The sequence below is a fragment of the Aliiglaciecola sp. NS0011-25 genome (assembly GCF_040370605.1).
GTDB lineage: Bacteria > Pseudomonadota > Gammaproteobacteria > Enterobacterales > Alteromonadaceae > Aliiglaciecola > Aliiglaciecola lipolytica_A.
This window is the reverse complement of sequence record NZ_BAABWR010000008.1, coordinates 57,672-115,342: the sequence shown is the minus strand read 5'-3', so window position 1 is coordinate 115,342 and position 57,671 is coordinate 57,672. Positions and strand designations below refer to the sequence as shown.

At 40.6% G+C, this 57,671-nt stretch carries 55 protein-coding genes and 1 pseudogene (2 of these 56 cut by a window edge); 25 read left to right on the top strand and 31 right to left on the bottom strand.

What is annotated here, in order from left to right:
• On the top strand, positions 1–313 hold the 3' portion of the coding sequence (locus tag ABWV72_RS08860; RefSeq protein ID WP_436792315.1) for a thioesterase family protein. The gene continues 161 nt to the left of window position 1, outside the view; 313 of the gene's 474 nt are visible here — the last part of the coding sequence; the start codon falls outside the window, past its left edge; its stop codon occupies positions 311–313.
• A gap of 274 nt (positions 314–587) precedes the next feature.
• Here the strand turns inward: ABWV72_RS08860 and ABWV72_RS08855 are convergent, their stop codons facing one another.
• The 4 genes from ABWV72_RS08855 to ABWV72_RS08840 form a co-directional block, all read right to left on the bottom strand.
• Positions 588–1,556: a transposase gene (locus tag ABWV72_RS08855; protein WP_353370055.1), complete on the bottom strand. Its 969-nt coding sequence runs from the start codon at positions 1,554–1,556 to the stop codon at positions 588–590.
• A gap of 315 nt (positions 1,557–1,871) precedes the next feature.
• Positions 1,872–2,915, bottom strand: a complete 1,044-nt coding sequence (locus ABWV72_RS08850; RefSeq protein WP_342806545.1) for a mechanosensitive ion channel family protein — start codon at positions 2,913–2,915, stop codon at positions 1,872–1,874.
• Between the two features lie 30 nt (positions 2,916–2,945).
• Entirely contained in the window at positions 2,946–4,277 is a 1,332-nt protein-coding gene (locus ABWV72_RS08845) for an ABC1 kinase family protein (protein WP_353370052.1), read from the bottom strand.
• Position 4,278: 1 nt separating this feature from the next.
• Positions 4,279–4,656, bottom strand: coding sequence for a hypothetical protein (locus ABWV72_RS08840; protein ID WP_216050522.1), 378 nt, complete (start codon positions 4,654–4,656; stop codon positions 4,279–4,281).
• A gap of 316 nt (positions 4,657–4,972) precedes the next feature.
• Between ABWV72_RS08840 and ABWV72_RS08835 the strand changes: the two genes are divergently transcribed.
• Positions 4,973–5,428: a DUF3010 family protein gene (locus tag ABWV72_RS08835; RefSeq protein ID WP_216050521.1), complete on the top strand. Its 456-nt coding sequence runs from the start codon at positions 4,973–4,975 to the stop codon at positions 5,426–5,428.
• A 287-nt stretch (positions 5,429–5,715) separates the two neighbouring features.
• Positions 5,716–6,615, top strand: coding sequence for an EamA family transporter RarD (gene rarD / locus ABWV72_RS08830; RefSeq protein WP_216050520.1), 900 nt, complete (start codon positions 5,716–5,718; stop codon positions 6,613–6,615).
• A 15-nt stretch (positions 6,616–6,630) separates the two neighbouring features.
• Here rarD and ABWV72_RS08825 read toward each other — a convergent pair whose 3' ends face one another.
• Both ABWV72_RS08825 and uvrD read right to left on the bottom strand, forming a co-directional pair.
• Positions 6,631–7,875 (bottom strand): diguanylate cyclase, encoded by a 1,245-nt coding sequence (locus ABWV72_RS08825; RefSeq protein WP_353370049.1) that lies wholly within the window; start codon positions 7,873–7,875, stop codon positions 6,631–6,633.
• A 17-nt stretch (positions 7,876–7,892) separates the two neighbouring features.
• Positions 7,893–10,061: a DNA helicase II gene (gene uvrD / locus ABWV72_RS08820; RefSeq protein ID WP_353370047.1), complete on the bottom strand. Its 2,169-nt coding sequence runs from the start codon at positions 10,059–10,061 to the stop codon at positions 7,893–7,895.
• Positions 10,062–10,277: 216 nt separating this feature from the next.
• Between uvrD and cysE the strand changes: the two genes are divergently transcribed.
• Complete coding sequence (gene cysE, locus ABWV72_RS08815) at positions 10,278–11,060, top strand: serine O-acetyltransferase (protein ID WP_353370045.1); 783 nt, start codon at positions 10,278–10,280, stop codon at positions 11,058–11,060.
• 254 nt (positions 11,061–11,314) lie between these two features.
• On the opposite strand, the gene ABWV72_RS08810 is transcribed toward cysE, so the two are convergent.
• From ABWV72_RS08810 to ABWV72_RS08775, 8 genes are all read right to left on the bottom strand, one after another.
• Positions 11,315–12,037 carry an HAD-IA family hydrolase gene (locus tag ABWV72_RS08810; protein ID WP_353370043.1) on the bottom strand — a complete coding sequence of 241 codons (723 nt, stop codon included), beginning with the start codon at positions 12,035–12,037 and terminating at the stop codon, positions 11,315–11,317.
• 63 nt (positions 12,038–12,100) lie between these two features.
• Positions 12,101–12,997 carry a tyrosine recombinase XerC gene (gene xerC / locus ABWV72_RS08805; protein WP_216050515.1) on the bottom strand — a complete coding sequence of 299 codons (897 nt, stop codon included), beginning with the start codon at positions 12,995–12,997 and terminating at the stop codon, positions 12,101–12,103.
• Between the two features lie 2 nt (positions 12,998–12,999).
• Positions 13,000–13,698, bottom strand: a complete 699-nt coding sequence (locus ABWV72_RS08800) for a DUF484 family protein (RefSeq protein WP_353370040.1) — start codon at positions 13,696–13,698, stop codon at positions 13,000–13,002.
• Positions 13,695–14,525 (bottom strand): diaminopimelate epimerase, encoded by an 831-nt coding sequence (gene dapF / locus ABWV72_RS08795; protein WP_216050513.1) that lies wholly within the window; start codon positions 14,523–14,525, stop codon positions 13,695–13,697. Before dapF ends, ABWV72_RS08800 begins: the two co-directional genes overlap by 4 nt.
• Positions 14,526–14,656: 131 nt before the next feature.
• Positions 14,657–15,907 carry a diaminopimelate decarboxylase gene (lysA, locus tag ABWV72_RS08790; protein ID WP_216050512.1) on the bottom strand — a complete coding sequence of 417 codons (1,251 nt, stop codon included), beginning with the start codon at positions 15,905–15,907 and terminating at the stop codon, positions 14,657–14,659.
• Positions 15,908–16,066, bottom strand: a complete 159-nt coding sequence (locus ABWV72_RS08785; RefSeq protein WP_216050511.1) for an LptM family lipoprotein — start codon at positions 16,064–16,066, stop codon at positions 15,908–15,910.
• Positions 16,067–16,609: 543 nt separating this feature from the next.
• On the bottom strand, positions 16,610–17,674 hold the full coding sequence (locus ABWV72_RS08780) for an MJ1255/VC2487 family glycosyltransferase (RefSeq protein WP_353370037.1): 1,065 nt from the start codon (positions 17,672–17,674) through the stop codon (positions 16,610–16,612).
• Between the two features lie 9 nt (positions 17,675–17,683).
• Complete coding sequence (locus ABWV72_RS08775) at positions 17,684–18,196, bottom strand: phosphatase PAP2 family protein (protein ID WP_216050509.1); 513 nt, start codon at positions 18,194–18,196, stop codon at positions 17,684–17,686.
• Positions 18,197–18,392: 196 nt separating this feature from the next.
• Between ABWV72_RS08775 and rraA the strand changes: the two genes are divergently transcribed.
• Entirely contained in the window at positions 18,393–18,878 is a 486-nt protein-coding gene (gene rraA, locus ABWV72_RS08770; RefSeq protein WP_216050592.1) for a ribonuclease E activity regulator RraA, read from the top strand.
• Positions 18,879–18,965: 87 nt separating this feature from the next.
• Here the strand turns inward: rraA and ABWV72_RS08765 are convergent, their stop codons facing one another.
• From ABWV72_RS08765 to mpl, 3 genes are read right to left on the bottom strand one after another with little or no spacing between them, the layout of a single operon-like run.
• The gene (locus ABWV72_RS08765) at positions 18,966–19,763 is read right to left on the bottom strand and encodes a S1/P1 nuclease (RefSeq protein WP_353370035.1); all 798 of its coding nucleotides are present in this window, start codon (positions 19,761–19,763) and stop codon (positions 18,966–18,968) included.
• 19 nt (positions 19,764–19,782) lie between these two features.
• Positions 19,783–20,397: a flavin prenyltransferase UbiX gene (locus tag ABWV72_RS08760; protein ID WP_216050507.1), complete on the bottom strand. Its 615-nt coding sequence runs from the start codon at positions 20,395–20,397 to the stop codon at positions 19,783–19,785.
• Positions 20,387–21,742, bottom strand: coding sequence for a UDP-N-acetylmuramate:L-alanyl-gamma-D-glutamyl-meso-diaminopimelate ligase (mpl, locus tag ABWV72_RS08755; protein ID WP_353370032.1), 1,356 nt, complete (start codon positions 21,740–21,742; stop codon positions 20,387–20,389). The genes ABWV72_RS08760 and mpl overlap by 11 nt, the downstream gene beginning before the upstream one ends.
• A gap of 202 nt (positions 21,743–21,944) precedes the next feature.
• On the opposite strand from mpl, the gene ABWV72_RS08750 reads away from it, so the two are divergent.
• From ABWV72_RS08750 to ABWV72_RS08735, 4 genes are all read left to right on the top strand, one after another.
• Positions 21,945–22,916, top strand: coding sequence for a class 1 fructose-bisphosphatase (locus tag ABWV72_RS08750; protein ID WP_216050505.1), 972 nt, complete (start codon positions 21,945–21,947; stop codon positions 22,914–22,916).
• Between the two features lie 324 nt (positions 22,917–23,240).
• Positions 23,241–23,780 (top strand): inorganic diphosphatase, encoded by a 540-nt coding sequence (gene ppa, locus ABWV72_RS08745; RefSeq protein ID WP_216050504.1) that lies wholly within the window; start codon positions 23,241–23,243, stop codon positions 23,778–23,780.
• A 136-nt stretch (positions 23,781–23,916) separates the two neighbouring features.
• Complete coding sequence (locus tag ABWV72_RS08740; protein WP_342806567.1) at positions 23,917–25,179, top strand: MFS transporter; 1,263 nt, start codon at positions 23,917–23,919, stop codon at positions 25,177–25,179.
• Between the two features lie 15 nt (positions 25,180–25,194).
• Positions 25,195–25,653: a DUF3299 domain-containing protein gene (locus tag ABWV72_RS08735; RefSeq protein WP_353370029.1), complete on the top strand. Its 459-nt coding sequence runs from the start codon at positions 25,195–25,197 to the stop codon at positions 25,651–25,653.
• 21 nt (positions 25,654–25,674) lie between these two features.
• On the opposite strand, the gene ABWV72_RS08730 is transcribed toward ABWV72_RS08735, so the two are convergent.
• The 3 genes from ABWV72_RS08730 to uvrA are packed head-to-tail and all read right to left on the bottom strand — an operon-like array spanning position 25,675 to position 29,636.
• Complete coding sequence (locus ABWV72_RS08730) at positions 25,675–26,370, bottom strand: 2OG-Fe(II) oxygenase (protein WP_353370027.1); 696 nt, start codon at positions 26,368–26,370, stop codon at positions 25,675–25,677.
• Positions 26,371–26,372: 2 nt separating this feature from the next.
• Positions 26,373–26,777 carry an acyl-CoA thioesterase gene (locus ABWV72_RS08725; RefSeq protein ID WP_353370025.1) on the bottom strand — a complete coding sequence of 135 codons (405 nt, stop codon included), beginning with the start codon at positions 26,775–26,777 and terminating at the stop codon, positions 26,373–26,375.
• An 18-nt stretch (positions 26,778–26,795) separates the two neighbouring features.
• Complete coding sequence (gene uvrA / locus ABWV72_RS08720; RefSeq protein WP_216050499.1) at positions 26,796–29,636, bottom strand: excinuclease ABC subunit UvrA; 2,841 nt, start codon at positions 29,634–29,636, stop codon at positions 26,796–26,798.
• 268 nt (positions 29,637–29,904) lie between these two features.
• On the opposite strand from uvrA, the gene ABWV72_RS08715 reads away from it, so the two are divergent.
• The 3 genes from ABWV72_RS08715 to ssb all read left to right on the top strand — a co-directional run bounded on the left by ABWV72_RS08715 (position 29,905) and on the right by ssb (position 33,087).
• Positions 29,905–31,254 carry an MFS transporter gene (locus tag ABWV72_RS08715; RefSeq protein WP_353370022.1) on the top strand — a complete coding sequence of 450 codons (1,350 nt, stop codon included), beginning with the start codon at positions 29,905–29,907 and terminating at the stop codon, positions 31,252–31,254.
• A gap of 78 nt (positions 31,255–31,332) precedes the next feature.
• Entirely contained in the window at positions 31,333–32,199 is an 867-nt protein-coding gene (locus tag ABWV72_RS08710; RefSeq protein ID WP_353370020.1) for an HpcH/HpaI aldolase/citrate lyase family protein, read from the top strand.
• 309 nt (positions 32,200–32,508) lie between these two features.
• A complete protein-coding gene (gene ssb, locus ABWV72_RS08705) occupies positions 32,509–33,087 on the top strand; it encodes a single-stranded DNA-binding protein (protein ID WP_353370018.1) in 579 nt (192 codons plus the stop codon).
• Positions 33,088–33,336: 249 nt separating this feature from the next.
• Here ssb and ABWV72_RS21220 read toward each other — a convergent pair.
• Positions 33,337–33,710: pseudogene (locus ABWV72_RS21220) on the bottom strand (IS3 family transposase); the annotation flags it as partial.
• Between ABWV72_RS21220 and ABWV72_RS08700 the strand changes: the two are divergent.
• The 5 genes from ABWV72_RS08700 to ABWV72_RS08680 all read left to right on the top strand — a co-directional run bounded on the left by ABWV72_RS08700 (position 33,709) and on the right by ABWV72_RS08680 (position 40,646).
• The gene (locus tag ABWV72_RS08700) at positions 33,709–33,900 is read left to right on the top strand and encodes a hypothetical protein (protein WP_353370016.1); all 192 of its coding nucleotides are present in this window, start codon (positions 33,709–33,711) and stop codon (positions 33,898–33,900) included. The pseudogene ABWV72_RS21220 and the gene ABWV72_RS08700 sit on opposite strands and share 2 nt — an antisense overlap.
• Positions 33,901–34,052: 152 nt before the next feature.
• Positions 34,053–35,606, top strand: coding sequence for a S1C family serine protease (locus tag ABWV72_RS08695; RefSeq protein WP_353370014.1), 1,554 nt, complete (start codon positions 34,053–34,055; stop codon positions 35,604–35,606).
• A gap of 14 nt (positions 35,607–35,620) precedes the next feature.
• Positions 35,621–36,532, top strand: coding sequence for a hypothetical protein (locus ABWV72_RS08690; RefSeq protein ID WP_353370012.1), 912 nt, complete (start codon positions 35,621–35,623; stop codon positions 36,530–36,532).
• 467 nt (positions 36,533–36,999) lie between these two features.
• Entirely contained in the window at positions 37,000–39,237 is a 2,238-nt protein-coding gene (locus ABWV72_RS08685) for a heparinase II/III domain-containing protein (protein ID WP_353370010.1), read from the top strand.
• A 260-nt stretch (positions 39,238–39,497) separates the two neighbouring features.
• On the top strand, positions 39,498–40,646 hold the full coding sequence (locus tag ABWV72_RS08680; protein WP_353370008.1) for a serine hydrolase domain-containing protein: 1,149 nt from the start codon (positions 39,498–39,500) through the stop codon (positions 40,644–40,646).
• Between the two features lie 32 nt (positions 40,647–40,678).
• Here ABWV72_RS08680 and ABWV72_RS08675 read toward each other — a convergent pair whose 3' ends face one another.
• From ABWV72_RS08675 to ABWV72_RS08665, 3 genes are all read right to left on the bottom strand, one after another.
• Positions 40,679–41,182 carry a hypothetical protein gene (locus tag ABWV72_RS08675; protein ID WP_353370006.1) on the bottom strand — a complete coding sequence of 168 codons (504 nt, stop codon included), beginning with the start codon at positions 41,180–41,182 and terminating at the stop codon, positions 40,679–40,681.
• A 26-nt stretch (positions 41,183–41,208) separates the two neighbouring features.
• On the bottom strand, positions 41,209–42,324 hold the full coding sequence (locus tag ABWV72_RS08670) for a DUF3500 domain-containing protein (RefSeq protein ID WP_353370004.1): 1,116 nt from the start codon (positions 42,322–42,324) through the stop codon (positions 41,209–41,211).
• 89 nt (positions 42,325–42,413) lie between these two features.
• Positions 42,414–43,661, bottom strand: a complete 1,248-nt coding sequence (locus ABWV72_RS08665; RefSeq protein ID WP_353370002.1) for an Lcl C-terminal domain-containing protein — start codon at positions 43,659–43,661, stop codon at positions 42,414–42,416.
• 112 nt (positions 43,662–43,773) lie between these two features.
• On the opposite strand from ABWV72_RS08665, the gene ABWV72_RS08660 reads away from it, so the two are divergent.
• Positions 43,774–44,994, top strand: coding sequence for a helix-turn-helix domain-containing protein (locus ABWV72_RS08660; protein WP_353370000.1), 1,221 nt, complete (start codon positions 43,774–43,776; stop codon positions 44,992–44,994).
• A gap of 58 nt (positions 44,995–45,052) precedes the next feature.
• Here ABWV72_RS08660 and ABWV72_RS08655 read toward each other — a convergent pair whose 3' ends face one another.
• Positions 45,053–45,667: a hypothetical protein gene (locus ABWV72_RS08655; protein ID WP_353369998.1), complete on the bottom strand. Its 615-nt coding sequence runs from the start codon at positions 45,665–45,667 to the stop codon at positions 45,053–45,055.
• A 331-nt stretch (positions 45,668–45,998) separates the two neighbouring features.
• Complete coding sequence (gene zapE, locus ABWV72_RS08650; RefSeq protein ID WP_353369996.1) at positions 45,999–47,189, bottom strand: cell division protein ZapE; 1,191 nt, start codon at positions 47,187–47,189, stop codon at positions 45,999–46,001.
• 514 nt (positions 47,190–47,703) lie between these two features.
• Here zapE and ABWV72_RS08645 point away from each other — a divergent pair.
• The gene (locus ABWV72_RS08645) at positions 47,704–48,231 is read left to right on the top strand and encodes an HPP family protein (protein ID WP_353369994.1); all 528 of its coding nucleotides are present in this window, start codon (positions 47,704–47,706) and stop codon (positions 48,229–48,231) included.
• A 453-nt stretch (positions 48,232–48,684) separates the two neighbouring features.
• Here the strand turns inward: ABWV72_RS08645 and rlmF are convergent, their stop codons facing one another.
• The 4 genes from rlmF to ABWV72_RS08625 form a co-directional block, all read right to left on the bottom strand.
• The gene (rlmF, locus tag ABWV72_RS08640; protein WP_353369992.1) at positions 48,685–49,587 is read right to left on the bottom strand and encodes a 23S rRNA (adenine(1618)-N(6))-methyltransferase RlmF; all 903 of its coding nucleotides are present in this window, start codon (positions 49,585–49,587) and stop codon (positions 48,685–48,687) included.
• A 360-nt stretch (positions 49,588–49,947) separates the two neighbouring features.
• Positions 49,948–50,376, bottom strand: a complete 429-nt coding sequence (locus ABWV72_RS08635) for a spectrin repeat-containing protein (RefSeq protein WP_353369990.1) — start codon at positions 50,374–50,376, stop codon at positions 49,948–49,950.
• Positions 50,376–51,458 (bottom strand): hypothetical protein, encoded by a 1,083-nt coding sequence (locus tag ABWV72_RS08630; RefSeq protein WP_353369988.1) that lies wholly within the window; start codon positions 51,456–51,458, stop codon positions 50,376–50,378. Before ABWV72_RS08630 ends, ABWV72_RS08635 begins: the two co-directional genes overlap by 1 nt.
• Complete coding sequence (locus tag ABWV72_RS08625) at positions 51,455–52,492, bottom strand: hypothetical protein (RefSeq protein ID WP_216050486.1); 1,038 nt, start codon at positions 52,490–52,492, stop codon at positions 51,455–51,457. The genes ABWV72_RS08630 and ABWV72_RS08625 overlap by 4 nt, the downstream gene beginning before the upstream one ends.
• A 325-nt stretch (positions 52,493–52,817) precedes the next feature.
• On the opposite strand from ABWV72_RS08625, the gene ABWV72_RS08620 reads away from it, so the two are divergent.
• Entirely contained in the window at positions 52,818–53,612 is a 795-nt protein-coding gene (locus ABWV72_RS08620) for a caspase family protein (protein WP_216050485.1), read from the top strand.
• A 5-nt stretch (positions 53,613–53,617) separates the two neighbouring features.
• Here the strand turns inward: ABWV72_RS08620 and ABWV72_RS08615 are convergent, their stop codons facing one another.
• Positions 53,618–54,400: an outer membrane beta-barrel protein gene (locus tag ABWV72_RS08615; protein ID WP_353369985.1), complete on the bottom strand. Its 783-nt coding sequence runs from the start codon at positions 54,398–54,400 to the stop codon at positions 53,618–53,620.
• 85 nt (positions 54,401–54,485) lie between these two features.
• On the opposite strand from ABWV72_RS08615, the gene ABWV72_RS08610 reads away from it, so the two are divergent.
• The 5 genes from ABWV72_RS08610 to ABWV72_RS08590 all read left to right on the top strand — a co-directional run.
• Complete coding sequence (locus ABWV72_RS08610; RefSeq protein ID WP_303502229.1) at positions 54,486–54,698, top strand: hypothetical protein; 213 nt, start codon at positions 54,486–54,488, stop codon at positions 54,696–54,698.
• Entirely contained in the window at positions 54,698–55,255 is a 558-nt protein-coding gene (locus ABWV72_RS08605) for a DUF4760 domain-containing protein (protein ID WP_353369983.1), read from the top strand. Before ABWV72_RS08610 ends, ABWV72_RS08605 begins: the two co-directional genes overlap by 1 nt.
• A gap of 278 nt (positions 55,256–55,533) precedes the next feature.
• On the top strand, positions 55,534–56,469 hold the full coding sequence (gene pilM / locus ABWV72_RS08600) for a type IV pilus biogenesis protein PilM (protein ID WP_353369981.1): 936 nt from the start codon (positions 55,534–55,536) through the stop codon (positions 56,467–56,469).
• Positions 56,459–57,064, top strand: a complete 606-nt coding sequence (locus tag ABWV72_RS08595; protein ID WP_342806590.1) for a PilN domain-containing protein — start codon at positions 56,459–56,461, stop codon at positions 57,062–57,064. Before pilM ends, ABWV72_RS08595 begins: the two co-directional genes overlap by 11 nt.
• Positions 57,061–57,671 carry the 5' portion of an MSHA biogenesis protein MshJ gene (locus tag ABWV72_RS08590; protein ID WP_353369979.1) on the top strand. 70 nt of this gene lie beyond the right edge of the window, so 611 of the gene's 681 nt are visible here — the first part of the coding sequence; its start codon is at positions 57,061–57,063; the stop codon falls past the right edge of the window. The genes ABWV72_RS08595 and ABWV72_RS08590 overlap by 4 nt, the downstream gene beginning before the upstream one ends.

The window sequence follows — 57,671 nt, the reverse complement described above, 5'->3', positions numbered from 1 at the left end:
TAACCCTATTCACAAAATTTTGCATGGGGGGGTTACTGCAGCAATTTTGGATACGGTGGGCGGGGTGATGGCCATTTTGTATTCTATTAAGGATTTTGGAGATATTAGTTTGGATGAGTTTCAGGGCTCGTTTTCTAATGTTGGCACTATCGATATGCGGGTTGATTATTTGCGGCCAGGCAAGGGAAAAGAGTTTATCGCTACGGCGAAGGTGATTCGCAAGGGCAAGAAAGTCGCCGTGTGTAGAATGGAACTACATAATGAGACAGGCACTCACATCGCATTTGGGACAGCCACTTATATGGTTGGTTAGCACATCGCATTTGGGACAGCCACTTATATGGTTGGTTAGCACATTACTTCGCTTTCGAGACAGTCATATATAAAACCACAAATAGGACAGTCTTTAGTGAAAATATATTGTGATTAAGCAGTAAGTGCAAATGTTCAAGGGTGTTTTTGACCTAAGAACAGCCGATACTCTATATTTATACCGTATTTATGTTGTCTTGGTCGATTTAGCCAAATTAGAAAGGACAGCAGGTAAGTGGATGCATTTGGAATAATCGGTGGTTTATGGAGCGAGGCTATTGGGCTATCCTTCTGCTGCCTTTTAGTCTGCCCCTCCCCGTGTTTAGCATAAAACTTTCCATCGACCTTGGCTCACCAGCTGCCACGCCAAAATATTTCTCAAAATTATGAAGAAGATTCATCCAAAGCTGTTCACTGCACCCGAAAGTTCGAATTATTGATGGCTGTGTAGTTTCGTTTCTACTTGCCGAATCAAACCCTTGAGCGCTAAAGCGAATAAGTTGAATGTAATCATCTAAGCGAAACGGTAATTCGGTTCGCTGATTTTGAATTGGACTATGCTCAAAAGCCATTAATGACGTTGGTTGATAGCCTTGACGAAGTGCATCTATGCGTCGCTTAATACTTGTGTGCTCGGAAGATTCGGGGTTGTAAGCTATTTTGGACCGAATTGGGTTCAAATCAACATAAGCTAAACAAGCTGCTAAAGCTTTTTCATCTAATAGTGCTTGGGATTTAAACCGCCCTTCCCAGAAATGTCCTGTACAGTCATCTTCTTGATTAGCTTTTCGAGCAATAGGCTCATTGAGTTCACGCATAAACCAGCTAATATCGTACAAGCGTTTCCGATAGATGGATATGGTGTTAGCAATGGTTTCTAGCTGAATGCTAGAACGTTCAGCAGAATTGTTTTTCATATAGAATTGCTGAACAAGATCCGTTGGCTTGTGTATTTTTTGCCAACGTTTAAAGACCTCGAAATCTGATAATTTTAAGGCTTCAATTTTATTTATATGCAAGACCACGTGAACATGGTTACTCATGACCGCGTAAGCGCACACATCAAGGCAAAATACAGAAGCAAGCAGGAGCAATCTATCTTCTACCCATTGTCTGCGGTGTTCGTAATTTTTGCCAGAATATTTGTCATGACCACACAAAAAAGCACGACGAACACACCGCGACATACAATGATAGTAGGGGGTATCTTCAAGACTGATTTGATGCTTCCTGGGCAGCGGCATATAAAACTCCGAACACTAAATATTGTGCACAAGCATAGCGCTTAGGGCGCTAAACACCAGTCCAGTTTAGGTCGAGTTTTTATGACTGTCTCAGTCGAGGTTTGATCACTTAAGTTGATTATAACTAGTGACTGTCCTGGATTGACGAATTAGGATTCAGGTGGCTGTCCTTTATGGACTGGATAGACGAATTAGGATTCAGGTGACTGTCCTTTATGGAATTCTCTTAAGTTGATTATAACTAGTGACTGTCCTTTATGGAATTCTGCTTTTTATCACATTTTTTGAATCGGAATAGTAAGAACTGATTGGGTATTAACTTTCTTTAATTTCTTCGGCTTTATTGAAAGATTTTATTTTTTGCGTTAAATCTTCGATTTGTAATTTAAACGATTCTTTCTGATTTTCATCAGCTTGTTTGAGTCGCTCATTTAACTCAACTAATTGCGTTTTTAACTGTTCTAAAAGTACTTCTTTTTGTTCTGCCTCTTCAGCTTTGTCAAAAATCACCTGATCTACAGTCGACTCACTATTCTCATTGTTAACTTGTTGTTTAGGTGGAATAATTTTGACGTCATCTGGAATTTTACGTTGGTTCATGAAACTAGGGGACATGATTTCGATATCGTTTTCGTGAAGGATATTTAAAACCTCCCGGTTCAGTCGAGTTCTCGAGCTGATTAGACTCTTAACTTCTTCCAATTTACCACTGATTTTGTAGGTTACCGAAAAGTCCCCTAGCTCAACAATATGCACAAAAGGGTCGGTTAGTTGGCAATTGGTAGCAGCTTGTAACAACATGGTTTCAATTGTTGAATTATGAATATCATATCCAAGGGATAAACTTGTAGAGATAATTGTGCCTGATGTACGAGTCACTGTGATGGGATTAGTGATCATAAACGTATTGGGCAGAGCTACTAAATCTCTAACTTCTGTCTGGATTTCTGTATCTAACAATCCACGCTCCACAACTCGCCCAAAGAAGCTTCCTACTTGAACAAAATCACCAGTGTGAAATGGTTTCGTAATTCTTAGCATTATTCCAGCTAATAAATTGGCAAAAATGGTACTAGAAGAGAACGCAAAAATCCCTGAGATGACTAAACCAATTAAACCTATGATTTGATTGCGAGAACTTTCGCTCACTGGTAATGCAAATACTGTCGCCAGTAATGCCACTAAGGTCAATCCAAGCATTATTAACTGTCGCGAAAACAGTTTTTCATTTCCAGCATCAGCTTGTTTAACTATCAATATATTGTGCGCACTCCAAAGCACCACAAATACAATTAAAAGGGTTATCAATAGCGGTATAAAAGAAAGTGTTAGTTCTAACAATGAATCTGTTGAAAACATAAATTATTCCAGTGTAAAAATAGAGTAGGTTTAAATTCGATAATCCAAATAAGGTTCAAATATAGAACGTAAATCTACCTTAGCTTTGAGTTTCATCGCTAACAAAAATAAGCCGCCTAGCTTTCGGTGCAAGAAAATAGTATCTACAGGGGGCGTATGCACATAGCTTTTGTCTATACTCATTTGGGTGCCGATTACCCTTAATCGATCTAACAAATCGCTAGTTGAAAAATCGTAGCCCCCCTCTAAATAAAGTGGCTCACAGGATAAGTAACACATTTCAGTTATATCGACTTGTGTTTTTTCTGAAAGGGTAGTGGTCATTAAGCCTAATTCCAACGCATTATCAGCGACTCCATTTTTGTCGTTTCGATATCCAGCTTGCATTAACTGGAGATACGCCTGAGCCATAGACTTGTTGTATTCTCTCGTTGCGCCAAAATCTAACAATACAATCTTTTCAGCGTCGTTATCATACAAAAAATTTGCAAAATTCGGATCGGTTTGAATAAGTTGAAACTCAAATAACTCTCTGAAAAATAGTGAAAAAAGGTCGCTTACGACTTTGTTTCGCAGTGTTTGACTTGCTTCACTGAGATTTTCAATTGGTTCTCCATCTAAAAAAGTCATGGCTAACACAGTCTCGCTACTTAATTCCGGCATCCAGTGAGGAATTACAAACCTGTCGTCAGTTCCTAATAAAGAACCGTACTGTTTTAAGCGTTTACCTTCTAAAATGTAATTAGCTTCTTCGTGCAATTGCGCTTTAGCTTCAGATAAAAGTGGTCCAATATTTATTCCCTTAGGTAGAAGGCCTGATAATTTTATTAAACTCGCGACGTTATCTACATCGCTGTTGATACTCTCTTTAATTCCTGGATACTGGACCTTAATCGCTAATCGTCGCAAATTACTGTCAATTGCTTTGTGAACTTGGCCAATAGAAGCAGATGCAATGGGGTTCAACTGAAATTGGATAAATTGCGAATGCCATTCACCTCCCCAATGTGATTCCAAGACAGTCATCAATTCTGCTCGAGGCATAGATTTAGCGTCAGATCGTAATCGAGCTAATAAATCAGATAATTCTTTGGGCAACACATCACCGCCATCCATCGAAATTAACTGTCCAACTTTCATGGCCGCGCCACGCATTTGAGCAAGTTGATCTGCTACCCGTTTGACATTTGACGGTGTCAGCAGCAGATCTTTTACTTTTGGCCGGTTACCTTTAGCAAGCTCAGAAACGCCCTCTGAAATCATATTCCCTGCAATCCGGGAAGCTAAACTTCCCATTTTTGCAAATCGAGAAACTCTACCTTTCGGTATCTTTGCTTCCTCTAAAGGTGGTTTTTTTGTCATTTTATTTATTCTTTAGATTGGGATAGCGTTCTGACAGCTTCTTTTCGAACGCTAAACAGGCTGGGGTTTGCCCTGCACTTTCAATATCTGCGCAACTTAATTCTGTTATTGAGTCTATACACGCAATGGCAGAATCTTCGAAATCCATGTTTCCCTTAACCGCGTTTGTATCCATCATACTTTTACACATATTATCCACTACACCATCTATCATCACTCGCATTTCTGGAGGGATACCATCTGTTGTTCCTATCTGTTCTGTCACACAAACTTTAATATGATCACACAAACGTATAGATGCTTCTTCAATGTTCTCCGCAAAAGTTACCGAGGAAAACAAGGTTAGAATAAGTGTTACTACTGTAGTTGGGCGAAACATACTCGCTCCTTATGGTTTAACGATATGAGTTATTGGACAGCCACTTTTGTTGGCGACTGATAAAGTAATAAATGTCACAAACATGGCTGTCTAAAATGAACTTCAAACGTGCCTGTCCAAAATAAACGAACATGCCTGTCCAAGATAAACGTTAATATTAGTTGGTATTCAATGATGCCTGTCCATGTTATGAAATCAAAATAGAACAAATTGGTGAGAATGTCAGCAAACAGATTCGATATGGAAGATATTTTGTTGCAATAACTTGGTGAAACATGAGGTATAATTGTGAAAAGTGTATTGTTTAGGAGAAGTTATGAGAATTTGCGGTGTTGAACTAAAAGGTAGTGAAGCCAATTTATGTTTGTTGTCTTTGGAAAACGAAGTGTTTCATATTCCAGATTGCCGTGCGCGCAAGTTAACTTATCCTAAACAGGATTCTACAGAAGAAGTTCGGGAATTTCAGTTTACATTTAAAAAATTGATGGAAGACTACAAGATTGACGCTGTGGTTATTCGTGAACGTCCAACCAAAGGCAAGTTTGCAGGCAGTGCGGCTGGTTTTAAAATGGAAGCGGCAATTCAATTAATTGAAGAATTAAAGGTCGAAGTTTTGGCGCCAACGTTTATCAAAGAAATTTTAAAACGTAATCCAATTCCCGTGCTATTTTCAGAAACAGGTTTGAAAATGTTTCAGGAAGTGGCCTTTAGCACCGCTTTCGCTTACTTAATGAAAGAAAAGTACGGAATGGAACAACAACCGGTAGAATAAAATCAATCAATTTCGCGATTCAAATTGATTTCGAAAAACGTCGGTATTAAATCTACGCGGAGGATCTTAATGATTCTTTGCTTGCAGGTTTGATCAATAAAATATCCGCAAGCTTATTTAATATCGCCGAGGCTTTTAAAGCGCATTGCGGCCTAATGTTAATTGTGAAATCGTGTCATATTGTTGGTTGTCGTCATATATTCAATTCTTTGTAATCAAATCGTTGTTGACGTTTTGTTATTATTCGCTCGAAACTTCGAGTTCATTTTTCTGGTTGTTGTAAATTCATGTCTGATAAATCGTTGAAAGCAGGCGTTATTTTCGCCGTCGCTGCATATGCCATGTGGGGTTTTGCTCCACTATATTTCAAAATGCTGATGGTGATGCCTGCGGCAGAAATCCTCGTACATAGAGTGATTTGGTCTGCTCTGCTATTAGTGGTTTTAGTATTGGCCTTAAAGCAGCTACCAAAAGTTCAAGCTGCATTAAAAAATCCACGAGTAATTAAAATTTTATTGATATCGGGATTACTGTTAGCTGGGAATTGGCTGTTGTTTATTTGGGCTGTCAACAATGGTCATCTACTCGATGCTAGCCTAGGTTACTATGTTAACCCTTTGCTTAATGTCTTCTTAGGTCGCATGTTTTTAGGGGAGCGATTACGGAGAATGCAGAAAATTGCTGTGGCGATTGCACTTTTCGGCGTTTTAATCTTACTGTTTTCCTATGGGGAACTACCTTGGATTGCCTTGCTACTGGCATCTAGTTTTGGTGTTTATGGATTGCTCAGAAAGCAAGTTGCAGTAGATTCTTTGCCAGGACTGTTAATCGAAACCATGATGATGTTGCCATTTGCCATCTTCTATTGGCTGTTTTTTGCTTCCCAAATGAGTAACCTATTCAGTAATGATGCAGATCTAAACGCATTATTAATAGGGGCAGGAATTATTACAACCGCACCCTTATTATGTTTTACCGCGGCTGCTCGCCGTATACGATATTCTACATTGGGCTTTTTCCAATATATCGGCCCTAGCATTATGTTTATTTTGGCTGTGTACTTGTATGACGAGCCCTTGCATGAGGCGCGTTTAGTCACATTCGGATTTGTTTGGTTAGCTTTAGTGATTTTTAGCTTTGATTCTTATCGGGCATATCGTAAATCTTTGAAATGCATGGGGGTGTAACAATTATCCCTGCTTTTAGTCAAGGTCGCCAATCACTCGGTTGCGACCTTGGGCCTTGGCTTTATAAAGGTGTTCGTCAGCTACGGTTAACATCGACTCTATTTTTTTACTAGCGCGGCTCGTCACTCCAACGCTCAATGTGCATGAGTGGCTAATACCTTTACTCTTTATTATTTTTTTACTTACGTCTTCGCGAAAAGCATTTAGCAGTTCAACTGCATGAGCATGGTCGACATTCGCCATAAAAATACAAAACTCTTCGCCACCGAAACGTGAGAAGTGAAAAGATGAAAAGTGGCGAACAATTATCTTTGAAACTTCTTTTAGCACTACATCTCCGAAGTCATGGCCAAAAGAGTCGTTAATTAATTTGAAGTTGTCCAAGTCGATTAAAGCTAACGACATTTGTGCCTGTCCACGGTGGATGGTGTTGTTAACTTTATTAAAGAAGTGCCGGCGATTTGGGAGTCCGGTTAAATAATCTGAGTTGGCCGCTTGTCTAATGGCTTCTATCTGCTCGATATGTTCGACGTTTTGTACGATTCTGCAAAAAAATTCTTCGTGACAATAAGGCTTTCGTAAAAAATCATTCGCGCCACTCTTTATGAATTGAGATAATAACGAAGCGCTCATGTTCGTTGACAAACCAATAATGCTTAATTGATCTTTATCGTAAAGTTTTCTGGCTTCTGAGACTAATTCCAACCCTGTCGTATCGGCCAATTGTTCTTCAACTAACATCAATTTTATAAGTGGGTGTCTTTGTAACAGGGTTAGTGCTTGTTCGGCGCTTGAGGCTTCGTAAGTGATGAAGTTATGCCGGGCTATCAATGAAGATTGCTTATTGCGATCGCGCCTAGATTTATCTACCAATAACACGCCAATCTGTTTGTTTTTTTCTAATCTGATTAATAGCCGGCTCAGATATTCGAACATTTGTGCGTTTTGCTTAGGGATATAATCAACTACAGGTTTGGCTAAAATATTCTCGCGAATATCCTCTTCAACCCCACTGGTTATAACAATGGTAGGAATAAAGGCATCTATGGTGAAATTAATTGCCTGTCCATGAGGAGCGTCGGGAAGGGAATAGCCAACAACAGCGCACAAATAAAGCTCTGGTGAGGTAGTTTCAAAAATGATTTTCGCTTGAGCTAACGTATTGGCTAACACTACATCTAAGTTAGCTTTGCCAATGACACGCTTGAGCACGCGCACACTTGATTCACTATCTTCTATTAACAGAACCTTAAATTTCATTGGCAATTCAGTTCGTTTTAAATTTTTTCCAATTTAGCATAGGCCAACATTAGCCACTTTGTCCCTATGTTGTCAAAATTCACTTCAACTCGGGCATGTTCACCGCTTCCTTCGTAATTTAAAACGGTTCCTTCTTGAAACTTACTATGTTTGACCCGTTGTCCTAGCTGAAACCCGGTAGACTCAAACGCCATATGCGATGTTGCTGGTTGAAAGCGGTTTTGAATCGGGCGGCTGACGGTTGTTCGCAGGCGCACTTCCTCAATACATTCACTGGGAATTTCTTTGATAAAACGTGATGGTGTATGGTATTTATCTTGGCCATATAACCGTCTTGATTCGGCATATGTCATGTATAGTTTTTGCATCGCACGGGTCATACCGACATAACAAAGTCTGCGTTCTTCCTCTAAGCGCCCGGGCTCTTCATGGCTCATCTGGCTGGGGAACATACCTTCTTCAACACCGGCTAAGAAAACTAATGGAAATTCCAAGCCTTTTGCTGAATGTATTGTCATCATTTGCACGGCGTCTTGGTGGGCATCGGCTTGTGATTCACCTGCTTCCAATGATGCGTGGGCTAGGAACGCTGATAAGGGAGTCATGTTTTCAGCCTCTTCAGGGGCTTCGAATTGCTTACAAGCGGTCACGAGTTCCTCAAGGTTTTCGATACGAGCTTGGGCTTTTTCACCTTTTTCCGCCTGATACATAGCAAATAGGCCTGAATTTTTGATGACATGATCAGCTTGCTGGTCTAATTCAAACTCTTGTACTTCAACTTGTAACTTCAATATTAACTCGACGAAGCGCTGAAGTGCGGTGGCTGCTCTTCCTGAAAAACGCTTTTCACGGAGCATGTCATTGGTGGCTTGCCACATTGATAACTCTTCATTACGAGCTGTTTCTCGAATTAATCCAAGGGTTTTATCTCCAATCCCACGAGTTGGCGTGTTCACAACTCGCTCATAAGCTGCATCATCTATTGGTTGATTAATCAGCCTTAGGTACGCTAGGGCATCTTTGATTTCTTGGCGTTCGAAAAAGCGTAATCCGCCGTATATCCTATACGCCACCGACTCCTGTAACAGAGCTTCTTCTAGAACCCGGGATTGAGCGTTGTTGCGATACAAAATGGCACAATCTGCTAACGCATCACCTTTGTCGCTCCATTCCTTAATCCGTGCCACAATAAATCGAGCTTCATCCAGTTCATTGAAGCCTGCATACATAGAAATGGCTTCGCCTTCGGCATCTTCAGTCCACAGATCTTTGCCTAGTCGCCCTTGGTTATTATCTATCACCGCATTAGCGGCTTTGAGAATATTGCCTGTTGAGCGATAGTTCTGTTCTAGTCGAATTGTCTTGGCGCTAGGAAAGTCCCGCAAAAAGTGCTGAATATTTTCCACATTGGCGCCACGCCAGCCGTATATGGATTGATCATCGTCACCTACAATCATCATGTTGTTGTCTGCACAGCTCAAAATGCGCAACCAAGCATATTGGATGTTGTTAGTGTCTTGGAATTCATCGACCAAAATTGTGCGGAAACGTTTTTGGTAATGTTTGAGTACATCGGGGTTGTTCAGCCACAATTCATGGGCGCGCAGCAACAACTCAGCAAAATCTACCAAGCCTGAGCGATCACAGGTTTGTTGATAAGCTTGGTATATGTCTTTCATGGTTTGTTTGGTTGGATCACCCTGAGTATCTATGTGCTCAGGTCGCAGGCCTTCGTCTTTATTGCCATTGATGTACCATTGAATCGATTTAGGTTGCCAATTCTTTTCATCTAAATTAAGCGATTTAATCACCCGACGAACTAATCGATACTGGTCATCAGAGTCCAATATCTGAAAATTCTCAGGTAAGCGTGCCTCTTTGAAATGAGTTCTAAGCAGTCTATGGGCGAGTCCGTGAAACGTACCAATCCACATAGTGTGCAATCCAGAACCCATTAAACGTTCTACTCGACCACGCATTTCTCTGGCTGCTTTATTGGTAAATGTCACGGCAAGAATGCTAAAAGGAGCAAGTTGCTCAACTTCCATTAACCAAGCGATACGATGCACAAGCACTCGAGTTTTGCCACTTCCGGCACCGGCTAAAACCAACATATCGGACGGGGGTGCTGCCACCACTTCACGTTGTTTATCGTTAAGTTGGTCTAAAAGTCGAGATACATCCATAACAAGCTTATTTAAATTTATTGATTAATAGACGAAGTATATCAGTTATACTGTGTTTTTATACATCGAAAGGGCTGGTTTTGTGACTTTTACCCAGCAATATGCAAACTGAGCTTGTATTTGAACGTTTTTGCCCGCACATCCGTTCTAATAAACTAACATAAGACAAAAGTGACTTACCCTAAGTTTGGGTAGAATTCAATTGAGGAGAACTAGATGCCAATCGATAATTTCTGGAAGAGATTAAAAGCTGAAGCTGAAGAATTAGTGGAAAGCGAACCTCTCTTAGCCAGCTATGTGCATGCTTGTATTCTCGCTCACCACAACTTTGAGACGTCTCTGAGCTTTATTCTTTCGAATAAAATCCAAGATGAGGTTATGCCCGCGCTCGCTATTCGCGAAGTGCTTGACCAAGCCTATACATTGAGTCCCGAAATTGTAGAGTCAGCAATCGAAGACATTGAAGCTGTGTTAACCCGAGATCCTGCAGTAGATAAAATTCTCACTGTATTGTTGTATTTTAAAGGCTTTCAAGCGATTCAGGCTTATCGTTTATCCCATTATTTATGGGCCAAAAACCGCAAGCAGTTAGCCTTGTTTGTGCAAAGTAGAACTTCTGAAGTCTTTGGTGTTGATATCCACCCTGCTGCAGTGATTGGCAAAGGCGTAATGTTTGACCATGCAACTGGTATTGTTATTGGTGAAACTGCCGTTGTGGAGGATCATGTTTCAATTCTACAATCTGTCACGTTAGGCGGAACGGGGAACGAGTCAGGAGATCGTCACCCTAAAGTACGCCAGGGCGTCATGGTGGGAGCAGGGGCCAAAATTCTTGGTAATATTGAGATTGGTGCAGGTGCTAAAGTTGGTGCTGGTAGCGTGGTTCTCAAGAACGTTCCTAAGCACGTTACAGTTGCAGGAGTGCCTGCGAAAATTGTCGGTGTACCTAGTTGTCCTAATCCTTGTGAAACAATGAACCAAAATATTTACGAAGATTAATGGTTGGGCAGATAAGTCGACCATAAAGCGTCTCGTTATTCCCCTGTAGGCGGGTGTTTTAGGCCGAGTTTGTCATCGCTTTTCCACGGGCTGAAGCCCGTGCTACAGACATTAGTAGCACGGTATTTATGCCGTGGATTGGTTGAATTGTTTACTGAGAGCTGAAGCCCGTGCTACAAAGGCGAAAATGTATTTGGTTATTTATCTGTAGGCGAGTGCTTTAGCCTCGTGTTATAAGAGCGAACTGTCCGTATTTAGTTTTCAATCAATAAATTTAACTCTTCCAAATCATCTAATTGAACATGAGGAAGGACTGTGGTCTTTTCTTGAGTTAAATGCATTTTCCGGTTGTAGGCGTACCAACCGCTTTGCATGCCCGCATTGATTGCGCCCATCACATCTTTTTCTAAGTTATCACCCACATGTAGAATCTCTTTGGGAGCTACTTTCAATGTTGAACTTGCCAGCGTAAACATCGCATCGTGAGGCTTCATCGGTCGTTCCAAATTGGCTTTAAAACAATGGCTAAAATACTCACTAATACCAATCTGTTGCAGGTTCACGTTACCGTTGGTGATAGCAACCAAAGGGAGTTTATTAGCCAACTTAGACAACAAGGCACATATTTCTTGGTTCACTTGAAAGTTACTGCGATGGTGATAAAAGAAATCAAAACAGTCATCCACCGCTGAGCTGAGATGGTGATCTTGATAACCCGCTTTTTGCAATCCTGTTTGTAATGTATGTTTGCGTAAAGCCCCCATATCTGAGGCCAGTTGAGGCTGACTTTGTAAATGTTCTAGTTTGAATTGTTGCCAATCTTGGTAGGAAAACTCTGATGTTTTTGGGTAGCTAGCAGACAAATAGCTAAGTAGCTTTTTTTCAGCTTCCATAATAAAGGGATAGTTGTCATACAACGTATCATCTAAATCAAAACTAATGGCTTTTATTGGGGAAAAATTCCGATAAAATTTCATTCAGGAATACCTATTCTTCAACCTTTTAATGTTTTTTATTCGTCAATACTGGAAGTCTGACTACTATTTGTTTTTTCGCGACCGAGGGTGTGCATTGTCGTACACCTTGGATAAATGCTGAAAATCCAAGTGTGTATACACTTGGGTGGTCGACAAATTCGCATGACCTAGTAGCTCTTGTACTGCGCGTAAATCTCCGCTGGATTCTAACATATGAGTGGCATAAGAATGTCGCAACTTGTGTGGATTTACTTTTTGGTCAATATGTTGTTTGTGTGCCCATAATTGCATTCGCTTGGCAATTTGACGGTGGCTTATGCGGCGTTTGTGCATACTAACAAACAGCGCTTGTTCGTCGGCTGGGGGAGTCATTTGACTGCGTACCGCCAACCATTTATTTAACCAAGTTATGGCTGTCTTACCAACCGGTATCACACGCTCTTTACGACCTTTACCGAATACTCTAATTTGACCTTTGGTGACTATGTCTTGCAAGTTTAAGCCAGACAATTCGGCTAAACGTAATCCACAACCGTACGTTAGCTCCATCATTGCTCGGTCACGCACCGCCAACACAGATTCTGGATCTATTTCCAGTAATTGGCCAACTTGGTCTACATTCAAGTGTTTCGGCAGTGGCCTGCCAAGTTTAGGTGTTTGTACGGCTTTCGCTGGGTTAGTTTTGAGTACACTCTGAGCGACTAGAAATTGGCAAAACGTGCGTAATGCAGACAAACGCAATGCAATTGAGCGCGGGGCTAAATTTTTGCGTCTAGCCTGACTCAAAATAGATTTAATATGATGAGTAGTTAATTCAGACCAACTTGATATGTCTAACTGTTCACTTATCGAGTGCAGTTGTCGCTGGTAGTTTTCTATTGTTTTGGGTGAAAGGTTTCTTTCGTATTTTATGAACGAAAAAAATTTTTCCAGCCAGTGGTCTAAGGCTGGAGCGTCCATGGTTAATATCCAGCCAAGTTTGGCAGCAGTACGTTTAAGAACTGTTGCAACTGAGTGATCAGTAAAGTATCCATATCTGGATTGAAATGACTTGGGTCTTTACTGCCAATGGCTAAAATTCCTAGTTCGCCTTTTTCACCTAGCAGCATAAGAGCGACAGATTCAACGTTTCCTTCTTTGAACAGCAACTGCTTTTCATGTTGGCTTAAGCGGCCGAAGAAAAAACAGTCTTGTTTAAAACGCTTTTCGATAAATAATTTGCGTTGAATCTCTGGTAACGCATGGGCACCGCTGAACGATTTTAACGTGACAGCGGATAATCGTAGCTTTTGGCGCATAACATCTTCAAGTACATCTTGGACTTCGCTGAAAAATCGGCAACTGAGTAATTGAAGGTTCAAATCTGCATAAATACGGTATATTTGTTCGTTTTGCTTCGCTATCGAAATGAGTTGATTGAGCTTGTGGGACAATTCGCGATTATTCTTGCGTAATTGTTCTGATTGCAACTCAACCAGAGAAATGCTGCCTTTTTGTTGATGAGAAATGACGAGTTTTTCCGCCAATTCTGGATACTCAACAAAAAAATCAGGATTCTCTAACAAGTAGTCTTTTACGTCTTTATCGCTAACGACGTCTGCCACTTTTTCATAATTAGTTAGCATTTCCCTATTTACCTGTTGTTGTGCTGTATCACTCATATTATGAGGGTTCCATCAAAAATATGTTCCGCAGGACCAGTCATTTTTAATACATTGTCTTTACCTTGCCAACGTATTTTTAATGTACCACCGGGTAGGTCAACTTGTACATCTTTGCTTAGTTTACCTTGAATCTGACCAATTGCCACTGCTGCACAAGCACCCGTTCCACAAGCTAAAGTTTCACCTGCTCCGCGTTCGTGTACTCGCAGTTTTATATGATTTTCGTTGATTATTTGCATGAACCCAACATTGACGTTTTCAGGAAATCTGTCATGGGTTTCAAGTAATGGGCCGATGTTTTCTACATCTGCAGTTTGCACGTCATCAACTTCAAGCACGCAATGGGGATTCCCCATTGACACCGAACCGACCATAAAGGTTTGCTCTTGCGCTCGAATCAAATAAATTTTTTCTTCTTTATTGGCTTTTAAAGGTATCTTTGCTGGCTCGAAAATCGGGCGTCCCATATTTACGGTGACTTGGCCGTCTTTTTCAAGATACAACACTATCTTGCCAGACTTAGTACTAACCACCACTTTATTACGGTTAGTTAACCCCTTTATTTTTACAAACTTTGCAAAGCATCTTGCGCCATTGCCGCACTGAGAAACCTCCGAACCATCGGCATTAAAAATACGATAGTGGAAGTCTTGTTCCGGATCATAAGGCGGTTCAACCAACAACAGTTGGTCGAAGCCTATGCCAAAGTTTCTATCAGCCAATTGCTGAATTTTATCTTTCGAAAAAAATACATTTTGCGTGACATTGTCGATAACGACGAAATCGTTGCCAAGACCATGCATCTTAGAAAATTGAATTTGCATTATTACTACTAAAAGTTTTGTTACGGTTATATTAACCTACATATGCGGCGACCAAAATAGCTATTTTGCAGTCTATTTGCGACACACACTAAAAACAACGTAAATTCAGGTAACTAATTTACATGTTATCGCTACGAAATAACGTGTTCACCCTTCCACAGGTCAGATAACACTTCTCGTTCACGTGCTAAATGTAATTGGTTTTTATCAACAATTATTTCAGCTGGACGACAACGGCTGTTGTAATTTGACGCCATCACAAAACCGTAAGCACCTGCACTGCGCACAACCAACAAGTCGTTAGGAGCAATTTCCAGCTCTCGGTCTTTACCAATGAAATCTCCGGTTTCGCAAATTGGACCAACGATGTCATAGATTGCCTTAGGCTTGCCTGTACTCAGTTCCGCAGGAATGATGTTTTGCCAAGCTGAATAAAGTGCTGGACGAATTAAATCATTCATTGCGGCATCTACTATGGCGAAGTTTTTCTCTTCCCCTTGTTTAATAAATTCTACTTTGGTGATGAGAATACCTGCGTTTGCCATAATCGCACGTCCAGGTTCAAATATTAGCTTAAGCTCTGGGCGCTGCTGCATGCGCGTCATAAGTGCTTCAACGTACTGATCGGGATGGGGCGGCGTTTCATCTTTATACGCCACGCCTAAACCACCGCCGACATCGAGGTGACTGATGGTGATACCCAGTTCGGCCAGCTCATCAATCAGTAATAACAATCTGTCTAGTGCATCTACGAATGGCACTATATCGGTGAGTTGTGAGCCAATATGACAGTCCATGCCTTTAATTTCTAAATGCTCATAGCTAGCGGCAAGCTTATAAATGGCAACCGCGTTTTCTCGTGGTATACCAAATTTGTTGGCTTTGAGCCCTGTTGAAATATAGGGGTGCGTTTTAGCATCCACATCGGGATTTACGCGAATAGAAATTGGCGCGACTACATTGAGTTTAGATGCAACTTTATTGATCCGCTCTAATTCAGGAGCAGACTCAACGTTAAAACATAAAATGTTTTTAGACAGAGCAAATTCAATTTCTTGTTCGGTTTTACCGACTCCAGAAAATACCACTTTAGTTGGATCACCACCGGCTTCAATTACGCGAGATAATTCACCGCTTGAGACGATATCAAAACCAGAGCCTAGCTTCGCCATGACCGAAAGCACACCTAAATTGGAATTTGCTTTCACCGCGTAACAAATCAGGTGAGCATGCTTACCTGCAGCTTTGTCAAAAGCATGCCAGTGACGCTCTATTGTTGCTCTGGAATAAACATAACAAGGTGTCCCAAACTGCTCTGCAATCTGTTGAACCGGCACATCTTCGGCGTGAAGGGTAGAGTCTTGATACTGAAAATAATCCAACTACGACTGCTCCTCTGAGTCATCTAAATTTTGCTCTGCGGTGGGTGAGTTTTGCTCAGTGGGATGAATTAGTTCACCCTTAAGCCCACATCCTGAAATGATAAAAATGAACGCCAATAAGGAAAGCATACGAATCGCAAAACACAGATTTTTGAACACTGATATCACCTAACAATTACGAAAGGCTATATCATCTCATCAAAAGCAAAAAAAACAAGCATTGCCACTGCCTGATTTGGGATAAGACATGCAATAAATTAATAATTGCCTCTAAATCAAGGTCACTTACGTCGCTGTCACATTAAACTGACGCCGCACTTTTTCTTGTTAGGACCGGCTTGTTAGGACAGGCATCCAAAAGGGCATGTTAGGACAGCCACCCAAAGGGGGCATGTTTGGACAGGCATCCAAAAGGGCTTGTTAGGACAGCCATCCAAAGGGGCATGTTAGGACCGGCATGTTTGGACAGCCACCCAAAGGTGCATGATAGGACAGCCACCCAAAAGGGCATGTTAGGACAGCCACCCAAAAGGACTTGTTAGGACAGGGCTTGTTAGGACAGCCATCCAAAGGGGCATGTTAGGACAGCCATCCAAGGGAGCTTGTTAGGACAGCCACCCAAAAGGACTTGTTAGGACAGCCATCCAAAGGGGCATGTTTGGACAGCCACTTTGATCTGAACGACATTTGCAAAATTTGGAGTTAGGCGCCATTGGCTAAAGACATGCGCACTGACTCTGGGAAACGGGTGATTTTCCAAAGTTGCTCACACAGTCTTTTGGTATCCATGTAATCCCCCTCCAGTAGCCAGTTGATTAGTATGTCTGGGGAATTTGGGTAGGTAATTGGTTCCGGTGAGTCTTTACTTAGCCACTTTGAAACGATGTTTGGGTCTAAACTATCCATACTGTCACACCGGTTCATGCGCTCTAGTGTGACGCGGTTGGATGTTTGTTCGTATTGATTTTTCAGCGGCTTTACCAGAATTTTTTTGCCTAATTGCAAACATTCGCTAGACAGCTCAAAACCTCCATTTGCAATGACTCCCGCACATTCAAATAAAGCTTGTTGGAAGCTTTGTTTAGAAAGTGGTCGCCATTGGCTGTTTGCAGTTGCAAAAGGGCCGTCTATATCTGGGTGGTAACAAACAAATTTTTCGTTAGGAAACTTTTCTAGTAACGCTTTGATGGCCTCTACATTTTCAAACGGCAAATAGACCAGCACATGTTCGCCTTTGGTTGCCTTGCTGTAAGATTCTTCGATGAATGGAGGCATAATAGGGAAGCCAAAATGATACCAATGGACTCCCAAATTGACATCGCAGGGAGCGAACGTGCGCATCAGCATTCTGTCGGTCCAAGCTTCACCTTGTTTAGGCACTTTATGTTTAAATGCTGCTTGGTGACTAATTGATATAGACGATAGGTCTTTCATTTTGGCGGCCCAAGCTGTTACTGGCTCGAAGTCATTCAGTAATACATGGTATTTGGCCACATTGAGTTGTTTTACATCCCGTATAAATTGTCTGATATTGGCTTGTTTTAGCGTTTCCCAGCGATTTACCTCGCCATTTTCGGTAATGAACGTTAATCCTGTCACAGTGCGATAATTGCCAAACACTTCCATGTCGAAGTAACGGGAGGGATCGCGACCACTAAATATGAAGTCAACTTCAATATCATCTCGTTTGGCAAAAGCTTTCGCCATGATTCGCGCCCGAGCAATGTGACCATTACCCGTGCCTTGCACGCCATACAATATTTTCATTAAAACTACTTATACAAGGATAGAAAGACTTAACATTGAAATAGTGATACCTAAAAACGCACCGGCAACAATGTCACTAGGATAATGGACACCCAGCATGACTCTGGATAATCCAATTAAGCTTGCCCAAATATAAACTAAAACAGCTACGCTGGGATAGAAGTGAGCCAATAGCGATGCCATCAAAAAAGCAGCTGCGGTATGGCCTGAGGGTAAGCTGAATTTATCCGAAGGAGTAATGTGAGAGCGAAAATTGTAGATTAAATCGCAAGGCCTTTGACGCTTAAACAATTTTTTTAAAATCACATATATGGGTAATTCTAAAGCGTAGGCTAATAATGAGGTGTAAAGGAATATCGCCCCATCTTTGGGGTCGAAAACGCACAACAGCACGCCTAACAGCAAATAAACGTGCCCGTCGCCACTTTTTGAGATGTATTTAATTATTCGGCAATCGCGACCGGCGGTTACACCGAAAATCCAACGGAATATATGTGTATCAGCTCTGCCAAATGCATTCATCTCTAGGTACTCTTACATTTTGTACTCATTGCGAATAAAAGTAACCCTAGTGTATGAACGCTAGTTGACAAAAATACGAAACCTTTGTGACAGATGTAAGTCATATTTGTGACAGTGAAGAAAACGAATCTTAAGGTTTTACAAACTCGCTCGTAACACTTAATCTAGAGCTTTAATGCTTGAGTTGGATATTCTGATGGAATACAACACGTCTGAACTGTGTGATTTATTTGCTGATAGTGTAGATGTTGTCGACCCTTTATTTGTTAATTATGGTGGTAGGCTTTCTTACGGTGGTGAGATTACAACCGTTAAATGCCATGAAGATAAGGGATTGATTGATAAAGTATTGTCTCAACCTGGTAAAGGCAAAGTTTTACTAATTGATGGTGGCGGTTCTACTCGTCGAGCCTTGATTGATGTGAATACGGCTCAAATTGCCATTGAGCACGATTGGGAAGGCATTGTTTGTTACGGCAGCGTGCGTGAAGTCGATCAGCTTGAAGAATTAGATATTGGTATTCATGCCGTCGCGTCTATTCCAGTTAACGCTGCATTTGAACAAGTCGGCGAAGTTGATGTAGCGGTTAATTTTGGTGGTGTCACTTTTTTACCTGAAGATCATCTTTATGCTGATAGCACTGGCATTATTTTATCCCCAGAGCCGCTTGATATAGAATGAGTTTGAATGATTCAGTGAATCTTATTTGCTAGCAGCTGCCTAATGGGAATAGGCAGCTGTTACGATAAATCTTCGTTAGGGTGTTGGTTACAAGATTGAATTCAAGTAGGCAGCAATTCGCACTCCACCCATCTGCAACCTTTGCTTAACTTCAGGTAGGTGTTGGTATTGATAGCTCCAACTTAATTTTTCTTCCTGTGGGTATATGTTATTGCGCAATTGAATGCTTTCTTTGATCCACACTCTGGGATCAGTGGTTTGCCATTGTTTTGCCATCTCGGGTGAGATTTTTTGAGTTAACCAGTTTGTCCATTCTGTGAAAGACAATTGTTGTCTATCAATAATGCCGCTATCCCAAACTCGGTGCAGGTTTGAGTTTTCCCAAAAAAACTCGAGTTTGACATCGTTTCCACCGCGGTCTGTGCCATCACCAGCGTGTAATGGCTGATGCAAATCTCCGATAATATGGACAATAAAATGCAGCGCTAATTGTTTGTCTTGCAAAGTTGCTTCTGGGTTTTTCAGGGTCGCACTAAATGACAGCAAAGCCGTGTAAGCATCACCTTGTGACGGGGCATGTTTAGCGGCACTATAATCGCTGCCTTCGGGGACGCTAACATAATGCCAAGGAGATGAAGTTTTCTGCCAGAACTCCGAAGGGTCAGAGCGCATTTCATCTGCAAAGGTCGATATTTCAGCTAAGGATTTGGTTGGGTAAATAGCTGCAATTTTTGCTTTCGCATCTGCGCTTAAATACTGCTCCGCAATATTCGCGGTGACGCGATGACCAGTTTGCCCCCACGCAAAGGCTTGGCTGTTCTGAAATAAACAGATTCCAAGCAGCGCCCATTTTGAATGTTTACGCAAAAAAGCGGTATATGACATAAATATCTATCTCTTTTTATTATTTTTGGTAGCCCCAACGAGGCATCAATTGTTGGTCAATATCTAAGTGGTCGAGGATCCGTGCGACCACAAAGTCGACCAAATCTTCAATCCGTTTAGGTTGGTGATAAAACCCTGGCGCCGCAGGCATTATGGTCACGCCCATCTGCGACAATTTGAGCATATGTTCAAGGTGAATGGTGGATAGTGGCATTTCCCGAGGAACTACAATTAATTGTCCTCTTTCTTTTATCACAACATCTGCTGCGCGTTCGATTAGGTTGTCACTTTTACCGGTGGAAATAGCGCTCAGTGAGCCAGTTGAACAAGGGCACACGACCATTTGTTTAGGGGCGGCAGAGCCGGAGGCTACTGGAGAAAACCACTCGTCTTTTCCAAACACGGTTATTTGTTCCGGTTTAGCATCAAAACGGTTAGTAAAAAACTCACTACAGGTTTTCGGATTGGCGGGTACTTTCAAGTCTTCTTCGGTCGCTAAAACGACTCTAGCGGCAGAAGATATGAGTAAATAAACTTGATAGTTAGCTGCAACTAAGGTTTCCAGCAACCTTAAACCATAAGGTGCGCCAGATGCCCCGGTGAATGCTAATGTAATTCGTTTTTCAAATTTCATGTTGGGCCAACTGTTCCAGTAAACGTGAATGAATGCCGCCAAAGCCACCGTTACTCATTATTAGAATATGATCGCCTGGTGCCACTTCGTGTATTAGTGTTTCGATAATGTCGTCAACACTAGCATAAACTCGGCTCGGCACAGCTGATTCTGCGGTAAGTTGCTGTAAAGACCAGTCTAAATTGTCTGGTTGAAACAGTAGTACTTGATCTGCATTTTTCCACGAATTAGCAAGCGTGCTGTGATGAACCCCCATTTTCATGGTGGCTGAACGAGGCTCTAATACGGCAAAAATACGTGCCTCTTTGACTTTGTTTCTTAAGCCATCGATCGTGGTTGCAATCGCAGTGGGATGGTGGGCGAAATCATCATAAACGGTAATGTCATTTACCACACCACGGGTCTCCATGCGTCTTTTCGCATTAACAAATTGTGCCAAAGCTTCAATCGCCAATTCAGGCTTTACGCCAGCATGACGGGCCGCTGCAATGGCCATAATCCCGTTGTGAATATTGTGTTGCCCTATCAATGACCAGTTTACCCGGCCAATAGTTTTGTTCTGCAATAACACATCAAACTCACTGCCATCAGCGGTTTGATTTGCAACTTGCCAATCCGTGCCTAAATATTGAACGGGTGTCCAACAGCCTTGTTCTAAAACCTGTTTTATATTTTCATCATTCGCCGGTGCTAATGCCAAACCATTACCGGGCAATATTCGGATCAAATGATGAAACTGTTTTTGTATCGCCGCCAAATTTTCAAAAATATCAGCGTGGTCGAACTCTAAATTGTTTAACACCAAGGTACGAGGATGGTAGTGCACAAACTTAGAACGTTTATCAAAAAACGCACTGTCGTACTCATCTGCTTCAATAACAAAAAATGGTGATTCACCTAAACGAGCTGAAATTCCAAAATTTTCTGGAACCCCGCCGATTAGAAAGCCAGGTTGCAATTCTGCATACTCGAGTACCCACGCTATCATGCTGGCGGTCGACGTTTTGCCATGGGTGCCTGATGCAGCTATTACCCATCTTTGTTTTAATACGTTTTCAGATAACCACTGTGGCCCACTGATATAATTTAAATTGCGATTTAACACCGCTTCCACACATGGATTTCCCCGCGACATTGCATTACCAATAATCACCACATCGGGCTCAGGGTTGAGCTGGGCTGGATCAAACCCTTGGGTCAGTGGAATGCCTAAAGATTCTAGCTGAGTGCTCATTGGCGGATAAACATTGGCATCGGAACCACTTACGTGATGTCCCATTGATTTGGCAATGGCGGCAATTCCACCCATAAAGGTGCCGCAAATCCCTAAAATATGAATATGCATAACTTTGGTTTTTTGAAAAAAAATTTTCGTAAGGTTAACAGAGATTCGAATGCCAACAAATGGATATTAATTTTAACTTGTTGTTTTTTGTGCTGAGTTTTGTGTTTAATAAAGGTACACTTTATCAATGTGTTCTATGATTAGTAACAATTACTGTCTAAACCATGTCCCTTATACAATCTAAAAATAGGCTTTCACAAGAATGAAACGACTCAATTCACAATTGCAAGAAGACGGCGCTCCAATGGAGCTAATTTTGTTGATCCGCACATTATTAGCAGGTTGCAAGGAAATTTCTTTTAGGGTTAGTCAGGGCGCACTAGCGGGAGTGTTGGGCTCTTTGTTAAGTGAAAACGTTCAAGGCGAAACGCAAAAGAAACTGGACGTTATTTCTAACCAAATCTTAAAAGATATCTTAAAAGAGTCGGGTTATGTAAAAGCTATTTCTTCCGAGGAAGAAGATGACGTTGTAGGGTGCCATCCTGAAGGTAAGTATTTGGTCAGTTTTGATCCTCTTGATGGTTCATCAAATACAGATATCAATAGTTTGATAGGTACAATTTTCTCAATTACCCATGCACCACAATGGATGGACCCAGATGATCCTTCTGCTTTCTTGCAACCTGGAACGCAGATTGTGGCTGCTGGATATGTGCTTTACGGCCCGTCTACCATGTTGGCAATGAGCACTGGTCGCGGTACTCACATTTATACTCTGGATAAAACCCACGGAGGCTTCCTATTAACAGAAGCTAACGTAGAGGTACCTGAGCAAACTAAAGAGTTTTCCATTAATAGTTCTAACCAGCGTCACTGGGAAGAACCTATGCAAAATTATATTAACGACTTGATTGCTGGTGATGAAGGCCCTAGAGGTAAAAACTTCAATATGCGTTGGGTTGGCGCAATGGTTGGTGATATTCACCGTATCCTTTCTCGTGGTGGCCTTTTTGCTTATCCATTTGATAAACGTAATCCAAAAATACCGGGAAAATTGCGTTTATTATATGAAGCAAATCCCATGTCATTTCTAATTGAACAGGCCGGTGGTGCTGCCACAACAGGTGACAGACGAATCTTGGAAGTTATGCCAGAAGAAATTCACCAACGTGTTCCAGTTATTATGGGCTCTAAAGAAGAAGTGGAAACTTGTATTACCTATTACTCAAAATAATCTAAGTAATAGATTTGTTTCTATAGGCAATTCCAAATCAGGGCGTAGGATAAAAACTTACGCCCTTTTTTATGGGCGATATTAGCTGAATCCGGTCTGCTTTATTTTTAATCTGAAAGTGAACTAGGCACTGGTGATTTGCAGGTAAGTTGTCGTTTGGCGATGAAATCGCTATTGAAGACACAAAAGTACACACTTTTGCTAAATAATTGCGCATAATACTTTAAAACAACCTTAATAAGACCAAGGTAGCGATTTCATCTTGCACTGGAAGTCTTTATAATTGCCAATATTCACGTTAAATCAACTTATAGGTATGAATCAATGAGCTTAAATGCTGTTCCAGCAGGTAAAAACTTGCCAGATGAAGTAAATGTCATCATCGAAATCCCAGCCCACGCTGACCCAGTAAAATATGAAGTAGATAAAGACACTGGCGCCATCTTTGTTGACCGCTTCATGGCAACTTGTATGCATTATCCAACTAACTATGGTTACGTGCCACAGACGCTTTCTCTTGATGGCGACCCTGTTGACGTTTTGGTGATGACACCGTTTCCTTTATTGGCTGGCTCAGTCATCAAGTGTAGACCTGTAGGTGTTTTGAAGATGACTGATGAGTCAGGTGAAGATGCTAAAGTATTGGCTGTGCCAATTGATAAGCTTTCTACCATCTATCGTGAAGTAAAAGAAATCGATCAGGTGCCTGAATTGACTAAGCAACAAATTGAGCATTTCTTTGCCCATTATAAAGATTTAGAACCTAACAAATGGGTGAAAATCGAAGGATGGGGAAATTGTGAAGATGCTAAAGCTGAAATCGTTGATAGCGTAAAACGCTACCAAACTGAAGAAAAAGCTTAGTACCAAGCAAATTTAGAAAAGGGCTAACTTTAGGTTAGCCCTTTTTTTTGCTTGTTTCTGAGCAAAGCATTTTTCTGCAAACTGCTGTAAACTTGCCATTCTTTATTATTCCCGTAAATGGCTAAAGCACAACATCATGAAGCTCAATTCGATTCGAAATAATCCTCAATTACTATTGTTGGCGATGGCGTTTGTTATGCCTTTAGTATTTTCGGTGTGGAATGCTCTTCTGAATAATTTTGTGGTTGAAAAAGCCCAGTTTACAGGTGCCGAAATTGGCATGCTACAAAGCTTGCGAGAAGTACCGGGGTTTCTGGCCTTTACCGCCGTGTTTTTATTGTTAGTAATTAAAGAACAAACTTTGGCAATGCTTTCACTCGCAGCTATGTGTGTCGGTGTCGCAATGACAGGCTTTTTTCCCTTTGAGATAGGTTTGTATTGCACCACGGTGATCATGTCAGTTGGCTTCCATTATTTTGAAACCATGAACCAATCGCTGACGTTGCAGTGGCTTGGAAAAGAAAAAACTGCGCATTTTATGGGGCAACAATTAGCTGTTAAAAGCTTCGCATCATTGTTTGCTTACGGCAGTATTTGGTTGTTAATGGATTACGTGGGTATAAGCTATCAAACCATGTACATGCTAGCTGGTGGATTAGGTTTAGTCATTGTTCTGTTTCTATGGGCTTTCTTCGCACAGTTTAAGCAACCTTCTATACAACACAAACATATGTTCCTGCGCAAACGCTACTGGTTATATTATTGTTTAACCTTCTTTAGTGGTGCTCGTCGACAAATATTCATGGTTTTTGCTTCATTTATGATGGTTGAAAAATTTGGATACAGCGTGGGTGAAATTAGCCTGCTATTTATTATCAATTACGTATTTAACCTGTTGTTTGCCAGTAAAATTGGTCGATGGATTGCGAAAGTAGGGGAGCGCAAGGCTTTAACCGTGGAGTATATTGGCTTAATTGTGATTTTTGTGAGTTACGCCTTAGTGACAAGTTCACAATGGGCCGCTGCTTTGTATGTTATTGATCATCTGTTTTTTGCCATGGCGATAGCCATGAAAACTTATTTTCAAAAGATTGCTGATCCACGGGACATTGCATCCACAGCAGGGGTGAGTTTTACGATTAATCACATTGCGGCTGTGGTTATACCCGCTTTATTAGGTATTGTTTGGCTTACTTCGCCTACTTTAGTATTCTTTATTGGTGCAAGTTTTGCTGTGTGTTCACTGCTGTTGGCATTGAATATTCCAGATGCACCTGATGCAGGAAACGAAGTAAGAAAGAACCCTTTTTGTTGGGCAAATCATCCTTATCAAGCGCCAGACATTTCTGCTGCATCTGCGATATCTGAAGAATCAGCCAACATTAAGCCCACTATCTAAGGACTAACTAAATTTATGCGAGCTCTATTACTTACTCTGCTTTTTATAACAACCTCTGCTTATAGCGAACCCACAGAAGTGTTTTGGGAAGATTTAGTGCCTGCCAATTATGTCGCACCGCCTGTAGACATTGATCACGCTTTGACTACCGGTCAGCAAAATCTATCTGCGCCTGTGGTGGCTAAATTCAACAATATGGAAGTGAAAATACCCGGATTTGTCGTTCCTCTTGAAGGTGATCAAGACAATATTACTGAGTTTTTATTGGTTCCTTTTTTTGGTGCTTGTATCCATGTACCGCCGCCACCACCTAATCAAATTGTTTACGTGAAAATTCCAGGGGGCGTGCCAGCGATGGCATTAACAGATGTGGTTTGGGTAGTCGGCACCTTAACAACAGAAGGTTGGAGTGGCGAGATCGCAACAGTAGGGTATACCTTGAAGGGACAATCGGTATTACCTTACGACGGTTAAATTAAATAAGCGTTTGAACTTTTAAGCCGTGTAGATGCGCTCTGCTGGATTAAATAACACCCAAGAGGTGAGAATGTATTTATCGTTGGAAACAGGCACTGAGCCTCTATGGGTATGGGTAAAATAAGCAGGAGCAATCACCATTCTACCGGCTTTGGGTTGCACGGATTTATTTTGATAATAAAAATCCGTGGTGCCGCCTTCATCCACATCATTTAGATAAAACATAAACAATAAGATACGATGCAGGGCGTCATTATTACCAGCTTGTGGATATACTTCTGAGTGCCAGTATGGATATCCACCTTTGTTCATTTGGTATTTTTGTGCGTTGATGTCACCAATTCGAAATAGGTATTGCACCAAGTTTTGTAAGTTCGGTTTACCCACTGTTTCGAAATTTTCTTGGGTTAACTTTACTGGTTGGCCGCTGCTGGGATCTTGCACCGTTAAACCAATTGGACCGATCAGTGCAAAAAAATGTTTTTCAAAGTAATTCATTAATTGCTGAGATAACAATGGCAGCATCGCTTGATATTCAGGCTGAAATTCAGGGTGTTGTACTATCGATACATCTTTACTGAGCTTTTTATCAGTATCAACACCGCCGCCAGTGCGACCTGGCTGAATATTTTTGCTGTTTTCGAAACGCTGGATGAATCCACTACACAACTTCTGCGGCAATACATCATCAATTACTTCAATAAAATCTGTCACTTTTAAGCTTCCTGCTGGGGATACAAATGTTCTTCAAGTTGGGATTTGATTGTGCCGTCTATTGGTACCGATTTATTGCTTTCAAAATCGAACCTCACTAGGGTTGTAGTACCTGAGGCGACTTTCTGATCTTGTTGCCAAATTTCCTGATAAGTATCGAATGAACTATTGCCCACTCGGCTCACGTAAGTGCGCACTTCTACTGATTTGCCGTAATAAATCTGCAAATGAAAGTCGATTTTGTAACTGGCTAAAATCAACGGCCAATTTTGCAAATCTAGATCTGGTGTAAACATTTTGAAGATCGGCTCTCTGCCGCATTCAAACCAGCCAGCAACAACAGTGTTACTGACGTGAGCCAAACCATCTGTTTCATAAAACCTGACTTTAAAGTGTTCGCTAAACATACTCTAATCCGTGTCTAATTATGCCTGTCTGGCATTGTCTAAAATTGGCTTAAGGAAATGCGCAGTGTGCGAACCTTTTACCTTACTCACATCTTCTGGTGTACCTTGAGCGATAATATTGCCCCCGCCTGAACCACCTTCAGGACCAAGATCGATAATCCAATCTGCGGTTTTTATTACATCCAGATTATGCTCAATAACCACAACTGTATTACCGTGGTCACGGAGTCTATGTAATACTTCCAACAGTTGTTTTATATCGTGGAAATGCAGACCGGTAGTTGGTTCATCTAAAATATACAGAGTTTGACCGGTATCACGCTTAGATAACTCTTTGGCTAGTTTCACCCGCTGTGCTTCACCACCGGAGAGGGTTGTCGCCGATTGACCTAAGCGAATATAAGACAAACCTACATCCATTAGCGTTTGTAGTTTGCGCGAAATCGCCGGGATGGCATCGAAAAATTCTCGGGCTTCTTCCACGGTCATGTTTAACACTTGATTGATGTCTTTACCTTTGTAAGTAATTTCCAGTGTTTCACGGTTGTAACGTTTACTTTTACACACATCGCATGGCACATACACATCTGGTAAGAAGTGCATTTCCACTTTAATCAGACCATCTCCCTGACACGCCTCGCAGCGTCCACCTTTGACGTTGAAACTGAATCGACCGGGTTTGTAACCGCGAGAGCGAGCTTCTTGGGTTGCCGCAAACATTTCACGAATTGGCGTGAAAATACCCGCGTAAGTGGCCGGATTTGAGCGTGGTGTGCGACCGATAGGACTCTGGTCGATATCAACCACTTTGTCTAACTGCTCAAGACCGGTGATGTCTTTGTAGGGAGCGGCTTCACCGGTGGTTGCGCCGTTTAACGCGTGATGGGCTAACTTGTAGAATGTATCATTCACTAGGGTCGATTTACCCGATCCTGACACACCAGTAACACAGGTCATTAGTCCCACAGGAACGTGTAAATCTACCTGTTGTAGGTTATTACCGGATGCCCCCGTCAGTTTCACCCATTTGTCATCTTTGACTTTATTACGTTCTTTGGGGATTTCTATACGTTCTCTACCAGATAGGTACTTCCCAGTAAGTGAGTCTTCACTTTCTAGGATGTCTTTAAGACTACCTTCAGCAACGATTTGACCGCCATGGACACCGGCTCCTGGGCCTATATCGACGATATAGTCGGCTTCTTTTATGGCATCTTCATCATGCTCTACGACGATAACCGTGTTGCCCAAATCTCGTAAGTGACGCAGGGTTTTTAATAATCGCTCGTTGTCTCGTTGATGCAATCCAATAGATGGTTCATCTAAAACGTACATAACGCCAACTAAGCCTGCACCTATTTGGCTGGCTAAGCGGATCCGTTGGGCTTCACCGCCTGATAAGGTATCGGCACTTCGTGACATGGAAAGGTAATTCAAGCCCACATTGACTAGAAAACTTAACCGGTCGTTGATTTCTTTTAAAATCTTTTCCGCAATCTGCGCGCGCTGTCCTGTTAAGTCTAATTCAGCAAAAAAGGAGAGTGCATCAGAGATCGACATTTCAGTGATTGTTGGCAGGGCAGTTTGACCAATAAAGACGTTTCTGGCTTCCAAACGTAAACGTGCGCCACCACAACTATTACAATGTTGTTGGCTGAGATATTTGGACAGTTCTTCTCGCACCGCGTTAGACTCTGTCTCTTTGTAGCGGCGATCCATATTGGGAATAATGCCCTCAAATGGATGTTTGCGCTCCATAATATCGCCACGATCATTAATGTATTTGAATTTTATTGCGGTACCTTTGCTGCCGAATAAAATCACTTCTTTGTGTTTTTCTTCAAGCTCTTCAAATGGCACCGTCAAACTAAAACCATAGTGATCAGCGACGGCTTGTAACATTTGGAAGTAGTAGTAACTGCGTTTGTCCCAACCGCGTATTGCGCCGCCAGACAAACTCAATTCTTCATTGCTGACAATTTTTCCCGGATCAAAAAACTGCTTGTTACCTAACCCATCACAGGTTGGACATGCGCCAGCTGGATTGTTAAACGAAAACAATCTAGGCTCGAGTTCGGCCATGCTGTAACCACAATGAGGACAGGCAAAATTGGCTGAAAACACCAATTCGTCTTTTGCTGGGTCGTCCATAAACGCGACTTTGGCCGCGCCTGCAGATAACTGCAATGCTGTTTCAAACGACTCTGACAATCGCAATGCCAAATCTTCACGCACTTTAAAACGGTCGACAACCACTTCTATCGTGTGCTTTTTATGCAGGTCAAGTTCAGGTGGATCGGACAAATCGCAGACTTCACCGTCGATACGTGCACGTATGTAACCTTGCGCCGCTAAGCCTTCAAGGGTTTTAATGTGTTCGCCTTTACGCTCCTGCACCACAGGTGCAAGCAACATTAACTTTGTGCCTTCTTCCATCTCTAGTACACGATCAACCATTTGACTGACAGTTTGCGCCGCTAAAGGAACGTGGTGAGTTGGACAGCGCGGTTCACCCACTCTGGCGTACAACAGTCTTAAGTAATCATATATCTCGGTAATTGTTCCTACCGTAGAACGTGGGTTGTGAGACGTGGACTTTTGTTCGATGGAAATAGCAGGTGATAAACCTTCAATGTGATCCACATCAGGTTTTTCCATCATTGACAAAAATTGTCTGGCATAGGCGGAAAGGGATTCTACATAACGCCGTTGTCCTTCTGCATACAAAGTATCGAAGGCTAATGAAGATTTCCCCGAACCCGACAAGCCAGTAATCACAATTAGTTTGTCACGAGGAAGCGTTATATTAATATTTTTCAGATTGTGGGTGCGTGCACCCCTAACTTCAATTTTATCCATGGATCCAGAATGTTGCCTGACCAAAAGATCAGTATTACATAATTGCAATTCATGCTCTATTAGGAACTGACTAATTAGCTAAAAAAAGCCAAAATATTTTATTTAAAACGACTTTTCAACGATCTATCGCGTATTTTAATGCTGTGATAAACTTCGCGGCCAATTAGTATTAACTTCTTTATCAAAATAATGGTCAATCACCTTTGTGATTCACGAACTTGATATTAGACGACTTCAATTAGCTCTATATAAACCAAAGTGATTTGTTTTGAACGCAACTGAATTACGCGCAGCCTTGTCTCTTGCCTTTATCTATGTCCTAAGAATGTTAGGGCTATTTATGGTTATGCCAGTATTAGCTATCTTAGCCAAAGAGTACCCTGATTATTCGGTGCTTATGGTGGGTATCGCCATTGGTGGTTACGGACTAACTCAGGCGTTGCTACAAATTCCAATGGGGATGTTGTCAGACAAATTTGGCCGAAAACCTGTCATAGTCGTTGGACTGCTGATGTTTTGTTTAGGCAGCCTAATCGCTGGTTTTGCAGACAATATGTGGATGCTGGTGTTGGGCCGTATACTGCAAGGAACTGGCGCAATCGCTGGTGCGATAATGGCGTTAGCCGCGGATGTAAGCCGTGAAAATCAACGACCTAAAGTGATGGCAATTATTGGTATCGCTATTGGCTTTTCATTCTATCTAGCGTTAATGATTGGCCCGATGATTTCCAATGTTTGGGGGCTGTCGGGGATATTCTTTGTCACTGCATTGTTAGCATTTTTGTGTGTTTTTATCGTGGGATTTGTGGTTCCATCACAACAAAACTCAGCGCCATCTGGCGATACGCTGCCTACGTGGAAAGACTTGGGTAACTTGTTTGGCGATAAACAAATTCAAAAATTAAACATTAGCGTATGTCTGTTGCATATGATGATTACGCTGTTTTTCATGCAGTTACCGGTCATGCTGCAACAAATGGGGTTATTGATCGACTCTCAATGGCAACTTTATTTACCTGTATTGTTAATCTCGATTGTAGGTTTAACGATTTTGATGGGCTTAAATAGAAAAGTCTCGCAGAAAGTGCTGATGTTAGTGTCGATATTTTTACTCATCATTGCCTGTGCTGGTTTATCTTGGTCATCAACCTTGTTCTCGTTAGCCGGCTTTGCAGTAATATTTTTCACTGGTTTTAATTACTTAGAAGCAAATTTACCTGCATGGGTATCGAGCATTGCCCCAGCGGGTAAAAAAGGCTCTGCAATGGGAATGTATGCTAGCTTCCAGTTTTTTGGTGCTTTTTTAGGAGGGATGTTAGCCGGATTCCTCAACCAATATTTCTCCCCGTCACAAGTTTTAATGTTCGCAATCGCCATTTTATTTATATGGACAGGCATCATTTATAACCTTAAAACAGTGAATAAATATCGACGTTATACCCTAAGCGGTATTAATCGTTTTCAGGATTTAGACTCATTAAGAAAACAGTTGTTGGCGATGCCAGGCGTTGTTGATCTTGCCTTAGTGACTGAGGAAGACAGCGTATACGTGAAAGCAACGGCCGAATTTGACCTTCGACAAGCACAGCAACTGGTATTGAAAACTGCGCAGCAATAAAACTGGATTGGCAATAGTTAAATCAATCATGAAACAGTTTTGAGCTGAATTTAATGGCCGACTTAGGCGAGGACACAGATGACTAAATTAATTCCTTGGCGCTCGTTGTTATTTATACCTGCCAATAATCAAAAATTTATTGAAAAAGCCCATACTCGTGAAGCCGATGGCTATATTCTTGATTTAGAAGATAGTATTCCAATTGATCACAAGACTACAACACGCGCTAATATTCTTGCTGCTGCTCAAGTTGTGGCTAAAAGTGGGGCTGATACCTTAGTTAGAATAAACGCAGGATTGCGTCTTGCAGTAAGAGACTTAGAAGCGATAGTCGACCCGCAAATATGTGCCATAGTTATCCCTAAAGTCAGTAGCGCTGCCCATATTCAATTAATTGCTGAGACAATTGGTGAGATTGAACAAGAAAAGCAAATGCCCATAGGATATACACGACTTATTGCACAAATTGAACATGTTGAAGCTATGCCTAAATTGGATGAAATTGCCGCTAGTTCACCGCGTTTAATGGCAATGACAATGGGCACTGAAGACTTATCTTTGTCAATCGGTATGGAACCCACCACCGAAGCGCTCATTGGTCCATGTCAGCAAATCATTATGGCTTGTCGGCGCGCGAATATTGCACCTATGGGATTCCCGGCCTCCATTGCCGATTTCAGTGATCCTGCTAAGTTCCAAGCCGCCGCTGAGTTGGCAAATAAAATTGGGTTTGCCGGTGCACCTTGCGTGCATCCGATGCAGGTTAAGATATTGAATCAAGTGTTCATGCCCACTGAGGAACAAATACAACAAGCTAATGAGCTCATTCAATCTTTCCAGTTGCAATACGAACAAGGAACAGGTGCCACGAATTTTGCTAATAAAATGATCGATTTACCTGTAGTACAGCGGGCTGAAAACCTTTTAAAAAGGCTAAATCGATAAAACTAGACTAGCTCATTGAGCAAATTCAATTATATTAAAGTTAAGGAATTTAAACTAAATTTAGTTCCGATTTTATTGAGATAAAACTGTTTAATCGGGTTACAATACCGCGGATAATATCGAATCATTGATGCCAAGTTTTTTAACTAAATTGGCAGCAAACATACCTTTTCAATAAAGATATTTGGGTAAGTTTCTGAATTCAATAACCAATTTAGAAATATCAGCTTGGATGCTAAATAAAGTCTGACCTGAGATATACGAAGATGGTAAAGACAACTCATTTAGCGACGAATAATAGGAGTACACATGGCAACTAAAGGTGTCAACAAAGTCATTTTAGTGGGTAATATTGGACAAGATCCAGAAGTAAGATATATGCCTAACGGCAATGCAGTAGCGAACTTAAGCTTGGCTACCAGTGAAAGCTGGAAAGATCAAAGCGGTCAGATGCAGGAACGTACGGAGTGGCATAGACTGACTATGTACCGTCGTTTAGCTGAAATTGCTGGTGAATATCTGCGTAAAGGTTCGCAAATATATGTTGAGGGCAAATTGCAAACACGTAAATGGCAAGATCAAAGTGGTCAAGACAAATACACCACTGAAATTATCGTTGACCAAATGCAAATGCTCGGTGGCCGTGGTGGTCAGTCTGACAATCAGCAAGGTGGCTATGCCAATCAAGGCGGTGGCCAATATAATCAAGCGCCGCAAAAACCTGCACAAGCTCCTCAACAAAATTATGCTAAACCTCCCCAACAAGGCGGTGGTCAGCAATACGGTAACGCACCGCAACAAAACCCAGGTGCAAATCAACAAAATCCAGGAAATAAGCCTCCTATGGCTGAGCCTGATTTTGACTTTGATGATGATATTCCGTTCTGAGGCGGAACTGAGACTACTCTTTGTAAAGTTTAGTATAAAACTAATATGTAGCAGATAGATAAGAAAAGTTTATAGTTGAAAGTCACATTTCCTGTAAACTTTTTTTAGTTTATATAATGGTTATGCTGTACCTTGCAGTATTTGTAAAGAATTGGATCGGTGATTCAGATTGCAGTGTATCATTCCAATCAGGTTTATCAAATTGAAGCACAAATTCAAAACTTAAAAAAATAAATTGGTTTTTGTTATTCAGTTGTTTCTTTGTTGGTAATGGTTCTCAAAGTTTATCGCCGACAGTAAATTATTGGAGCCCCGTTTTAGTTTTACGTTATAAAACATCTCAATATAATTAAATATATCCGCTCATGCATCTTGACTAGTCGTGTAGGTGCGCTTATTTATTCGCTCACGTTAAAGTAGTTGGAAGAAGCTCCCAGCAATAGCATTATCGTGACAGTGCGGCGTCTGGGCATACTTCCTTCCAATTCATGATCCTATAGGAACGATTGCCTTTCGTAGATACTATATTGGCTACCAAGATAACTATGAACCATCATTTTTATGGTTTATTTACTTCTCCAAATAGCCATTAATAACGCATCGAAACCGAGCCGCTTTGTCATGTTACCCAATGAAGCGGAAAAAATGATAGACCAAACATTGCTATACACTGTATCAACTCGCCCAAGTGAAAGGCTTGTGATGATGGGCGATGAAAGTGTAATTGAAAAGGCGATTAAGGTGGGTTCAAGGGCATTAAATCGAGCAACTTTTCTCAGAGAAAAGATAAATTTAGCATTTGAGCTGATTTAGTCTGGAAGGGGAATTCATTGGAAGTGCAAACTTTGTAACAGGTTTGTTTAATTTAACTACTTAGTACATGAGATCAATGACATAATATTTTTAATTGGTTATATTTATCCCAAAAAAAATATAAAACAAAAAAGATTATAAAGGGAACTGGTATGAAAAAGATTTTACCATTAGCTATAGGGATCAGCATTATATTAACTGGCTGTAATTCCACACCAAATTATCGAAAAATTTCTGAATCCGAAATTACAAACCACCAGAGCCAGATTACAGACTTTCAAGCCGAAAATTATTACCCGCAATGGATTCAGCCTTCAAATAAATCTGAAAAATGCGAAATGCTTATGGAAGGCTATACTGAGCAACCCCATCAAGGCACAGTAGAATGGGATGGAAACTGTAAAGACGGCAAAGCCGAGGGACTTGGTAAAATTAGTGTTACAAATGGTAGTGTTAGAGGTTTTGAGATCACTTACCATAACAAAGGAATTACTGATCAACTCTTTTATAAATGGGTCGAAGGAACAAATAATGTAGAGTTTGGTACCTATATTCGTGAAAATGATCAAATGACCAAGCAGTTAGCAAATTCCGCGACTTTAAAGCCAAATGGAGATATTGATCTCATCTATTTTCAAGGGGAGCAAAGTCTTACCACAGGAATATCCACTGGTATTGGAAGAAAGAACTACGCTGATGGATTTGCTAAACTATCAGGACAATTCGGCAACTTACGTTTTTTCGGAGCCAGAGAGTTCTTTGATAAAAATAACCAGCCAGCTTATACAACTTGGGGCTTCTACGATATGAACGCTGACAAGCCTGACAAGTATATTGTAGTGAAAAATAAACATGGGGTATTTCATCAGAAATGGCAGTTTGGTACTCAAAAAGAAAATGTTACCTTACCAGAGAGTTATACAGATGAAACTTTAAAAGTATCAATTCAAGCCTCGACATTGGCAAATAGAGCAAACAATGCAGGACAGCTTGCACTAGCTATGAAGCAAAGATATGACTCTCTGAATGTTACTTCATCAACCGTGACAACAAAACCTGACAACACAAAGCCAGAGTCGCCCAAAGGTATTTCTACAGGCACGGGCTTCTTTATTTCTAATGATGGTTATGTGCTTACCAATAGTCACGTAATAGAAGGTTCATCAAACATTTCAATCATTCTAAATGGTAAATCTGTATCGGCTAATCTAGTTGATCATGACCCTAGCAATGATATCGCCTTACTGAAAGTAGTTAAGGCTGTTGAAGGTTTACCGATTGAGCTTAAAAACAAAACAAAGCAAGGAACCGCAATCGCCATTTTAGGTTATCCAAATATAGGCTTACAAGGCAACGAACAAAAAGCGACATTTGGGTATGTTAATGCCAATTCTGGTATCCAAGGTGATACTCGGTATTTTCAAATTGATTCTCCTATACAGCCCGGAAACTCAGGTAGTCCAATGCTAAATGATCAAGGTGTTGTCATTGGTATTGCTTCAGCATCGTTAAATCAATCAGAGGCTATTAAGGCTACAGGAACATTAGCACAAAATGTAAATTATGCCGTTAAAATAGCTTATGCACTCCCAATGTTGATAAATCATGGTGTTGACTATATTGAACCAGCCAAGCCAAAAGCCTTAGAAAAAACAGAGCTGATAGAAAGTATCTCTAATAGTGTTGTGCTTGTTGTAGCTGAATAATAAAAGTCGAACAGATGAATTTAGAATGTGAATTAGTTAATTTTATTGATGATAAGGCAATAAGAGAATGCGGTGATACGGCCTTACTAAACTCGTCTGTTTATACTCGGCAGTTAAATGATCATATAAATGGCATACATGAACTTTCTAACCATGAAATAGCAGAAAAATTAGATTGTTTGGTTAGGTATTTTACAATTACACTCGATTTCCCATTGCAGGATATGGAGCTTTTAAGAGTTCGCCTTTGTGAAGGTAAAAACTTTAATAATGTTGATGAGTTATCATATATTAAACAGACTAACGACACGTTTCCTAAAGCTGGGAGAATGAACTTATCAGGGCAATCACTGTTTTATGCTTCTGTAGCCGTCAGGCAAGATGATACTGCACTTCGAGTTGTTTTGTCTGAAGCTAGAGCTAAGCAGCTTGATCGCCTTAATGTTGTGCGCTCTCATCAAATCTCAGGTAGCGATCTAAATGTACGGCTTATTGGTTTATGGGATCAAGTCAGGCGAAATGAAAAGCCATATTATTTAAAGAACGATACTTTTGACTACTGTAAAAAGGTCAGAGAGTATATGGTTCAAAAATTTGACCCTAAATTGCTTTTAGCTTTTGACTTAACTGATCGGTTCTTTGCTGATATTTTGTCTCGTGCTGGTAGTGAGCGTTTATATGAAGTGACATCAGTTCTTAGCTCTATTTTCATAGATGGAAAGGTTGATGGGGTGTTATATTCATCGGTACAAGCGAAAGGAGAAGCTGTAGTAGCTTTAAAACCACAAGCAGTTGATGATAAATTAGAACATCAGTTCGTTACAGATGTCTTGGTTGAGAAGTCATTTGGTTATGAGTTTTATCAGTTTAAAACGTTGGCTAAAACATCTGATATTGATAAGATGTCAGGTAAGTTAAAGTGGTAATGAGCTTAACCACTACTTCCTATAGTCAAGCTTAAAATGTAGATTAAACGTAGTTTAAAGCCCTATAAATGCAGTTAATCTACAAATTTTGATTGAAGTGTATATAATAATTCCAGAACTACTTCTTGAGGCTACGTTGTAAAAGGATTTTTAATTCACTCATTCACCCTGCTGTTATTTTTTGTGAACATTACCGCTCTAGACAAAGACAAAATTAGAAATGTAGAAAAATAATATCAAAAGCCGCTATTAAGCGGCTTTTTTAATCGCATTTTTGTATGTTATGGGCGATGACATTCCGCTGTTCAGATTTTTCTAGTGAGGAAAGCTTACAAATCAGTGGTCTGCTTTTATACTTCAGTGATTCTGTTATTGTACAGTCCCTAAGTTGTCATCAATATGTTAATGTTCTAGTCACTAGTGAATGTTTGCCAAACGGCTTTTGTTAAAAAAGGAACCCAAGCTTAATGAACCTCAAAAAGTTCTCAGTTACTTTGCTATCCATTGGGATTAGTATTTCGTCTTTCGCCCTTAGTGCAAAGGAACATCCAAATCTTATTCTGACCGAGCCTGGTGTGGAAAGAATCCGAGCAAATTTAGGCCAGGTTCCTTTATTTGACGAATCTCTAGCAACAATCAAGCAACAAGTTGATGTTGAAATTGCATTGGGCATTGATACACCCATTCCTAAGGATTTTTCTGGCGGTTATACCCACCAACGTCATAAACTTAATTTCTTTACTGCGCAAAAAGCAGGTGTGTTGTATCAAGTTTTAGAAGATGAGAAGTACGCTAAGTATATTCGTGACATGTTGTTTCAGTATGAAGCAATGTACAAAGACTTACCTCTTCATCCCCAAGAGCGTTCTTACGCCCGAGGAAAGCTATTTTGGCAGTGTCTAAACGACAGTAACTGGTTGGTTTATATGAGCCAAGCCTATGATGCGATTTACGATTATTTGAGTGAAAGTGAGCGTGACAAACTTGAAACTAACTTGTTTCGCCCTTTTGCTGACTTTTTATCATTAGAGAATCCGCAGTTTTTCAATCGTGTCCACAACCACAGTACTTGGGGTGTTACAGCTGTAGGTATGATTGGTTTGGTAATGGATGATGAAGAACTCATTCAACGCGCACTTTATGGTATTGAAGATGACGGTTTGGAAGTCGGTGGTAAAGATAACGACGGCGGAACAATCAAAGTTGAAGGGCAGCGCAAAGGTTTCTTTGCCAACTTAGAAGAACCTTTTTCACCAGATGGTTATTATACTGAAGGGCCTTATTACCAACGTTATGCCATGTACCCATTCTTGATACTGGCACTGGCCATGGAAAATAACCGTCCAGAACTGAAGGTGCTGCAGCATAAAGACAACGTGTTATTTAAAGGCGTTGATGCATTGCTTAATCTGTCTGATGCCGACGGCGAATTCTTCCCCATTAACGACGGCCAAAAAGGCATGTCATATTACACCAGCTCTTTAGTGTCAGCGGTGAACTTGGCGTATTTCTATGGTGATAAAAATCCTGAGTTATTGAGTATCGTTGAAAAACAAGGACAGGTGCTTATTGATGAATCTGGCCTAGCTGCAGCGATTGGTGTGCGCGATGGCAAAGCTAAAGCTTTTGCTAAAAAATCGATTAATTTAAGTGACGGTATTAATGGTAAGCAAGGTGGAATTGGGATTTTGCGCTATGGTAACGAAGATCTCACTCTAGTCTTCAAATATGCTGCTCAGGGTTTGAGTCATGGCCATTACGATAAGCTTTCTTATTCTTTGTATGAAAAAGGTGATGAAGTTTTACAGGACTATGGCTTAGCACGATTTGTTAATATAGAGCAGAAAGGCGGCGGCAATTACCTTAAAGAGAACACCACTTGGGCGAAAACAACGATTGCCCATAATACTTTGTCGGTAAATGAGAAAAAGCACTTTAATGGTAGTTATGATATAGCGAGTCAACACCATTCAGAGTTGTTTACTTTTGATGCCGAGAAAGACAATGTCCAAGTAGTGAGCGCCACAGAAAGCAATGCTTATCCTGGCACATCCATGCATCGCACTATGGCAATGATTAAGGACGAAAATTTCGAGAAAGCCTTTTTACTCGACATTATGCGCGTTGAATCAGATAGCAAAAATCAATACGACTTCCCGTATTACTTTATGGGACAGGTTTTGGACATGAACTTTGCTTATGACTCGCCAAAAGTTTTGCGTCCGTTAGGCGAAGACAATGGTTATCAACATCTTTTTGTTGAAGGTAAAGGCAATGCGGTTAGCGGAAATTCAAAATTCTCATGGTTGGGTAATGGCAAGTATTACACCTTAACTACAGTGACTGATAACAGTGATGAATTACTCTTTACTCGCATAGGTGCAAACGATCCTGAATTTAATTTGCGTCGTGATGCTTCTTTATTATTGCGCAGAAATGCCCAAGATACCCTGTTTGTTTCGGTCATCGAACCCCATGGTTCATACGGACCAGTGACAGAGTTATCACAAAACTCAAAGAGCAGTATTGCTGAGTTGAAAGTGGTTGTTGATAACGACGACTATACAGGCGTAACTATTACTGACGTGAAGGGCAATGAGCAGCTATTCATTATCTCCAACGATAATGCTTCTAAAACTGCCAAGCATAGTGTGAAAGTCAATGGCAAAAAATATAAATGGACTGGTCCTTACTTTTATCAGTAAAATTTAAGTCTATCAATAGAAATCAAAGTCTATCCATAAAAGCTAAGCCGTGGGATTCTCTGTTTAAATATATGAACAGAGATGAAAACGGCTTTTTTATTGGGGTAATTCTTCGCTATTAACTCTATTCTTCTAGTGCCCAAACCTTAAAATTCGCCGATGTGAAATTTTGATATTAATTGAATGTTGGTCGGAAAATAACCTATTATTAGTAAGCTATATTATCTTTGACTAGCATAAAATAACTCAAGGAAGACCCAATGAAATTTATACAGCCGATAATGATTGCCGTTCTAATATGCGTGTCTAAACCATCAATGAGCAGTGAGTTTAATGAAGCTGTAGACTCCATCATGGAGAGCGCAATAGAAGATGGCGCGCCAGGATGTAATTTAGGCATTATCCACAACGGTAATTTTATCCACAAAAGCGGCTACGGGTTGAGTAACCTTGAACTCGAAACGCCTTTAGATGGCACGCAAGTGCACCGTATGGCGTCTGTTTCTAAGCAATTTACTGCCATGGCAGTGTTAATATTGGCTCAAGAAGGCAAAATAAATTTAAATGAGGATATTCGCACTTATCTTCCATCGTTGCCTGATTACGGTCACAAAATTAGCATTAATGGCATGCTCGGGCATTTTTCCGGTATGGGGGATTATGATCTCATCGCCTCTGTTTACGAAGGCGAGAAAAACCCCAAATCGATAGAATTAAAGTCTGCCGCTGGGAGCCCGTTTCGACTCGGAAACGAGGATTATTTAACTATTCAAGAATTCTTCGATGTTGTGCGTACTGTGCCCTTAGCGCTAGAGCCAGAACAACAATTTCGTTACAGTAATCTGGCCTATTTTTTATTGTCGATGCTGGTGGAAAACGTTTCTGGCAAATCTCTTCGGCAATATTCTCACGAACATATTTTTTTGCCACTGGGCATGAAGAATACCTTTTTTAGTGATGATCCTGTAGAGATAGTGAAAAATCGTGCTTATGGATACAAGCAGCGTAAGGATGGCACTTATATTACCGATATGACGAACTTGTTTTGGGTAGGTGATGGCGGTTTACACACCAATTTAGACGATTTACTAATTTGGAATAATCATTTTAACGCACCTAAAGTGGGTAAAGATCCGCTGCGCTTGTTAGTTGATATGAATACGCCGAATAGTCAATTTGAAGCTGATGACGGAGTGCTTTACGCAAACGGCCAATTTGTTAAACAAGTTAATAACCACCAAGTATTCTTTCATTCTGGTGGCTGGCTAGGCACTCATACCTTCTTTAGCCGCATTCCTGACTTAGATCTGGCGATTGCTTGGATGTGTAATGATATTTCCAATCAGAAGTTGGATCAAAGCCTGGAACAAGTTCAGGCTCTAGTTAAAAAGAAATTTTCTGTCAAGTAACGGTAAAAGATGCCAACTGGCATCTTTTGAGTTTACTCAGTGTCAACGCCAGATAGGGTTACAGAGGTATTATTCCTACGTAATTTAGCTAACAGCTTTGGTTCACTATTTGCGCCAAGTTCTTTGGCAGGTAATAACCAAACTTGCGCTTTGTGTGTGACGATACGCTCAATAATAACTTGATATTGAAGGTCTATAGCCGTATTTCTCCCTCCTTCTGGGGGTGAAAGACGGACGTTCACATGCCAGTAGCCATGGTCATCCGGAGGAACAATACTGTCAACTTTCTCTGACCACAATAGGTTGTGGTCTTGCTCTGAGGTGGCCGTCATATTATCGGTCACATATTGCCCAATAGAATCTTTGTTGGGCACCTCTTTTAATGCCGCTTGCAAACGATCTTGTGGTAAATGTATAGCTAATAACCACTGATCACCTTGTTGTTGCGCTTCTACCTGCGACTCGTGCATTGGGTGGGCATAACTTGTGGTGCTGAACACCAATAAGAACAGTGCGCTTAAGTGTCGTATCATCATTTTTCCTTTCGTTCGTAAATTGCTAACTACAAGTCGAAGTTTCCGCCATAATCTAGTTCTTTATCACGCCAGATACTGTGGTAATGGTTGTCGCTAAATACCACTCCACCTTGAACCGTAAATTCGATCCATATACTCGGCCCGTCTATTCGAGCGTAAGCGCTTTGGGAAACCATATCTGGATAGGATGCATAGGCAACGTAGGTTTCAGCGAGTTGTTCGTCACTGATATAGTCGTCTAATTGCCCAGTTTCGTTGGCATCAGCGGCATAGGCTGTAATCACTGCGATGACTAAGTCTTTTTGTTGGTCTGTTAGCTCTGATACACTTAAACCTTCTTGTTGTTCTGGGTAGTTACCATCGTCCTGAGGACCTACCAAAACATCATCGTATTCACCTTCCAATAATGCCGTTACCAATTGGCCAGAATCGAGGCTGTCGAATAAATTTACAAGGGCATCATGATGTTTTGCCATAGGTGCATAAGTTTGATTGTCTACCGTCCAACTCACCGGTTCTATGGCAACAAAGTTGGGAGTCAGACTGACAGGCTCAGCATTAAAGCTTGAAAAAAACGTGTAGTGATGTCCGGTGAATTCAACCATCCAGGCGGCGGTTGTTGAGGGGGAACCTAACAGCGCAATGGCGTAATTATCTTCACCATATACATTACCATCGAATGTACTTAAGTATTCGTCTGCCATCCGCACTCCTTCCATAGTTTCATTTCCATCAGCACTTAATGCTGCTGATAGTAGAGCTTCAGCAGCTGTTTTAGCCTCATCGCTGGATAGGTTGTCTATCAAAATACCATTGTAATCGATGGACGGGGCGGGAAGGTTAGACCATGTTTCAGTCGCATTGTTTTCGGTTAGATCATTTAGAACTGTGTCTATTTCTGAATCGGTGAGTGTTGATAAAAAGTTTTCTGCTAAACAAGCCATAAGTTCAACTTGTAGCGTTAAACTACTGCAATCTGAATAGGTATAGGTGGTCTCAACCGTATCTGAAGCATCATCAGTATCTGAGCTCGAAGAGTCTGATGAACTGGACCCACAACCGCTTAATAATGCAGTCATTACACTGGCTAGCAAGAGTCTAGAACCAGCGGTGCACAAGGGCAGTAAGGAGAGTTTGAACATGAGTAAAAAATCCTTTGTCATTATGTCTAAATTAAAACGCTTGTTTAACGGCCGCAATTAACGACCTTGTTGCAAGCGAAAGTTTGTGTTTATTGGTTTGGGCTATCGACATCACGTACTAGACGAACCCAGTTTTCGATTGATATGTAATCTGAAGCCATTTCTGAGGCGAGTTCGTAATCTTTAGGACTCCCCGTTTTGGGATCACTGCGTTGGGCTCCTGCTCCATGCCAATCATAGTATTGGGTAGCTTTCGCATTTTTCTTACTCCACGCTTGGGCAAATGACACATAATTTGCTGTCCATTTAAAGTCGCCTTGTGTTGTGCTGCTCCAAAAATAGTAACTATCTTCTGTAGAGCTAAAGGTAGTAAGAGTGGTGTTGAAATATTGTGTGTTGATAGCCGGAAAGGTGGCTTTCTCATAATCCACTAAGCTTTGTAGTTCCTTGGAATTCGGCAAACGCCAATCACTATAACCCGCAAGGGATGCGTTATCGGCGTAAGCCAGTGCTTCAACCCAATTCATGGGCATACCACTGTCATTTTTGGCCCACATCAAGCCGGTGGAGGTGTCAGTTATTGTTTTGTCACCGTTGTCTACATAGTCCATTTGATAAAGAGGGGTATAGCCTCGTACTGCTCGAACAAAGCATCCTGGCACAAACATACCGTCACTGCTTTGGATGTCACTTCCATCTATGTAGCGTCCGGTTTCGTAGGCTTTAATATGACCATCTGAAAAATTAAAGCCAAATGCCCCCTGCAGTCCACCATGTTGGCTAAAATTCTGAATGGCGTTTTTCACATAGATAGTCGATGACCAGAACTGACCTGCAAAAGGAAGATGTTTATCATAAGTATAGTCAAATACATTAGTATCTATATAGGGCTGACTTTCCCCCTTGTCTCCAGGTTTTAGTAATTGACCATCGAAGTTGGCAATCGAGTACAACTCTTTAATACTGGGTATGCGCCAATCTGAATAGCCTCCTAAGGTCATGTTTTCAACATACTTTTGGGCGGCTTGCAAAGTATAGCGCTTAAATTGGTGGGCTTTTTGCCACATCAAGCCGGTATTTAAGTCGGTTATTGTGCCATCGCCATTGTCTCTATAGCGTAATCTATTGCCTTGAACAGAGGCATCTTGCCCCGTATAAAAGCTAGTGTTAGACGGAACCAAAACATGACCTTTGGTATCATATTGTTTTGACTGTCCTGTATCGGGCAATTTGGCCGAAGTTGAAGTGTTTTCAGCCTGAACAGATAGCATAAAAAGCAATGAAAAAGCCAGCGCGTAACCCCGCTGTTTGTCGAACACATGTTTACTTATATTCATTACACTTGCCTAAAATGTCAGTCAGTAGGGTAAATGTATAATGTGCGGTTAGCTTAGTCGTCCAAATGGCGCAATTTGGACGTCTTTTTGAGGAAATGGACGTATTTAGTTTATGAACGAAGTTGAAATAGGGTTGATTGATAGTAATTTTAATTGGGAAATATGTATTGTCGGTTTAGCCCTTACTATTTTTACCTTGGTTAACATTGCTAGCAAAAAAGTAAAACACAGTTCAGACATCTTGCTGTGTGTTTGGTTGGTACTGCTAAATGTCCCACTTATACATATGTGTTTAGTACATTTTAATCTGCATATTCCTTTGTTACACAAGTATACAAATCCAACTTTAAACTTACTGCATGGACCGCTCCTTTATCTTTACGTAAGAAAACTTACTAGTATGCGAGTTCATCTGAGTAAACTAACTGCTTTGCATATGGTTCCGTTCATTCTTACCTATATTTTGTTTATTTCATTTTCTCATCCTCAACCTATGACACCCATGCCAGAAAATCCCGAGATGCAAATGGGCCCAGTGGGGAATAATTGGGTATTTACTCTTTTCCAGCCTTTGTTAGTGCATTTTGCACTGATTAATGGTCTTTCTTTTATTAGTTATGGCGCGCTTACCTTTTACCTTTTAGCAAAACATCAGACAAAAATAGAAGGGTTCTTTTCTCAGAAAAATAATCAAATAACATTAAGTTGGATTTATGCACTTCCGACAATCTTAGTATTAGTTGTTGTGGCGAATTTTATTAATGAAGAAGTGCTGGTGACTGCAAATCGCATTAATCCGCAGACACTACACATGATATCTTTTGTTTCTATTATTACTATATTGTGTTTCTTCGGAGTAAAACAAAAGCCGGTATTTTACCGTCAGCAAACAGCATCTTCTGTTCCTGAAGAGAACCAGAAGACACCTACAGCAGCCACTGATAATCAGGGTTTACCAGTGAGTGAAGCGGTTATGAAGGAAGTGATAGAAAAAATGCAAACCTACATGCTGAATAAAAAACCATACCTTGACCCTGAATTTTCAGTTTATAGCTTAGCAGATGCTATTGATGTTCCTCGGCGCATTCTCTCAACGGTCCTGAATAGAGGCTTATGCAAAAACTTTTATCAATATGTAACTGAGTTTCGGGTAGAGGAAATGAAATCCCTACTAGGAAAAAGAGAGAATCAGCAAAAAAACATTTTGGATCTAGCATTTGAGTGTGGCTTCAAATCGAAATCGAGTTTCAATGGCTTGTTTAAGCAGCATACGGGGACAACCCCTTCACAATACAGGCAAGCAATGTCAGAAGCTCAAGTTAAAAGTGTTTAGGTAGATTTCGTTGCTACTACCTAAACCATCTTATTTATCATTATTACTGAGGACTTGTTTAATCTTGATATCCCCAAGGAGCCGCTGGTGTATCGACTTCTTGAGTCAAATCGAAATCTACTCGAAACTCTCTTCCTTCGCGGATTAAACGATAGGTAAATACCTCAGGATAGATATACATTTGCCAGATATTGGTACTGGATTGTGGATTCCCACCCTTTGCGAATAATTCTTTAGAATATTGATCTACAGGGAAAGATTGTGCCTGTGGGAAACCTGCGTCCTCAGTGTGGCCGCCGTACATAGTGGATTCTGAATAGGAACCATCAGCATGGCGGTGATCATGTTTCAGGGAAAGGCCTGACCCTGTCTTGGTTATAATCCAAGTGCGTGAAGCGTCATCGCCAACGTGAAAGGGTATTTGCAATTGCTGATCTGTACAACGTCTTACATGCATGATTAATGGCTGCTCAGACATATTGCTTGGGCCTTGATTATCGATAGTGACTTTACCAGCAAACGCCTTTCCACATAAAGCTTTCAGACTAGCGAAAAAAGTATCTTGAGTTGGAATAGATACCAAAGGTGCTGGTTTAATAATTTGTTGTGCATTGGCCATGAATGAACTGGCAAGTATAAGGCTGGCTATTGTTAGAGGTTGTAATATTCGCATTATTGTTTTGTTTCCTTCATTTAACGTCCGTTTACTTTGTCTTTAAAGCTACCACAATACTCTCTTTGTACACACTGTCTGAGCTAGATTAGTCTAATTTATTCAACCTGTTGTGTTTAGTTTGCAATACAAAATTAATCGCTACTAAACATGGGTGTCTTGTTTAGGGTTTAACTAAACATGGGTGTCTTGTTTAGGGTTTAACTAAACATGGGTGTCTTGTTTAGGGTTAACTAAACATGGGTGTCTTGTTTAAGGTTTAACTAAACGTGGCTGTCCTGTTTAGGGGGAATAAACATGGGTGTCTCGTTTATGATGAAAAAAAACCAGGTTAATCTCGGCTCATTTCAATTAGACGACTATAGGTACGGCGGAATTCAAATGTGAGGGCCCCCTCTAAATAGAGTTCGTTGAGTGGTACTTCCGTACTTAAGTATAATCGGACTCCTTGGTCATAAAGTTCGTCTATCAGGCTGATAAAACGTCGCGCCATGTCGTCATTTACCGCGTAAGATACAACCCGTTCACCAGTAGTGGTCGCCTGGTTCTCACCTACACCATCTTCTGTGCCTCGTGCTTTAATCCAGCCTCTAACTTTGCCACCTAGTTGAGGCACGCCGCTTAGCATCAGGGTGTTATAGCTCGATGCTATCTCAATGTAATCGAGTTGAGAGCGCGGGCCTTCGCACAATGCGGCAAAATCGAACCAAACCACTGAGTTTTGAATATGCCTTTGGGTAGCCTGAATAACAGGGATCTGACGATGACAAATATCGATACTGGAATGGTTTATTTGTGTTAACGGAATTGCCTGCGTTAACTCCGAAAAAATAGTCGGCAAATCTATGCTTGAGCCAACTCCAATGTAATTTGAAAGGAACTGGTCAACTGTGCTGTTAATTTCCACATTTTGTGCATGTAACCGATGATCTTGCTTACCGGCAAGATGCAAGGTTTGGGTATGTTGTTGCAATAAAGCAATGCAAGGCAGAAATTTGTGACGGGCTAGGCCGTTTTCGTATAAACGCTCGGTGGGGATATTTGAGGTTGCCAATAGCACAACGCCTTGTTCAAACAAACAGGTGAATAAACCAGCCAAGATCATGGCATCGCCAATGTCAGATACAAAAAACTCATCAAAACATAAGATACGATTATGTTTTGCCAGATCTTTGGCAATCTGCACAAGCGGATCTTGTTGGCCTGCATGTTCTTTAAGGGCTTGATGGATACGTGCCATAAAACGGTGAAAATGCAGTCTTAATTTGCCCTTAGCCGGAAGGCAATCATAAAACAAATCCATCAAAAATGTTTTACCGCGGCCCACATCACCCCACAAGTAGAGTCCTTTTTGAATTTCGCTAGTCGCTTTACGTGGATTGGTGAGTTCTAAGAATAGCGCATTCAATGCCGTTATTGCTTGTAACTGCGATGGGTCGTCCACAAGTTTACTGCCAATTTGCGAACGATAAACAGCAAGGGGAGTGTGCAGAGTTGAAGTCTGACTGACGCCATCAGGCATTTTTAACTATTCCTATTTTGCACTGAGAAAACCAACCAACTTTAACTATTTTTTTGCCGTTTAGGCAAATGAATTTCGACCAACACACAGAACGATGGGAGAGGTCTTATCACTGGGTAAAAGTTACACACTTTGAAAATGTTTCACTTGGTTTACTTATTTTAACTATCCAAATAGCGGTTAGTGAGTATTTACTGTTAAATTTGCTGTCCGCTAAGTTGAAAAACTCCCAGCGCTTAATTTATATTTCAAGATGATTGTAAGTTTAAATAAAATATATTTAATACAATTACTTAGAGTATTTCTGTTGTTGTTTCTTAATAATCTTACGTGCCTCTTTTGCCGTCAAAAAATGGAATTATTTGAATAGAGTCGGAATCTCATTTCTCACTTCACTATGATTACTTGTAACTGGCATTCACCTTGCTCATACATTGCTAAGTGAATAAATAAATCTGAGTTTTATTAAATCGAAGATTAATCAAACCTGGATTAAAAGTAGTTGGAGAATGATATGAACCTTAAAATGAATGAAGAACATCACCCCGGAAAAGTAGTAGGGGTGTTTGAAGATGAATCTACAGCCAAGAAAACAGCTGAAATCTTAATCACTAAAGGTGGCGTATCCAGCGACGAAGTAGCAGTGGTTTCACCGAAAGATAAACAGTTTGCTAAAAAAATCGAACCTGAAACTAAACAAATTGGTCGCACATTGTTGGCGTCGCATATTATGTTGGGATTGATCGGCTTAGTTATCGGCTTATTAGTAGCCTCTTCTTTGATTATTTCCGGTATTCAATTTGCCGTTTCTAGTCCGATAATGTTGATGATAGCAACCGGTACTTTAGGAACTTTTATGGGGCTACTAGTAGCAGGAGCCGCTTCTTTAAGACCAGATCATGATTCAGTGGTCAATGAAGTGAGGCAAGGAAGAAAGAACAATCAATGGTCGGTCGTTGTGCAGACCATTGATAAAAAAGATATTCAGCGAGCCAAACAATTAATGAAAGGTTCGGCAGTAAAACTAGCGGAAACTTTTTAATCATTGTTAATTTAACCGCATCTGTAAAAAGCCTATTTCTTTGCGCTTTGAGACAAATTCTTGTTGGTTAAATAGTGCTACGGGCAATCTCCCAGTAGCAGCAGTAGTAATAGCAGTCAGTCAACGGCCAAGAAGAATTTATCGACCTATTTAAGCCGTGATGGTGTGTGGATAAAACTACGCTGTAACAATGGTGATGAATACACAATAAGAGATTGCGAAAATGGCTACTTCGAAGCGAGTAGTATGGGATTAGGCGCTTGCCACTATAACTCTCAGCTTAAAGCTGCTCAGCAGGTTTGTTCGTCCAGTGGTGTTTTTTAAGACTATTTATCTTTTTTACATTCAGTATAGCTAAATGGAAGGCGCACTTAGTTGCGCTTTTCCTTTATCTACTATGAAGACTTTTGCGATTCGTTGTAGAAAGTGGCTTAAAACTTTGCAGGAATTGGCTTAAAATTGCCAGCCAATAAAGCGGCTCACTTTACTACCTTGATGCATTTCAATGGTTTTAACCTCTTTGACCTGGACTTGCTTTAATTGCCGGTAGATCGCATTTAGATGCTCTTTTTTGGAAACTAAACAGGTAAACCATTGCACTTGTTTGGCAAATTGCTGACTTTCAATAATCATCTTACTGATAAACGCTGGTTCGCCGCCTTTACACCATAATTCGTTGTGCTGTCCGGCAAAGTTAAGATGGGTTTTGTTCGCTTCGCAATAGCGTTGCTCCCTGCCTTGTCTTTTTTGTTTATGTCTAGCGAGGTTACGGTTCTTACGCTGGTTTCCAGCTAATGCGTCTTTTGCATTGGCGTGAAAAGGGGGATTACACATAGTAAAGGTAAATTTATCGTCTGGCTGAATTAATCCTTTAAATATATGCTGGCTATTCTGTTGTTTGCGAATAGTGATCTGCTTTTTTAGATTGTCGTTGTTGGCGACAATATGTCTTGCTGATTGCAGTGAGGCGTCGCTGATATCACTGCCAACAAAGTGCCAGCCATAGGTTTGGCTACCAATTATGGGATAAATAACATTAGCCCCCACGCCAATATCTAGTCCTAAAACGTCATTTTGCTTGTTTGTGGTTGCAGTGATTAAGTCAGCAATATGATGAATGTAATCCGCTCTTCCTGGGACAGGAGGGCACAAGAAACCCTCAGGAATATCCCAGTAGCTTAACTTGTAATATTGTTTTAACAGCGCTTGATTGAGGTTTTTTACTGCGCTGGGATCGGCGAAATTGATGGTCGCTCGTCTCCCTTCTTTTTTTATAATAAAGTTTGTGAGCTGTGGAGCGAATTTAACTAGCTGAGCAAAATCATAGCCGTTTTTATGGAGGTTTCTTGTGTGCATTGTATTTAGTTAACTCATTACTTAAGTGGCAACTAGCTATTGTCAGCTTTGAAACTTATTTTATCATGATATCCCTTATTACACTTTGATTGTTGTTTTCGTGGATGAAATCAGCGTCCGTAAAATACAGCTAAATTAACCCAGCACAACCAGGCAATGTTGATGAAACAGAGCCGAGTACTATGGCTGTGATGGGACTTGGCCTTTTGAGGGTAGTTTCTCTACGTTGTCCCATGACTAAATAGTTTGCACAATATCCAGTCACTAGCCTCGCTGAAGCGAGACTTTTTTATAGGTGTTGAATTTACCCATAATCTGCTGGATACATTATGTTCCGTGAATTTCTATAAACCTATTATCTCAAATGCTTATAGGAATGACCTTATCGATAGCACCTGACACTTGATCAACAATGCCATTGCCCAAGGCTTTCCATTTAGCCTCACGATTGGCCAATTCAGTTTTCACTTTTTCAACACTTTGTTGGGTCAGTTCTATGGCTTTGTTGATTTCAGCTCCATCCCCTAGAGTGATATCTTGTTGAAGTTTGGTTATTTGTCCTAATATGGCCTCCATGCTTTTGCGGCTTTCGGCCAGCTCACTTTCTATCTCGGAAACTTGTGCTTGCAGCAGGGCTACACCTTTACTCAACTCAGTAGTCATGTCGTCGGCTAAGGCCTCGACTTTTTCATCGATCCAATCATCCATTTCTTGTCTGGCATTATCCGCTATTTTTTTCGCCTCTGGCGGAAGAGCGTCGAAACTAGGTACTAATCTTCTGGTTCTCATTATTCTTCTCCTTGCGACTTAGCAGGCATAGGTGATGCAGCGTGTTGATTGATTAAGTTATTTACATGATTTGGAATTTCGTCTATTAAATCACTGAACTTATTATTAATACTTTTCGTTAAATTCGTTTCTAGGTTATTTAACGTGCCCGTTAGGTTACCTAAACTCTGAAATGCGTTATTCGACAGCTTCCCTAAAAACTGGTCAAAGCTAGAGCTTAATGGCGTCAATAGACCACTAAGCTTACTGCTTATGGCTGTTAATTTGGTTTTGAGGTTATCGCTAGCACCTTCCAAAATTAGTTCGTAAATTGGAGACCTATCAACATTATTTTTTAAAGTTAACAAGGTTTGTAACTGTTGATCGTTTAGTGTATCCAGTTGACCATAGTGAGCAGCTAAACTTGCTTGCAGGCTCAACAGTTGTTTGGCAATGTCTTGAGCCTGATTATTGAAGCTCTTACAATCTGTCCCCGCTGGTGGGTTGATCATTGTGTATTGGGCATCAATATTATCGAACAGAGTCGTTTTATATTTTAATATCTTCTCAAAATAGGTCTCTCGTAAATCCAAATCATCCCTAGAGTGGCGACCTGAAACGGCTAATATTTGGGTCTTTTTAACTATTATTTTTCGACTAACATCCACATCAAGTGGCGTTATGGTTTGTGCATTTTCAAGCTCTTTTAATTGAGCTTCATAAACCTTAAAGGAAGCCTCTAAAGGAGCATATGCGGTATTGAACTGTTGTGGGTATGTTTTATTTTGAAACTCAATTACTTGTTCATAAAAGCGTTGCTTAATTTTAAGTTTGGAATTACTAATTAAAGCTTGAGCATATGTGTGAGTTCTCTGGTTTATAGCGTCACACTGCTTGCTCAGTTTAGACCCGACTAATTTAACCATCTCCACTTCAGTCGATAGTTGCTGGTTAAAAGCATTGGCAATATTGGCATGTTGTTGAGCTAAGATTTTTTGATTTTCAACGGATCTGTCGGTGAGATTTAACACCGCCTGAGTTGCACAGCCGCTCACTGAGATTACTAGACTGATTATAATAATAAAATTCACTGGTATTTTCATTTGGAAGTATCCTTCTTCGCAAGTTCAGATTCTACTAACCCGTGGGCAAGCTCTTTAGCTTGACGTTTAATTTCGTCGATAGATTTGGGTTCAGCTGCACTTTTTAAGGCTCTAAGTAATTTCGTTCGTTCCTCATAAATTTTTTGTGGTCCTTCATTTATACTACTTGTTGCTGCTCCTAGTACTTTTTCAATTAATTTGTCGAATAACGAAGCTGTGCGTCTGGAAGCGTAACCAAAAATGAATCCTATTAATGGAAGTGTCCAAACTCGGGCTTCATACGGACCAATGTCAAACCAACCAAACATAATTGCCATCACCATGACTAAGGCTAGAATAGGTCCATAAATAAGTTTGGTATAAGCGACCCAACGCTCTAACGGATTAAAGTTCTGTTTGCGAAGATATTCCGCGGAGTTCACCAATAAGTTAGTTATTACTCCAAAGACTGCCCAAAAGAGAACCTCCAACATAGATAAATTGGGAGATGTCCACATGAAAAGTTTGCTAGGAGGGGATAGGGTATGTAGGTCAATCATTTGTTGACGTTTCAACCTAGATAAAGCAAACAAATTTTGTTTAATGGTGTTGGGTAATAAGTTACTAGCAGCTAGTTTAGTACCAATGTTAGCTACTAGAATGTACGCCTCATCATAAGCTCCCTGATTGACTAGCGTCTCAACAGGAACGATTTGTTGGTGATCATTAAGGTGTGATTTTAATTGAAAAATTTGCGCTTTGGTCTTGGTGAATAGTTCATAAATTGTAGTAGAACGGTCTCTAATTTTGCCTATGGTATGCGTACTTTCTTGGGCGTCAATGTACCAGTCTAAGTCACTTAGGTTTTTGAAATCGACCTCACCGATTTTAGAAATTTGCGCAAAATACTGCCAAGATATTGCACTATTTAGATTAGACTTAGTGTGCATCAATGTAATGTGAGATGCTAAGTACACTATAATTATAAAGATCAGCAATCCGATTAATTTAAGTATAAAGGATTGCCCGATTGTTCGTGGGGTACGGTTATCCATCCTCATGTATCTCCCAAGTTTTACTGGTAGCAATAGCCAGTAAATCAATGTTAGTTGTCAATTCCTTTGAAACTACATGACAATGTTTAGAAGCTCTTTCTGCTGCTTATTGAACTTGCATCTTTTGGTTATAGACCAAAAAACGCAATGTCGCTAATTTCACACACTCATTAACCAATATTCTTTAATCACTGTTCTTTTTTTGGGGGGGGAAGAATATAAAGTGTTGCTTTGAGTAAGCCTACTGAATCGTAAATAGCGTACCTTTGAGTATTAACCTATAAACCAGTATGCTTTATATCTGATTCTATAATGTTGGTGTCAAATGCGCTGGATTGTATTTCTTCTGTTATCGGTTATCACTCTGTACTCGATTTTAGGTCGTGCCTATGGGGTTAATCTCGACCGTTTTGCGTTAGTAATTGGCAATCAAAATTACCAAGTAGCGCCTTTAAAAAATACCCTCAATGATGCGGAAGCTATTTCTGACGCTTTTTTCGAACTCGGTTTTCGAGTGACCACCTTAACTGACGCAAATTCGTTGACTCTACGCCAAGGGATTAATGGGTTCTACGAAGAAGTCGCTAAGGCTGCTGGCAGTCAAAAGCTAGCCGTTGTTTATTATGCGGGGCATGCAATACAAATTAATCATGCCAATTACCTCATCCCTCTTAATATCCAGTTTGAAAGTGAACAGGAATTTGTTGATCAGTTGTATAATCTCTCCCATCTATTTGAACTGATGAAAAGTACTAATGAGTTACAAAACATTGTGATTTTAGATGCTTGTCGCAATAATCCTTTTGAAGGCAGTGGCAACGTTTTAGTGTCTCAAGGTCTAGCTCCGGTGAAAGCTCCGTCGGCTACACTGATTGCCTTTGCCACTGAGCCTGGAGGGATAGCGTTAGACGGCAGGAGCGACAATGGTGTTTATACTAAACATCTACTTAAATACATTTCCGAAAGCATCTCGATTGAAGAAGTATTTAAAAAAGTCCGCTCGGCAGTGGCAAAGGAAACTCGCAATAGGCAAATTCCATGGGAACATTCATCGTTACTTGGAGAGGTCTATTTCAGCCCTCCCAAAAACAAGGAAGTCCCCAATATAGTGGTATTTTGAATGGCTTAAAAAACGTAAGCTAGGCCAACGTGCAAGGAAGTAAAAGATTCATCGATGCCGTTAAATTGAGCGCCGTTATAATCGATATCTTGCTGATAGTCATTTATCTTAAAACGTGTTTGAAACAGTAAGTTGCTGGAAACTGGCATTGTCCAACTTAAGCTATAACTAAATCCTTTGGTGTCACCAGAAACATTTCCTGTTAGATCGTCAAATTCTATTGCCTCTTCTTCCTCTTCTTCATCTGTATTTTCAGAAAAAACGTTGTTTGCCCTTAGGTCTGCGAAAGCGACAGACAGACTAAGACTGCCAGCTTTCTCAAATTGCCAATGATAACTTATCCCAACAAATGGTCCTTTTTGTCGATAACGTTCATCGGTAATGTTAAGTTGATCTTCTTCGTCGATGTCCCGTGGAGTAAATTGAATTTTGGTGTTGCCATATTTGTAACCACCAAATAGCGTCCAATTTTTTGATAGTCGATAGCCTAATGTGATGTCTAGATCATCACGAGATGCTTTACCCGTATCTTCTTCTTCGGATATATCAGCATCCTTCAAGGTGGTCTGTAAGTTGGCTGACAATTGCCAGTTTTCAAGAGTCACGGCGACAGGAATATTGACGCTAGGAAAGCTGATGTCGTGATCGAGTTTTTCGGAAAAGGAAAAGGTGCTATATCCTAGCGATGCGCCAGCTACAAATCGAATGTCTTTAAGTGAAGAGTTTGCAAACGCCGCAGGCGAGGCTATTAGCACTAGTAGCAATCCTGCTAAATAGCGATTGTTCATTATATGCTCTCTTATTGTTATTTTTTTGTGCAATTAGCTAAGACTAATAGTATTGTTAGTAGATAGCAAAAAATAGAGAACATAAATGAATTCAAACAAACCCTTAGTTTCCTTGATATCGATTCTGTTTACCATCTTGTGTTTATGTTTTATTGGCGGCTGTAAGACTACCGATGATAGCTCAGAAGAAGTCGAGTGTCGCAACGAGCAGCAAGAAAGTTGTGATACAGATGACGAAACGGGAAGAGGCTATGATCCCTGTTTAGTGAATGAAAGTTTACCGGTCTGCAAGCCTTAATGGAGCCACAAGAACTAAGATTGCAAATTGCGGAAGTAGCAGGAACATGGATTGCTGCTCTAGCTGTGGTTATCGGCGGTATCTTTGGTGTCTTTCAATACTTAGAACATAAAGATGCAGTGCGTGTTGACCGAAGTATGGCGTTTGTAGAGCGTTATCATAGTGATGGCTTATTGATGCAAGCACGGTTAAAAATTACCGACTCAATGACATCCCATGTTGATAACATCAATCAATTATTAACAGATTCAACCATCAAACCAGAGAATGTTGCCAGCCAATATAACGATTTTATAAATAAACAGGTTGAAGCAGATGCATTAGCGGGTTCATTGGACCAAATTTTCACTTTTTATGAGCAGATAATACTGTGTAGAGAGTTAGACTTGTGTGACGATGCCGCTGCGGAACAGTTCTTTGATACAGATGGTCGGGCATTTGTTCGCACTTTTTACCCGTACATATGTAATATTCGGGAAAAATGGAATAATCCAGAAAAATATAATCGGCTTTTGAATTTCTACGCGGGTAATGGCAACAGTATCTGTGAATCTTGAATTAATCCGTAAAAATCACGATTTTTATGCTTTTCTACAACTCTCAATAATCCTATGTCGTTGAGTTAACAGTGGTACCTATTGGCTAGACGTTTGTGTTCGAAATAAACGCAAAGGATATTAAAACAGCTAAATGGATAAAAATCATACAGATGCAAAGTTGTTGGGGGTGTAATATTACCCAAAAGTTGTATTTAAAAAAGCGTATTATATGTAGCGCTTTTGGTTAAAGTTTGCTGTAATAGATTGATAACAAATAAAATATAAAAACGTGAACTATGCATGCAGGTTGGCGAGAATATCTAAAGCAGCGCTTAAAAACACCATCGAAGTTCTATTCAATAGGGCTTGAATTTGGCGACGATTCTATTCAAGTCTCTGTATTGAATGATGATAAGCAAAATATCACTTGGGTAAAACAGCACCTATTGCCTGCCCACGATTGGCAAAAACACCTTCAAAACTATGTTTCACAAGAATCGTTAACAAATACTCCTTGTCATGTGGTGCTAAGTCCAAGCAAATATCAGATTCAACAAGTTGAAAAGCCGCAAGTAAGTGACGACGAATTGGCACAAGCGTTAGTTTGGAGTGTGAAAGATCTCATGCCAAACCAAGACGAAATTGTCGTCGACTATTTCGAATTACCGGTGCAAAGCGCTGGGGCAAATAAGGTAAATGTTGTCGCACTGGCCAAAGATAAAGTTGAAGAGCTCACCGACGGCATACTACATGCTGGTCTAGAATTGAAGAGTATCAGTATTCTAGAGCTGATTATGGCCGATATTGTTGAGTCTAGTGATGATGCGATACTTACTTTGGTTCAGGAATCGGGGCAGGAGATATGTCTGAATATTATCAAACATGGTCAGGTCTACTTTTCTCGACGTTTGCGTGGGTATGAAAACTTACCTACATTTAGCGAAGAAGAATTACAAATGGGAGTTGGCGATAATCTGAGCGTAGAAATTCAACGTTCAATGGATTATTTTGAGAGTCAACTTCGGCAAGCACCGGTTAAGAAAATTCTATTGGCAATCGAATCTCCACACTTAGATAAATTAGCGCAAATGATGCAACAGTTAACTTTTATGACAGTGGAACCTATCCATGTCGAGGTGCCTCATGTTGAAGGGTTATCATACCGTAGCAGCTTCATTGGAAGTTTAGGCGCGGCCTTCGTGCAGAAAAATGGAATTGCCAATGAAAACTAGAATCAATTTTTTTAGAGAAGATTTTAAATCTAAAATTATACTTCTGAATTTGAATTTTCTTTTAGGATTGGCCATTTTGTCTATCATTTGTATTGTGACGGCTTGGTTATGGGCAAGTAATTCACATGCTAACGCTGAACAACAAACGGATTTATTGCTTGCACAAATTGCCCAGAAAAAAGAACTATCCAAATCTTTAATAGAAGCGAAAGATACTCGTACTCAAAGTGCTGCGATTGTGGCCGATGTGGAAAAACATCAGCAAGAATTAGCCATGAAACGCACCATCTTAAATGAATTGGATAGTCGTCAAACGCAAAGGAGTAACGGCTTCTCAAGTCTAATGGTAGATCTGGCGAAAAATCACCATACTAATTTGTGGTTAACCAATATCTTATTGAACGAACGTAGCCTTTATATTGAAGGTGCCACTACTGATTCCAAAGCACTTCCTCAATGGGTATCGCAATTAAATCAAGCTAGTTATTTTGCGGATACTGAGTTCGCCGGAACTCGAATGTTTCGAAATGACAAACAGCAATTACAGTTTATACTCAGTTCAAACCTTGATGATATGAAGGGGAAAGGGCAATGAGTCAGTCTATAGGAAGTCAATATACTGATTTGCTTGCTAAATTTTCCGCCCTTACGACCCGAGAGCGGGCGTTAACAATTATAGCTACACTGTCGGTAATATTATTAGGTGGATACGTATTGATGGTAGAACCCGTTTTAGAAAAATGGGATCGCGAAAAAATGGAAATTCAGCGGCAAACTAATGAAGCTGCAAGTTTAGATGCCAAAATCGCATTATTAGAGCAAACCTTGCTAGAAGATCCCGATGCATCCATTAAAGCGCGTCTGAAAAGCGTTAAACAAAAAATCTCCAAAGCCGATGAGGCGTTGAATGCGCAAACTGAAAATTTGGTGCCAGCGTCGCATATGCCTATATTGTTAGAACAAGTGTTTGCACAATTTGAACAGCTCAAGTTAGTTGAAATGCACTCTATCGCGCCGACTCCTTTACTGAAATTAGAAGAGGAACAAGAGTTAACGGATGTGAATTTGTATCAACATGGTGTGCAAATGACTCTGGAAGGTGGCTATTTTGAGATTCAAAAATACCTACAAAGAGTAGAAGCCTTGCCTTATCAGTTTTATTGGAAAAAGTTTGAGTACAAAGTTGAAGAATATCCGGATGC

Coding starts and splice junctions, on each gene's coding strand:
- ABWV72_RS08725 (WP_353370025.1), bottom strand. CDS start 26,777: ATGTTTAGCGAACACTTTAAAGTCAGGTTTTATGAAACAGATGGTTTG.
- ABWV72_RS08605 (WP_353369983.1), top strand. CDS start 54,698: ATGGAGCCACAAGAACTAAGATTGCAAATTGCGGAAGTAGCAGGAACA.
- ABWV72_RS08595 (WP_342806590.1), top strand. CDS start 56,459: ATGAAAACTAGAATCAATTTTTTTAGAGAAGATTTTAAATCTAAAATT.
- ABWV72_RS08740 (WP_342806567.1), top strand. CDS start 23,917: ATGAAGCTCAATTCGATTCGAAATAATCCTCAATTACTATTGTTGGCG.
- ABWV72_RS08765 (WP_353370035.1), bottom strand. CDS start 19,763: ATGTCATATACCGCTTTTTTGCGTAAACATTCAAAATGGGCGCTGCTT.
- rlmF (WP_353369992.1), bottom strand. CDS start 49,587: ATGCACACAAGAAACCTCCATAAAAACGGCTATGATTTTGCTCAGCTA.
- ABWV72_RS08655 (WP_353369998.1), bottom strand. CDS start 45,667: ATGCGAATATTACAACCTCTAACAATAGCCAGCCTTATACTTGCCAGT.
- xerC (WP_216050515.1), bottom strand. CDS start 12,997: ATGGACGCTCCAGCCTTAGACCACTGGCTGGAAAAATTTTTTTCGTTC.
- ABWV72_RS08645 (WP_353369994.1), top strand. CDS start 47,704: ATGAACCTTAAAATGAATGAAGAACATCACCCCGGAAAAGTAGTAGGG.
- ABWV72_RS08615 (WP_353369985.1), bottom strand. CDS start 54,400: ATGAACAATCGCTATTTAGCAGGATTGCTACTAGTGCTAATAGCCTCG.
- ABWV72_RS08855 (WP_353370055.1), bottom strand. CDS start 1,556: ATGCCGCTGCCCAGGAAGCATCAAATCAGTCTTGAAGATACCCCCTAC.
- ABWV72_RS08775 (WP_216050509.1), bottom strand. CDS start 18,196: ATGAATGCATTTGGCAGAGCTGATACACATATATTCCGTTGGATTTTC.
- rraA (WP_216050592.1), top strand. CDS start 18,393: ATGGAATACAACACGTCTGAACTGTGTGATTTATTTGCTGATAGTGTA.
- ABWV72_RS08750 (WP_216050505.1), top strand. CDS start 21,945: ATGAAACGACTCAATTCACAATTGCAAGAAGACGGCGCTCCAATGGAG.
- uvrD (WP_353370047.1), bottom strand. CDS start 10,061: ATGGATGTATCTCGACTTTTAGACCAACTTAACGATAAACAACGTGAA.
- ABWV72_RS08670 (WP_353370004.1), bottom strand. CDS start 42,324: ATGTTCAAACTCTCCTTACTGCCCTTGTGCACCGCTGGTTCTAGACTC.
- ABWV72_RS08835 (WP_216050521.1), top strand. CDS start 4,973: ATGAGAATTTGCGGTGTTGAACTAAAAGGTAGTGAAGCCAATTTATGT.
- ABWV72_RS08620 (WP_216050485.1), top strand. CDS start 52,818: ATGCGCTGGATTGTATTTCTTCTGTTATCGGTTATCACTCTGTACTCG.
- ABWV72_RS08675 (WP_353370006.1), bottom strand. CDS start 41,182: ATGATGATACGACACTTAAGCGCACTGTTCTTATTGGTGTTCAGCACC.
- ppa (WP_216050504.1), top strand. CDS start 23,241: ATGAGCTTAAATGCTGTTCCAGCAGGTAAAAACTTGCCAGATGAAGTA.
- ABWV72_RS08710 (WP_353370020.1), top strand. CDS start 31,333: ATGACTAAATTAATTCCTTGGCGCTCGTTGTTATTTATACCTGCCAAT.
- ABWV72_RS08700 (WP_353370016.1), top strand. CDS start 33,709: ATGTTACCCAATGAAGCGGAAAAAATGATAGACCAAACATTGCTATAC.
- ABWV72_RS08695 (WP_353370014.1), top strand. CDS start 34,053: ATGAAAAAGATTTTACCATTAGCTATAGGGATCAGCATTATATTAACT.
- ABWV72_RS08690 (WP_353370012.1), top strand. CDS start 35,621: ATGAATTTAGAATGTGAATTAGTTAATTTTATTGATGATAAGGCAATA.
- mpl (WP_353370032.1), bottom strand. CDS start 21,742: ATGCATATTCATATTTTAGGGATTTGCGGCACCTTTATGGGTGGAATT.
- ABWV72_RS08685 (WP_353370010.1), top strand. CDS start 37,000: ATGAACCTCAAAAAGTTCTCAGTTACTTTGCTATCCATTGGGATTAGT.
- ABWV72_RS08800 (WP_353370040.1), bottom strand. CDS start 13,698: ATGAGTGATACAGCACAACAACAGGTAAATAGGGAAATGCTAACTAAT.
- ABWV72_RS08665 (WP_353370002.1), bottom strand. CDS start 43,661: ATGAATATAAGTAAACATGTGTTCGACAAACAGCGGGGTTACGCGCTG.
- ABWV72_RS08630 (WP_353369988.1), bottom strand. CDS start 51,458: ATGAAAATACCAGTGAATTTTATTATTATAATCAGTCTAGTAATCTCA.
- cysE (WP_353370045.1), top strand. CDS start 10,278: ATGCCAATCGATAATTTCTGGAAGAGATTAAAAGCTGAAGCTGAAGAA.
- ABWV72_RS08625 (WP_216050486.1), bottom strand. CDS start 52,492: ATGGATAACCGTACCCCACGAACAATCGGGCAATCCTTTATACTTAAA.
- ABWV72_RS08845 (WP_353370052.1), bottom strand. CDS start 4,277: ATGACAAAAAAACCACCTTTAGAGGAAGCAAAGATACCGAAAGGTAGA.
- ABWV72_RS08735 (WP_353370029.1), top strand. CDS start 25,195: ATGCGAGCTCTATTACTTACTCTGCTTTTTATAACAACCTCTGCTTAT.
- ABWV72_RS08635 (WP_353369990.1), bottom strand. CDS start 50,376: ATGAGAACCAGAAGATTAGTACCTAGTTTCGACGCTCTTCCGCCAGAG.
- ABWV72_RS08825 (WP_353370049.1), bottom strand. CDS start 7,875: ATGAAATTTAAGGTTCTGTTAATAGAAGATAGTGAATCAAGTGTGCGC.
- ABWV72_RS08760 (WP_216050507.1), bottom strand. CDS start 20,397: ATGAAATTTGAAAAACGAATTACATTAGCATTCACCGGGGCATCTGGC.
- uvrA (WP_216050499.1), bottom strand. CDS start 29,636: ATGGATAAAATTGAAGTTAGGGGTGCACGCACCCACAATCTGAAAAAT.
- ABWV72_RS08780 (WP_353370037.1), bottom strand. CDS start 17,674: ATGAAAATATTGTATGGCGTGCAAGGCACGGGTAATGGTCACATTGCT.
- ABWV72_RS08660 (WP_353370000.1), top strand. CDS start 43,774: ATGAACGAAGTTGAAATAGGGTTGATTGATAGTAATTTTAATTGGGAA.
- rarD (WP_216050520.1), top strand. CDS start 5,716: ATGTCTGATAAATCGTTGAAAGCAGGCGTTATTTTCGCCGTCGCTGCA.
- ABWV72_RS08680 (WP_353370008.1), top strand. CDS start 39,498: ATGAAATTTATACAGCCGATAATGATTGCCGTTCTAATATGCGTGTCT.
- ABWV72_RS08850 (WP_342806545.1), bottom strand. CDS start 2,915: ATGTTTTCAACAGATTCATTGTTAGAACTAACACTTTCTTTTATACCG.
- ssb (WP_353370018.1), top strand. CDS start 32,509: ATGGCAACTAAAGGTGTCAACAAAGTCATTTTAGTGGGTAATATTGGA.
- zapE (WP_353369996.1), bottom strand. CDS start 47,189: ATGCCTGATGGCGTCAGTCAGACTTCAACTCTGCACACTCCCCTTGCT.
- ABWV72_RS08840 (WP_216050522.1), bottom strand. CDS start 4,656: ATGTTTCGCCCAACTACAGTAGTAACACTTATTCTAACCTTGTTTTCC.
- dapF (WP_216050513.1), bottom strand. CDS start 14,525: ATGCAAATTCAATTTTCTAAGATGCATGGTCTTGGCAACGATTTCGTC.
- pilM (WP_353369981.1), top strand. CDS start 55,534: ATGCATGCAGGTTGGCGAGAATATCTAAAGCAGCGCTTAAAAACACCA.
- ABWV72_RS08610 (WP_303502229.1), top strand. CDS start 54,486: ATGAATTCAAACAAACCCTTAGTTTCCTTGATATCGATTCTGTTTACC.
- ABWV72_RS08810 (WP_353370043.1), bottom strand. CDS start 12,037: ATGAAATTTTATCGGAATTTTTCCCCAATAAAAGCCATTAGTTTTGAT.